This window comes from Clostridium uliginosum (assembly GCF_900112485.1).
GTDB lineage: Bacteria > Bacillota > Clostridia > Clostridiales > Clostridiaceae > Clostridium > Clostridium uliginosum.
Genome location: NZ_FOMG01000025.1, coordinates 1 through 57,671, shown reverse-complemented (window position 1 = coordinate 57,671; position 57,671 = coordinate 1). Strand labels below are relative to the sequence as shown.

Below are 57,671 nucleotides of genomic sequence, written 5' to 3'. Positions count from 1 at the left end.
TATGCTAAAGTTCCAACTATTTTCTTTTCAGTAAATACTAGAGCATTAGGGTTAAAGCTTATCTCATTTTCCCATATGCTTGTTATAACCATAGTTCCTGCAAACTTTAAGCTGTTAATTCCTGTATCAAAACCTATTTTAGCTCCTGTAGTTTCAAATGCTACATCTACTCCTAAACCACCTGTAATTTTTTTAACTTCTTCTGCTATATCTACTTCATTAGGATCTAATACTACATCAGCACCTGCTCTTTTAGCATATTCTTGTCTTATTGATTTTCTTTGTAAAACTACTACTAGTTTTGCTCCTGCTGCTTTTAAACATTCTATAGTAGCTAAGCCTATTGGTCCTGAACCTAACACTAATGCTGTATCTCCAATTTTAAAATTTGCTATTCTAATAGAATGTAATGCAACAGCCATTGGTTCAACTAAAGCTGCTTGTTCATAAGACATTCCATCTGGGATTTTATGTATAAATTCTTCTGGGAAAACTGTGTATTCTGCAAGTCCACCACCGCTACCACAAAGGCCATGGAATCCTAAAGATGAACATAAATTATACTTTCCTTCTAAACAGGCTGGGCATTTTCCACAAACAACCATAGGTTCAACTATTACTCTATCTCCTACTTTAAACTTTGTTACTTCTTGTCCAATTTCTACAATTTCACCTGAAAATTCATGTCCTAAAACTACTGGTGCAGTTGTTCCACTTAATGGATGAGGTTGTCCTACTGGAATAAATATCGGACCTCCTAAATATTCATGTAAATCTGATCCACAGATACCACACCATTTTACTTTTACTTTTACGCTATTGCTTATAACCTTTGGTTCTTCAATTTCTTCTACTCTAACATCTTTTTTTGCATACCATAATGCTGCTTTCATACTAAAACGCCTCCCAAAATATATTGTTAATTAATTCACATATATATATTATTAGCAATAACTATGCCAATAATTTAACATCTTTATTTATTTCTTTATATTTTTATTAATGAACTTAGCATATACCTACTGTATACATTCTTTTAAGTATATAAATTAAATTATTTATAGTTGAAAAATATCAAAAATTATCTTCAATATAAAAAATAATGTATCAAAACGATACATTATTTTTCTCATTTTGATACACTGTTTATTTTTATTCTCATTTTGATACAATTATATTATATTTTTTAATCTTCCTATATAGTGTAGCTCTTCCTATATTTAATAGCTTTGATGTCATTTGAATATTTCCATTACATTTTTTTATAGCATCCTCTATAGCCTTCTTTTCTAAATTTTTAATTGGTATTACTTCAGTTTCCTCTTCTATAAGCTTATTTTCTACTGTATTTTCAGTAATTTCTACATAATTTACATTATTTATATTTATCAATTCATCATCACTTAGGTAATAATCTCTCTCAACTACGTTTCTAAGTTCTCTTATATTTCCAGGCCATTGATATTCTTTAAGTTCTTCTATATAGCAAGTATTTATATTACTAATTTTATTTCTATTCTTTTTATTTAATTTTTCTACGAAATAATTTACTAATACATCTATATCATCAATTCTCTCTCTTAGAGGTATTGTTTTTATATTCATTACACTTAGCCTATAATACAAATCCTCTCTAAAATTTTGTTTACTCATTTCATCTTTTAATATTCTATTGGTAGCACCAATAACTCTTACATCCAATTGCTTTTCATAAGTTCCTCCAACCCTTATAATCTTTCCATTATCCAAAACTCTAAGAAGCTTACTTTGTGTATCTAAAGGTAGTTCGCCTATTTCATCTAAAAATATTGTACCTCCATCTGCTAACTCAAATTTACCTGGATGCCCTTCTTTTGATGCTCCTGTAAAAGCACCTTTTTCATATCCAAACAACTCACTTTCCACCAATTCCCTTGGAATAGATGCACAGTTTACAGCAACAAATGGTCCATCTGATTTTTCACTATAACCGTGTATTGACTGTGCTATTAATTCCTTACCTGTTCCGCTTTCCCCTTCTATTAATATGTTACAATCACTTTTAGCTGATTTTTTAGCAAAAGCTATCATCTTTTTCATTTTTTTATTTTCTGTTATGATATCCTCAAATTTATATTGAGCTTTATATCCTACAAGTTTATTTACCAATTTATGAACTCTTTTAACCTCTGTAAAAGTTATTACCATACCAGTATTTTTACAATTTATATTTAAAGGAAGCACATTAATTACGCATTTTATCCTACTATTTTTTATATGAAAGTCCCACTCTATGTTATTTATTTTTTTTTCATTTTTTTGTGCTAATTCGTAAAATTTCACTCCTACTAGTACCTTATGAATATCCATTTTCATGGCTTCTTTTAACGATATATTTAGTATTTCTAATGCCCTTCCATTAACCTTTTTTACCTTCATATTTTCATTAATAACTATCATACCTTCTGATATAGAATTAAATGTTACATTAAGTAATTTATATGAAATAGTTAAAGCCAATTGCTTTTGAATTGATTGAGCCGCTGCTGTTACTATCCCTAATGTATGAGAATGAGCGTTATAATAATTTCCAGACATATTTATACATCCTATTAAATTTCCATCCTCATCATGAATAGGAGATGCTGAACAGGTCCAAGAATGTTGATTTATTGCATAATGCTCTGCTCCTATGGTCTGCATAGGTTTATTAAGATATAATGCAGTCCCTATAGCATTTGTCCCAACAACATTTTCTGTCCATAACTGACCTTTTAAAAAGTTTAATTCATTAACCCGTTCCATTATATCTTTATCACCTATTACTTCTATTATATATCCATCTTTGTCTGCTAGAATTAAAGCAAATCCAGAACCTATAACCATACTATAAATACTTTCCATAATAGGTCTAGATACTGAAATAAGCTCAATATTACTTTCAATCAACTCTTCTATATTATGATGTTTAACTCCTCCCCTTCCATTATTAGGATCAACCCCATACTCCCTACATCTTATCCATGAGTCAACAATATCATTTCTAACTTCTGAATCTACTTTTCCAGTAGTAATAAAACTTTTCCATGCATTACTAATAAAATTCATGTAATTTTCCATATGTATTTCTCCAATACTTATATAATTATTTTGTAAAGTATGCAATTTACTAAATATAATACTCAATAAAGTATTATACAGTAATATTATACTTAATTTCTTTATAAAAGTTTATGCTAATTGTATGTATTTAAACTATATTAAAATCATCTAAAAATTCTACGTTTAATCTAATATATCTCTATGTTAGAACCTGTATATTTTAACATAGAGATATTTACTATAAAATATTTATATACTTTTAAGTTGAAGTTTACATTATAAGTCACATTTTTAAAAATACCTTATTAAATATAAAGTAAAAATATGAAGTGGATAATAAATATAAAATAGTTAGCTATATATTTTTGAAAGTCTTTCTATTTCCTCATCTGACAAGTTTACATTTCCATATTTATTCCAGATAAGTCTAAAAATTTATCAATGTAAAGATGTGAATTTTTTTCAGCCATTTTGTTATTCCTCCTAACAAATCATTATAAACAAAGATCTTGGTCTCAAAAAGGGCAGTATTTAACCCTGAAGCAAAGTTATTTTCGTATTAATATTATCTATATTATTATTTCCAAATTACTAATTGGATATGATTTACAAGAATGAATATATCCGTACTTCTTATCTACATAGCGTTGTAACACACCTCTAGGTTGGAAAACAGTCCCTGATACCAATTTCACTCTACACAAACTACATTCTCCTGAACGGCAACATACATTAACTCTCACTCCAGCTCGTTCAAGTGAAGTTAGTAAAGATTCTCCTGAAAAACCTTTTAAAGTTCTTCCATCTGATAATGAAATTGTAAATTCTTCTTTTCCTGTTAGCCTATCAGGCCAACCAGGTTCATTTTGAATGTCCTGTCTAAATCCGAACATTTCTTGATGAACCTTTCTGTTTATAACACCTAAATCCCAAAGCTCTTTTTTACAAAAATCACACATCACTTGAGGTCCACAAATATAAAAACTTGATGAATTAAAATTTTTTACCTGCCTTTTAATTAATTCGCCAGTAATGAAACCAGTTTCTCCTGTATATCCATCTGTAGGTTCTGATGCAACAAGGGTTAGTTGGAAGTTATCATGACGAGAACTTAAGTCTCTAAATTCTTTTAAAAATATTGCTGAAGCTTCGTTTCTAACACCATAAATTAAATGAATATTTCTGTCCAATCCTGCATTTAATACTTCTTGCGTCATACTCATAAAAGGTGTTATTCCACTTCCTCCTGCTAAGAAAACCAAATTCTTACCATGAAATACCGGGTTATAATGGAATTCTCCTGCAGGTGAACTAGATTCAAAACTGTCACCAACCTTAGCCTTCTCCCAAAAATAATTTGATACAAATCCATTCTTAATTTTTGCAACTGTTATATCATAATATGCTCTTTGCTTAGGTGATGAAGAAAGACTATATGGTCTACTTGTACGAACACCCCCAATTTCAACAAATATATTAATATATTGGCCTGCTTCAAATGGAGGAAGGTATTCATTTTTTGATATGAATCGAAAAGTTTTAGCCTCATCAGTTCTATAAATAATTTCCAACAATACAAGATTCAATTTTTTAGGATGTAGTCTATCAATTAATTTTGCAGTTCTTCCACGATCTATACTATAGTCCTTACCATTCTTTTTAAGTACTGCGATTTCTTCCATGATTTCCTGAATATATTCAATTTCAGAAATAAATTGCTTCATGATTAAATTCCTCCATTCCAGTATTTCTTAAGAATTTCATTTGCCTTTTTATATCCTTGAATATAATTTGGGCTAAAACCACAAAGTCCCACAAATCCACCTGCGAATTCTAAGTTTGATATAAGTGATTTACTTGGCTTAAAATTACTTAAATATCTAACTGCATCTTTAGGCACATCTTGTGGATCTATAAGGTCAAAGTACGTTGCTGTTGGACTAATATTAGATACAATAACATCCGCCGTTAATTCTTCACCACTTTCTGTAACAACTCCTACCGCTTTACTGTTTTTTATAATAATTTTCTTTGCTCCACAGTTAAATCTCACTTCACCTTTGTTATTTCTAATCACCTCTGCAAGTGCCTGAGAAATAACCTGTTATCCGCCCTTTAAATATTTGGGTTTAAATTTCATGTAAACAGACCTTTTTTCCATTCTTAGCAAGAGTCGCTCCTGTGGATAGTCCTCCATTACCTGCGCCAATAACGATTACATCATAATGAATACTTTAGTCCTCCTTAAATAAACAGAGCTTTCACAGAAGCTTGTTAGCTTCTGTGATTGCTCTGTTTTAATAATTTTTATTATTAAATATTAGACTCTTTAACAGTCTTATAAGAATTAAGTTCTGTATAAATTTCATCTTTAAGAGGGTTTTTCTTGTTTTTCAAAATTATGCGAACTTGATATACAGCAACTGCAATATTTACAGTTAATGCGATAATACTAACAACCATGTATGCTGTAGGATTGTGACTAGATGCAACTGCGTATTTTCCAGCTGTAAAAAATTCTGGAACAATCATAACTAGCATCATCCATAAAGCAAGTGTATGAGTACGGTGTTGTAGCCATGCACCCTTCTTTATAGTGAATGCTGGAATTGTGCAAGACAGCAACAATGCTAGTCCACCATAGAACGCACGATCTGTTACACAGTTATATAAATAACCAAAGTTCCATAAATCATAAGCAATAATCCAGAACCAAAGCATATCCGGCCAAATCATATCTTTCTGCTTGTCCTTACTTACTATGATTCCAAACCATCCACAAATAGTTAGGATATTAAGAATGCCTGCAATACCATTCATGATGTTCCAAGGTCCACCCATGTAAGTCATGCCATTAATAACCTCATTCATACCATAAACCTGAAATTCACGAACAACCGCCTCCAAAATATTAAGAGCTAAAATTCCTGGTGGAAGTAAGTAATACCACTTTTTTGCCTGAATCTTTTCTGAAAAACGTAGTCCCATGAAAATACTACAACCAGCAAGAGCGGAATATGTCTTCGCCCAGTGAAACCAGTTAGCAGTTGACTGACCAGATTCTGGTCCTGAAGTATGAGGCCAAACAAAAATAGTTAGTAATATTGGTAATACCACAAACAATGCAATTCCTGTGTACTTGTTGTAACGACCAATTTCATTAAATAGCATCAAACCACCCAATACAATAAAAAACATCACCCAAGAATACCAAGGAATTGGTTGAAATAAAAACATAACTAATCCTCCCTTTAAGAGTATTAAAAAATAACGCTTGTTATTTTTTATATTTAACTTTATTATAAAACACTTTCTAATTTTGTCAACATTTTTTAACATTAAATACATTATTTAACATTACGATATTTTTTCTAATTTATATGTTCTAAAAAATTTTGTTCATTTAAATTGAATCTGTAATTTTCAAAATTTTAACAAGCTAGCTTCTCAATAATGAATTTTATTAATTAGAACTTATATATTATTAACATTTTTAATTTTCATAATTAATTGTTAGGTAAAGTTACTTTGGTTATTTACTCTTTTTAATTCCTAAATTATGGTATAATTATCAATAATAAACACTTATACAAATTCTAAATACATTAGTGGGGGTAATATGCAAGAAAATACAAACAATAAAAGAAAACTAAGAATTATAGACGCTGCAATTAAGGTATTTACTACGAAAAGCTTTGAAGAAGTGACCATGCGCGAAATTGCAGCTACAGCAGGACTTACTACTGGCGCAATATATTATCATTATAAAAGCAAGGACGAATTATTGTATGATCTAATAAACCACTCCATCCATTTTATTTATAAAATTTCAGAAAAAAATGGATCAAATTTAAAAGATAAAGATGTGCTTTTATCAGAAGTTAAGAATGAAGTACATATGCGTTTGTCAAAAAAGGACGAGCAAAAATTACATCTATTACTTATTAGCTATTTAATTTCAAAAAATGGTGAACTAAAAGAAAAATACAAATCAGATTATGATAACATAATAAATAAGGTTGCTAATATGTACTTATATACTTTTGGAGTAGAAAATGAAAAACTCAAAAAAAGTCTTGCATCAATTTTTGTTGCCGCATTAGATGGAATGGCAATACAGTATTCTTTAGGAATTCTCCCTGAAGGGCAAGAAGATTTTATTAAGACTTTTAACGATTTCTTTGCAGAAAGTATTCCATTATTCTTAGAGAAACATTTAGAATAAATATTTCAGCTATACTCATGATTCATATTATAACGACAAAATAGCGCACTATACTTGATACAGTTTAATTAGATACATATTTTTACCTAATAAATATAAATGTTGATATTGTAATATAAAGCTCATGGACAGTAGCATTCATAAAAGTAAATTCCAATACTAGTTCACCTTTATATTAAAATATCAACACTCTTTTAAAACATAGCAAAATTTTAAAGAGGATTAAGAGATTTCTCCCCTAATCCTAGCATAAGTCATATATTCTTTTTATAAAAAATACTTATAATTCTTCAAATAGCTTTTGAATTTCCACTTCTGTCAACAATCGATAATGACCTTTTTCCACTGATTCATCTAACATTAATCCTCCAATGGAAGTCCTTTTTAAATATACTACATAACAGCCTGCTACCTTTAACATACGCTTCACTTGGTGCTTACGTCCCTCTGTAATAGTAATATATCCAGAGACAACTGGCTGGTTATAATTGTTTGAATCTATATTATTTAAATTCTCAATAGGCATTTCATGTTTAAACTCTTTGTACATTCCGCATTTGTGCACTTCTATTTTTGCAGGCTTTGTTAGTATTTCACCTTTTCCGATGTAAATTCCTTGTTCTAATTGCTTTATATCTTCCTCGTCTAAAGAACCCAAGGCCCAAAAAAAATAAGTTTTTTCAACATGCTTTTGTGGGTACATTAATTTATGTTCAAATTCACCATCGTTGGTAAGTAACAATAATCCTTCTGTATCTTTGTCTAATCTTCCAACATGAAATACTCCATTCATTTTAGCATCATCAAAAAAATCAAATACTGTTTTATTAACTGTATCCTTTCTTGCAGTAATGTATCCAGCAGGTTTATTAAACATATAATATACTTTTCCAGTATAAGCAACTACTTTACCAAGATACTCAATAACATCAGAACTTTCGTTAATTTCTATTGCTGGTTCTGTTATAACTTCTCCATTTACCTTAACCATGCCTTCTTTGATATAAGTTCTAACAGTTTTCCTTCTCCCAATGGATGATTCTGCTAAAAATTTATCTAATCTCATATTTCATAACTTCTCTTCCTTTGTAAAATCATTTTATATCCCTATTACTAAGTAAAATCTAAACTTTAAATATATTTTTTGTTAGCTTACAGTTTTCTTTGTAGCTTTACTACACACTCCACATGACTAGTTTGTGGAAACATATCTACTGGTTGTATTTCTACTGTTTGATATCCTTGATTTTCTAATATTTTCAAATCTCTTGCTAATGTGCTTGGATCACATGATACATAAACTATTCTAAGTGGTTTTACTTTTCCTATTGCTTCTAATAGTTTTATATCGCATCCCTTTCTTGGCGGATCTACTACTATCACATCTGCTTTTATATTATCTTCTATGAGCTTAGGTATAATTTCTTCAGACTTACCCACAAAGAATTCTACATTATCCACATTATTTTCTTTTAAATTATCTTTTGCATTTATAATTGCTTGTTCTATTAGTTCTACCCCATATACTTTTTTTGACTTTTGGGATAAAAATAATGTTATTGTTCCTGCTCCACAATATGCATCAAATACAGTTTCATTTCCTGTCAATCCTGCATATTCTAATGCTTTATTATATAACACTTCTGTTTGTATCGGATTTATTTGGAAAAATGATAATGGGGATATATTAAATTTAAAATCTCCTATGTAATCTTGTATAGTGTCATCTCCATATAATGTAATGCATTTTTCTCCTAAAATTACATTAGTATTGTTAGGATTTACATTTAATATTATGCTTTTAACACCTTCTATATTTTCTAATATTATCTCTTTAAATTCCTCTATATAAGGCACCTTTTCTGTTGTAGCTACTAGTACAACCATTACCTCTCCTGTTTTAAATCCTCTTCTTATCATTATGTGTCTTAATATTCCTTTAGGATTAAACTCGCCGTCAAGTGTAAAAGGTTCGATATTATTTTTCTTAATCCATTTTTTTGTAAGATTTGCTACATTATCCGCAACCTTATCTTGAATTAAGCAAACATTTAAATCTATTATATTATGGCTTCTTGGAGCATAAAAACCTATTACTATTTCTCCATTTACTTTTCCTATAGGAAGTTGGACTTTGTTTCTATATCTATACGGTTTACTATCCATACCTAATGGATAATTAACTATATCCTTTGATAATCCACCAATCTTTGATACACAATCTTTTACTCTATCCCATTTAAAATCTAATTGTTTTTTATAGTTCATATGTTGGATTGAACATCCTCCACATCTCTTATAATTTGTACATTTAGGTTCTTCTCTATCTTTTGATATATCTATTATCTCTTCAATTCTTCCATATGCATAACTTTTTTTTACTTTTGTAATCTTAGCCCTAACACATTCACCAATTAAAGCACCTTGAATAAATATAGGATAACCTTCTACTTTGGCTATACCTTCACCTTCATAACCTTGGGCTACTATCTCTAAAATATATTCTTCATTTTTTTCTATCAATTCAAAATCCACCTTTTTTTAGGCTCTGTTTTAAAATCATGTTGATATTGTTACATATTGTTCAGTGGGCTAAAGAATTAAACTTAAGAACATCTAAATGAGTATAGTCCCATTCCAGCTTGCTCCAAAAGCAAACTTTGGACAAGCAATTAATGTGACAATACTCATTAAGAGTTCTAAAAGTGCAATTCTAATGCCAACTGAACAAAAATGTAACAATATCAACGCTATATTAAAACAGAGCCTTTTTTTATCATAACTTCTATAAAGTATATCATATTTATAACTTTGATATAATAGAATAATTAATAATTTAATCTTTATTTAGTCATGTAAAATAAAATAACAGAGCAATATGTAGGTTATATTTTGTAGTATACCAATGAAGTAAGATTTGATCGTAACTTATGTATTCCTCAAACTTATCAACAAAATATGTTACAACATAAACTAAGGCAAATTCAAAAAAATAATAGACCAATTTTGCGTCATACTACGTCGGCAAATTCAGCTAATAGATGGCTATTAACAAAAATTACCTCCTTGTCTGACCCTAAATATACGATGCCCCTTTGGTCTATTATTTTCTTTCATGTGCCCAACATACTGATTTGTTATTTTTTGAATGTGCATTATTATATTATCTAACAAAAGTTTGGCATTTAGCGTTTAATTCTCCTTGAGATGAATCCATTAAAATACTTACATTTCTTGCCTCACATTTGCCATTTAAATTATAGAAACAGTTAGTAGCATGACAATTAACATCTGGATTCATTCCTACATTATCAATAGATGAAAATGCTTGCATTAAACTAGCCATATATCCATTACCAGCCATTGATTGTGCTTCATATGTTGATGAACCTTCTCTATAATTTGAACAATAAGTTTGTAAACTACTTTGTGCTTCTGCACCTTCAATCATAATATATCCAGCTCCACACATTCCTTGTTGATTATTTGCACAGTTTCTAGCGCTACAGTTTAATTTAGTCATAATTATCACTCTTTCTATTTTCTTTGAAATATATTAATTAGTTTGCTCCATATAAGTAAAATTATTCTTAATAGTAATAAAAAACTAATTATTCTTGTCTAAGGCACATTCAAAAAAAGTAATAGACCAGTATGCTTATCTATTACTTTCTTTCATGTGCCTAACACTATATAGATATTATAAAATTTCAAAAAAATAGCACCCTTGCGGGTGCAAATACAGAATCAGTTGCCAATTAATCCCTTATTATCATTATTGCTCAATATAATAAATAATATACATAATATGTTAACATAATATATTTTATTTGTAAATTATTTGTAAATTAAATAATTAGTAAAAAATTCTCAGGATTTTTGAACTAGACAAGAAAGTAGATTCAGTTAATACTGTCTTATTAATTGCATTTGCTGACGCAGTATAATACAAAGAAACCTGTTACTATTTATTTAAAGATGCCTAAATTAACACAATAAAAAAACTCCCGATTAAATCGGGAGTTTTTTATTATAATATATATTTTATTATTCGCCTACTACGCTTACTTTTAATAAGTTAGTTGTTCCAATTTTATCAACTGGAACTCCAGCAGCGATAACAACTGTATCACCTTTTTTAACATACTTATGTTCTGTTGCTATTTCAACTGATTTTGCCATCATTTCATCAGTTGATGTCATCTTATCTGCAACTATTGGATATACTCCCCATGAGAATGCTAATTGTTTAGCAACTACTGAATCTGGAGTAACAGCTATAATTGGGCATTCTGGTCTACATTGAGAAATTCTCTTAGCAGTAGCACCACTTTGAGTTGATGATATTATAGCAGCTGCGTCTAATTCATTAGCTGCATTACAAGCTGCTCTTGAAATAACTCCTGACATAGCAGGTGTGTGAGATTTAGCACTTGAAACTGCAACTTTAGTAACTAATTGTTTTTCAGTTTCTTCTGCAATTGTAGCCATAGTTCTAACTGCTTCTACAGGATAAGTTCCGTTAGCGCTTTCTCCTGATAGCATTATAGCATCTGTACCATCTAAGATTGCATTAGCTACGTCTGAAACTTCTGCTCTTGTTGGTCTTGGATTTCTGATCATTGAGTCTAACATTTGAGTTGCTGTAACAACTGGCTTTCCAGCAGCATTACATTTTTGAATGATCATCTTTTGAACTGCAGGCACTCTTTCTATTGGAATTTCAACACCTAGATCTCCTCTAGCTACCATTATAGCATCTGAGATTTCTAAGATTGAATCTATGTTATCAACACCTTCTTGGTTTTCGATCTTAGGGCAGATTAAGATATTTTCTCCACCATTTTCATCAAGAACTTTTCTTATAGCTACTACGTCTGCTGCTTTTCTTACGAATGAAGCTGCTATCATAGTAACTCCCATTTTACAACCAAATATTAAATCTGATTTATCTTTTTCTGTAAGAGCTGGTAATTGGATTGAAACTCCTGGTACGTTAACTCCTTTATGAGTTCCAACTAATCCAGTATTTTGAACTTCACAGATAACTGCGTTTCCTTTTACTGATTTAACTGTTAATCCTACTAAACCGTCATCTATTAAGATTGTGTTTCCTGGTTTAACATCATTAGCTAATCCTTCATAAGTAACTGCACACTTTGTAGCGTCTCCAACTACTGACATATCTCCTGCATATACTGTAAATTCTGTACCTTTAACTAATTCAAGTTTGTTTGGTTCAAATTTTCCAGTTCTTATTTCTGGTCCCTTAGTATCAAGAATTATAGCTATTTCTTTATTATATTTCTTAGATAATTCTTTAACTTTTTCAATTCTTCCACGATGTTCTTCATGATCTCCGTGTGAAAAATTATGTCTTGAAGCATTCATTCCTGCTTCAATAACCTTTGATAATATTTCTTTATCTTCACTTGCTGGTCCAATTGTACAAATCATTTTTGTCTTTCTCATGCAAATAACACTCCTCTATATTTTTTAATTAATATATTATAAAAACTTTATATAAATAAAATTTATTAACGTGATAATATTTCTGCTACTCTATATAGGTCTTCATCAAATTTGCTTTCCATTGCTAGAGCTTCATCTATATCTTGATCTATGATCTTATTATCTCTAATTCCTATTACTTTTGAAGTTTCTCCACTTAATAGTACTTCTACTGCTTTTGCTCCCAATCTTGATGCTAAAACTCTATCAGAAGCTGATGGACTTCCACCTCTTTGAATGTGACCTAATACTGTTGCTCTTGTTTCTATTCCTGTTAATTCTTCAACATACTTTGCTAATTCAAATGCTCCGCCAATTCCTTCAGAAAGAATTATAAGATTATGCATTTTACCATGATTTTTTCCATCTAAAATAGTTCTGCAAAGTGCATCTTTATCAAAATCTTTCATTTCAGGAACTATTATTGATTCTGCTCCACCTGATATACCAGCATGTAAAGCTATATCTCCACAATCTCTACCCATAACTTCTATGATTGAAACTCTTTCATGTGAAGTTGAAGTATCTCTAATTTTATTTATTGCATCTACAACAGTATTTAATGCTGTATCAAATCCTATTGTAAAATCAGTATAAGCTAAATCATTATCTATTGTTCCTGGTAAACCTATAGTCTTAATTCCAAGCTTTGATAATAGTTTTGCCCCCATGAAAGATCCGTCTCCACCTATAACTACTAAAGCATCTACTCCATAAGCTTTTAATATTTTAGCAGCTCTTTGTCTAACTTCTTCTTTCTTAAATTCTGGACATCTAGCTGTTCTTAAGATTGTTCCACCTCTTTGAATTATATCTGATACTGAAGTTTTATCCATTGCGAATAATTCTCCATTAAGTAATCCACTATATCCTCTTTGAACTCCCATAACTTCAAGTCCACTGTAAATTGCAGTTCTTACTACTGCTCTTATAGCAGCGTTCATTCCTGGTGCATCTCCACCACTTGTTAAAATAGCTATTTTTTTCATAATATATTCCTCCTCAAACGCCAGTTAGGACACCCACTGTCCCACCTGTGCATAATTTATCCATATCTTATTAACCAATAATAATTGTACATAAATTTTAAGTATTTATCAATCATATTTAGATAAGTTTTGATATTCCTCTATCAATATCATGAAAATTCATAAAATCTTTAGTAGTGTTTTAGACAAATTTCTAGTTAATCTATTATTTTGAGTAAAAATTTATATATGTATTTAATTGATGATTTATATATATCAATAATATAATGAAAAATATTAAAATAATATATACTTATATTATAACCAACAAACGTTAAAATCATATAAAGTTACAATATTTTTATAATTTTAATTATTGTAATATTTTTCATTTATCATATACATTATTAATGGTTACAAAATGATACATATTAATAATAGAAAAACTATAAATCTACTATCTTTACATTTTCATCTCCTAAATGATTTCTTAATATTTGCATTATGTCTGTATCCATAGATACCCATCTATCTCTTGGAACTCTAAACTGTTGTCTTTGTTGTGCTGCAAAAATATAAATTGGTGTATCTCCTTGATACTCCTTAACTAATTCTTTAAGTTGATTATTAAGTTCTCTAGCTTTAATAGTATCCTCTACTTTTAAATATATTTTTGAAGTGTTCACTTTTTCTAAAGGTTCTATGCTTTCACATATTAATTTAGGTAATTCCTCATCTTTCAAACTTATTCTACCTTTAATTATAACCAAGCTATCTTCTTTACATACATCCCTAACTTTATCTAATGTTTTAGGAAAGACTATTACTTCTATCGTTCCTGATAAATCTTCTAATTTTAAGAACGCCATAATTGTATTATTTCTAGTAACTTTTTTATCTACCTGTGCTAAAATTCCACCTAAAATCACTCTATCATTATCTTGAATACCTGCTTCTTTATTAATTAAAACATCATCTTGAATATCAAGTTCTAGATCATCATCTAAACTTTCATGAAGTGAAAATATTTTGCCTATTTGATTTGAAGTTTGAAATTTAAGACTTTGAGCATAATCATCTAAAGGATGACCTGATATATATAATCCTGTCATTTCTTTTTCCATTGCTAAAAGACTTCTTTTATCAAATTCATTTATATTAGGATAACTTACTTCTGGTGCTTTTAACTCTTCTGCCCCAAAAAGACTTATTTGACCATCAATATTTCTCTTTCTATCACTTGAAACATTATCCATCATTTTTTCGTATACAGATAAAAGCTTTGATCTATAAACTTTGAAACTATCTAAGGCTCCAGCTTTTATTAAACTTTCTGTTGCACGTTTATTAATTGCTGATAAGTCAATTTTATTTATAAAATCTACTAAAGATTCAAATTTTCCCTTTGTTTCTCTTGAGTTTACCACACTATTTATTAAGTTAACTCCTACATTCTTTATAGCAGCTAATCCAAATCTAATAGTATTACCTTTAACTGCAAATTTTGAAAAACTCTCATTTATATCTGGTGGAAGTACTTGTATTCCTAGTTCTTCTGCTTTTGAAATATAATGTGCTACCTTTTCACTAGTTCCCATAATTGAGTTAAGCATTGCTGCAATCATTTCTACTGGGTAGTATTTCATCAAATAAGCTGTTTGATATCCCACAACTGCATATGCTGCAGCATGAGATTTATTAAATGCATATGATGCAAAATCCATCATTGAATCAAAAATTTTATTTGCAGCATCTTCACTTATTCCATTTCTTATACAACCTGGAACTATTACTTCTCCATTTTCTTCAATTCCATGAATAAAGTTAATTCTCTCTTCTTCCATAACTTTATGCTTTTTCTTTGACATAGCTCTTCTAACTAAATCACTTCTACCCATAGAATATCCAGCTAAGTCCCTAACAGTTTGCATTACTTGCTCTTGATATACCAAACATCCATAAGTTACTTTTAATATTGGTTCTAATTCTTTTGTTAAATAAGTAACTCCCTCAGGATTTTTCTTTCCTTTTATGTACTTAGGTATTTCTGCCATAGGGCCTGGTCTATATAAAGAAATTCCTGCAATAACATCTTCTAAAGAATCTGGCTTTAATTCCTTCATGAAAGATACCATTCCTGGAGATTCTAATTGAAATACCCCCGCAGTCTTTCCTTCACCTATCATCTTATAAACTTCCTTATCATCAAAGTCTATTTTATCTAGGTCTATTGTAACTCCTCTATTTTCTTTTATCATTCCAATTGCATCATTCATAACAGTTAATGTTCTAAGCCCTAAAAAGTCCATCTTAAGCAAACCAAGTTCTTCTAATGTACCCATTCCAAACTGTGTTACTATCATTTCATCATTCTTTTGAAGTGGTACATATTCAACCAAAGGATTTGATGCAATAACTACACCAGCTGCATGAGTTGATGAATGCCTTGGAAGTCCTTCTAAATCTTTAGACATATCTATTAAAGCTTTTACTCTATCATCACTATCATAAGTTGCTTTAAGCTCTGGGTTAAGTTGCAATGCCTTTTCTATAGTAATTCCAAGCATAGTAGGTATCATCTTAGATATCTTATCTACCTCTCCATAGGTATAGTTCATCGCTCTACCTACATCTCTTATGCATGCTCTAGCTGCCATTGTTCCAAATGTTATTATTTGAGAAACATTATCTGCACCATACTTTTCTACAACATAATCAATTACTTCTTGTCTTCGTTCATAGCAAAAATCACTATCTATATCGGGCATAGAAACTCTTTCTGGATTTAAAAAACGTTCAAAAAGTAAATTATATTTTATAGGATCTATTTTTGTAATACCTAAAGTAAAAGCAACTATTGAGCCAGCAGCTGATCCTCTTCCTGGACCTGTTGGTATTCCATTTTCATTTGAAAATCTAATAAAATCCCAAACAATTAAAAAATAATCAACATATCCCATTTGTTTTATAATTTGAAGTTCGTACTCCAATCTATCTATATGATTCTTTACATTTTCATCCGAATCATTTAACTCATGAAGCTTGTTATAATCTAAACATTTATCTCTTAATTCTTTAAATTCATCATATTTGTCTATCAATCCTTTGTAGCAAGTATCTCTAAGATACTCATATGGGTCTTGATCTTCTTCTAAAGGAAATCTTGGTAACTTAGATTTATGAAACTCATATTCATAGTTGCATTCTTCTGCTATTTTTACAGTATTCTCTAAGGCTTCTGGTATGTACGAGAACATATCCCACATTTCTTCTGGGGATTTTAAGTAAAACTGATCAGAAGGATATCTTCTTCTATTAGCATCATCTACTGTCTTTGCTGTTTGAATGCACATTAAAATATCATGAGATTTAGAATCTTCTTTTTTTATATAATGAACATCATTAGTAGCAACTAATGGAATTCCTGTTTCTTTTGATAACCTTATGTTTTCTTCATTTACTTTTCTTTGCTCATCCATACCATGATTTTGTATTTCTAAATAAAAACCATCCTTAAATATATCCTTATATAATAACGCAACATCTTTAGCTTTTTCATAATTACCATTAAGGTGATAAGATTGAATCTCCCCACCAAGACAAGCACTTAATGCAATTAACCCATCACTATGTTCTCTTAAATATTCATGATCAACTCTAGGTTTATAATAAAATCCTTCTATTGATGCTGCTGAGACAATCTTCATTAAATTTTTATATCCAATTTCATTTTTAACTAATAAAACTAAATGATGAGTTGAATTTTCTTTATCTGGTTGTTTAATTTTCATAGACTTAGATGCAACATAAACTTCACATCCTAGTATTGGCTTTATTCCATTTTCTAAAGCTGCCTTATAAAAACTTACAAGTCCATATAAAACCCCATGATCTGTAATAGCCATACTATTCATACCCATGTTTTTTGCAGCAGCCATGAGTTTTCCTACTTTACCTGAACCATCTAACAAACTATATTCTGTATGCAGATGAAGATGGCAAAATTCCTTTTTGTTCAATATGTCTCACCCCCTAATCTAATCAGAACACAGTGGTTACGCCACGCCTAAATGAACAATTAACAATGAACAGTGAACAATTTGGGAGCTTTTTTCAATTGTTCATTGTATATTGTCAATTAAAAAGCTCTCCAATTCTAAGTTTTATCAACCATTCTAGTTTTTAAAACTCTATAAATTCAAATATTATAAGAATAGTGATAAAAATTCTTATAATATTAAAAACATAATTCTATAAATTATCCATAGGATTTTTATGACCTCTAACATATGTGTTAATAATATGTGATTATATCTTATATCCTACTTTTAAAATTTTTTCAAATAACCTTAATTTAGAAATCTAAAGATTTAGTACATTCTAAATATGGTCCTACAACTTTTTTAACCTTTTCTACATGAAATTCATTTACATCATATGCAAGACAATTTTCCTTTGAATCAAATCTTGCTATAATTCCAACATCAAAACTTCTCTCCTTTCTTATTACATCTATTCCCACTTCTAGTTCTTTTAATCCCTCTATATTACCATCCATACTCAATAAAGTTTGTTCTACAAATTTTAAATTTTCCTTTGTTGGCTCCTTAAGTTTAAAAAATACTATGTGTGTAAACATAATTCCATCTCCCTCTCTTTAAATTAGAATATATTTTAGTATAATGTTTCTATTTTAGTATTATAACTCTTAATTGAAAGTCAAAAAGTTTCCTATTTCAATTCTGTTTATACTAAAATATTAGTTTAAAATATCATATTTCATAAAAAGTCCCCTTAATTCCCTGTTCTTAATTCATCTGCTATCTTTTCTATTTTTCTTAATCTATGATTTATCCCTGATTTCCCTACTGGTGGTTCTAACATTTCTCCTAATTCTTTTAAAGACTCATCAGGATAATTTAATCTTAACTCTGCAACTTCTCTAAGATTTTTAGGTAATCTTTGAAGACCTATTTGATTTTGTATTAATCTTATGCTTTCAACTTGTCTTACCGCTGCATTAACAGTTTTTGAAAGGTTAGCTGTTTCACAATTAACAAGTCTATTTACATTATTTCTCATTTCCTTCATTATCCTTATATTCTCAAGTTCTAATAATGAAGTATGAGCTCCTAGTATATTAAGCAAATCTACAATTTGTTCTCCTTCTTTTATATAAATTATAAAGCTACTTTTTCTTTGAATAACCTTAGAATTCAAGCTAAACGTATTTATAAGATCTCGTAAATCCATTGCATATTCTTCACTATGAGTTACAAATTCTAAATGATATGTTCTCTCTGGATTACTTATACTCCCACCACCAATAAATGCTCCTCTTACATATGCTCTTCTTTCAGCTTCTTCTTTAATCATATCAGTATTTATTCTATAATCTAGATTCATTATGCCATCAATTTCTTTCAGTATTCCTGTTTTACTTAATAAATCTCTAACACCCATTTCTTCTGAAATTACTACCAGATAAATGTTATTCTTCTTTAAAGAATTACTTTTCTTAACCATTAATTTTGAATGAATATTGAAATGCTCTTTTAAAATAGTAAATATTAATCTTGCGCTTGCAGGATTTTCTGTGGTCATCTTAAAGCTTAAACCACTTCCACTAAAAGCTATTGTACCACTAACCTTCATTATAGCTGATATTTCTGCTAATGCCTCTTCCTTAGAAATATCCACATATCTGCATATCTCGCCTTTAACTTTAGATGAAAATGACATTTTATTTCCCCTTATCTATAAATTTATTTAAATTTCATATCTTTAATCTTTTTTCATTATTTTTTTTGTAATGACTTAATTTTTTCGTCTCTTACTCTCTTTTTAATACGTTGAGATAAATACATGTATTCTATAATCTTCTTTTTATCATATAAAAGTTTCTTTTCCATTATTGTATCAACTAAAACTTGTGCCAATTTATCTGCATCATGTTTTATAAGACCATTTTTTATTTTAACTAAGTTATCTCCAACTATTTCAATACCTAGACTATCAATACTTTCTTCATCTAGATTAACTAGTTCTGCATCTTCTAAGTGATATTTTTCTTTTAAATCATCTGGTATCTCTCCTGTATTTGCAATAACATAATTAACTATCTCTTTACCACCATATTTTAGTAATACTTTTAAATGATCTGACACTTTAAACCCTGTTGTTTCTCCTGGCTGAGTCATTATATTTGAAATATAAATTTTAAGTGCACTGCTTTTTCTTATTTCTTTTGCTATATCTTTTACTAATAAATTTGGTGTTATACTAGTATAAAGACTACCTGGTCCCATTACTATTGCATCAGCTTCTTTTAGTGCCTCTATTGCTTCCTTTAATGCCTTTGCATCTTCTGGGATAATTTTTAAATTTTCAATCTTAGAATTTTGTTTTATTACCTCTTCTGGAATTTGAGATTCTCCTCGAATAACACTTCCATTTTCAAGTGTTGCCTCTAATGCCATATTATCTAATGTTACTGGTACAACTTTTCCAGTAACAGCTAATACTGAACTCATTTTTTGAACCGCTTCTTCAAAATTATCTGATATTCCATCCATAGCTGCTAAAAATAAATTCCCAAAACTTTGATTCTTTAATCTACCATCTGTAAATCTATATTGAAGTAAATTTTCCATTATAGGTTCAGTATCTGCTAATGCTAAAATGCAGTTTCTTATATCTCCTGGAGCTAACATTCCTAAGTCTTCTCTTAAGTCTCCAGATCCACCACCATCATCAGCAACTGTTACTATCGCTGTAATATTTGAAGTATAATACTTTAATCCTCTAAGCATTGTTGAAAGACCTGTACCTCCACCAATTACTACAATTTTAGGTCCTTTTACAAGTAACCTTTTCTCCTCAATGAAGCTTTCGATCTTTTTACTATCAAATGATACTTTAATATATCCTCTATTTACCAATGCAATTATAGATTTCATGCTTTCTGTAATTGATATATATAAAACAAATAACCCTGTAATATTTAAAAATATATAAAATATTTTATAGTACAAATCATAAACCCTATGTGTTACAAGCTCTGTAAATCCAAAAGCTATTAATAATATACCGAATACTCCAAATACTAGCCATCGCTTAACTTTTATTCCTGGTTTGATCCAATCATGAATCTTCATAGCTTCTTTTCTCCTCTATGAAGATCTTCTCCTACATCTCTATGTTCTATCTTAGCTTTATAATTATCTTTATTTAATCTAGTATATACTTCATTAGCAATTGCTACTGAGCGATGTCTTCCACCTGTACACCCTATTGAAATTATAAGTTGCCTTTTTCCTTCTTTAATATAATTTGGGATTAAATATTTTAACATATCTTGTAACTTATCTATGAAAGTACTAGTTTCTTCTTGTTTTAAAACATAATCTTTTACAGCTTTGTCATTTCCAGAGTATTGTTTTAATTCTGGAATATAGAATGGATTTGGTATGAATCTAACATCAAATACTAAATCTGAATCTACTGGTATTCCATATTTAAATCCAAAGCTTAATACTGTAATTGATAATTGCTTTTCAACACAAAGGTTATCTCCATAATTTTCATTTATATTTTCTCTTAAATCTCTTATTGCATATTTTGATGTATCAATTATTATATCTGCTCTATCTTTAACTTCTCTTAATCTACTTCTTTCTTGAATGATTCCATTTAAAACTCTACCATCTGGTGATAATGGATGACTTCTTCTAGATTCCTTAAACCTTTTAATAAGAACCTCATCTGTTGCATCTAAAAATAAAATTTCATATTTAAATTCATTTTCTTTTAAATAGTTTAATGTTTCAAATAAGTCATCAAAGAATACTCCTCCTCTTATATCAATAACCAATGCTACTTTTTCTATATGTCCTACACTTTGAGAACACAACTCTGCAAATTTAGAAATTAACTTAGGTGGAAGATTATCCACACAAAAATATCCCAAATCTTCCAAACTCCTAGTAGCTTGTGTTTTTCCTGCTCCTGATAATCCTGTTACTATAACAAATCTCATACTACAAAGCCTCCTTATTTAGTCAAATACGCTTAGGCACACGAAACAAAATATACGACGCATACTGGTCTATTATTTTTTTAATGTGCCTAAATTCCTGACAATTATATTTTTAATTTAATTATTATAAATTCTATGAAAATTGAACTTTATGCACAATTAAGTAATTAAAATTTAATATTGAATTTCTTTATAATTAATGCCTTCTTAATCTCATCATTAAATGAAATATCTTTTTTAAATTATACCATATTAATGTTACATTTAAATTTTAAAAACAAAAAACTCAAAAGTTTAAGCTTTTGAGTTTTTCATATTTATAAGGCATTATTTTTTTTATAAGACATATTCAAAAAAATAGCAAATCAGTATGCTAGTCTATTTTGTGTCATATGCCTAAATACCTAAATTAATCTTCTCCTAAAATTCTTACTTCTGGATGCAATTCTACTCCAAATTGTTTTTTTACTTCCTCTTGAACATGCTTTATTACTGCTAAAATATCCTTTGCACTTGCATTACCTTTGTTAATAACAAAACCTGAATGCTTTTCTGAAACAGCAGCTCCTCCAATAGTAAATCCTTTTAATCCAGCATCTTGAATTAACTTTCCTGCAAAATACCCTTCTGGTCTTTTAAAAGTACTACCTGCTGAAGGAAATTCTAACGGTTGTCTTTCTTCTCTTCTTTTAGTTAATTCAAAAACTCTGTTTTTAACTTTTTCCTTTTCTCCATCTTGAAGGCAAAAAGTAGCACTTATTACTACATATCCTTTTTGCATCACTAAAGAAGTTCTATATCCTAGTTGTAATTCATCCTTTGTTAAAACAATAATATTTCCATTATCATCAATAACTTCTGCTTCTTGAATCACATAAGATATTTCTCCATCATAAGCACCTGCATTCATAAACACTGCACCGCCTACGCTTCCTGGAATACCACATGCAAATTCAAATCCTGTTAATGATGCACCTAAAGCTTCTTCTGAAAGATCTTTAAGCAATGCTCCACATTGTGCTTTAATAATGTTTTGCTTTCTTTCTATAATATTAAGTTCACATAATTTTATAACAACGCCTCTAATTCCTGAATCTTTAACTAAAATATTTGATCCATTCCCTATAACATAGAAAGGGATATTATTAGATTTACATATTTTTATACTTTCTGCTATTTGTTGCTTAGTATTTGGAGTCAAAAGTATATCTACTGGTCCTCCAACCTTAAAATGTGTATGTTCACTCATTTTTGCACTTAGCTGTATTTGTGTATCTTGGTATAAATTACCAAACAAGCTCTTATAGTTTTCATATTGACTCATGCTAAAACTCCTCAAATACTGATATTAATTTAGTCATTGATTTTCCAAATGACTTATTTAAATAGTATAAATTACTTAGTTGTTTAAAACAAGTAATTATTTTATTCCGTATTATTATAGCATAATTTATGTGTTTTGTTCATGTTTTTTAAAATAAGCTAAAATACTATTTGCAGTCTTATTATCTATTGATTCTGTATCTAAAAGTTCTGTAAACGTCGCTTTTTTTATATTTTCAATACTACCAAACTTGATTAATAATGACCTTCTTCTTTTTTGACCAACATTCGGTATATCTTCTAATATAGAATGTAAAGTTTTTTTATCTCTTAAGGTTCTATGATATGTTATTGCAAATCTGTGAACTTCATCTTGAATTCTTCTTATTAATTGCATAAGATTAGAACTTCTATTAATAATAATTTCTTCATTATTATATATTATACCCCTTGTTGCATGATAATTATCCTTCACCAATCCACATACTGGTATCTGTATATCTAGTTTATTTAACACATCCTTAGCTATATTAACCTGCCCTTTTCCACCATCCATCATAATTAAATCTGGAAAATTCGAAAACTTCCCATTAGAAAATTTAAGATTTCTATCCTGTATTTGTTTTATCTCATCTAATCCATGAAGAAATCTTCGTTCTAATATTTCTCTCATGCTATCATATTCGTTTCCATTTTTTACTGATTTTATACTAAATCGCCTATAATCATTATTTTTTGCCTTACCATCTTCAAATACAATCATTGATCCAACTGAATCAACTCCTTGTATATTAGAGATATCATATGCTTCTATTCTAATAGGCATTTCATGAAGTTCTAAAAGTTCTTTTATTTCTTCTAGGCAAAATCTATTTATTTCTTTATCTCTTAGTATTTTATCTTTAAATTGTTCTAAGGTAACTTTTGCATTACTTTTAACTAGTTCTAACATATCTTTTTTATTACCTTTGACTGGAACTTTAACCGAAACCCTTGATCCCCTTTTTATCATTAAAAATTCTTCTAATACTTCAGAATCTTCTGTTTGTGGGAGGTAAATATTTTTAGGAACTTTTGGAGTTCCGCCATAAAATGAAATCATAAACTGTGATAAGATACTTGAATCTTCTTGATATGTACTATTCTCAATTATAAAGTGTTCTCTTCCAGTTACTTTTCCATCTCTTAGAAAAAATACTTGAACACAGCAATCTTTTTCATCTTTATATAAATTTATAAAATCTTCATCACCTTCTTGAGATTTAAAGATTTTTTGTTTTTCAACTATATTATCTATAGCCATTATTTTATCTCTTAATAAAGCTGCTTTTTCAAACTCTAAATTACTTGAAACTGTTTCCATTTCACTTTTTAATTTACTAACAATACTTCTATCTTTCCCACTTAAAAGATCCATAACTTCATTTATCATATTTCTGTATTCATTCATAGAAATATGTCCAGCACAAGGTGCATTACATCTTTTAATGTGATAATTTAAGCAAGGTCTTGTTGGTTCTCCGCAATCAACTATAGATTTTTTGCAGGTTCTTATAGGAAATATTTTTTTTATTAAATTTATTGTTTCATGCACAGCACCTACATTTGTATATGGTCCAAAATATTTATTACCATCTTTAGCATATTTTCTAGTTATAAAAACTTTAGGAAAATCTTCATTTACTGTTATTTTTATAAATGGATAAAATTTATCATCTTTTAAAAGAATATTATATCTTGGACTATACTTCTTAATTAAGTTACATTCTAAAATCAAAGCTTCCATTTCAGAATCTGTAACTATGTATTCAAATTCTGAAATGTTTTTAACCATAGCTCTAACTTTTTCAGAATGATTTTTTGAGCTTTGAAAGTATTGTCTAACCCTATTTTTTAACACCTTAGCTTTACCTACATATATAACTTCACCAAGGGCGTTTTTCATTAAATACACCCCCGGCTTTTCTGGCAAAATTTTTAATTGGTTTTTAAAATCAAAAATTTTATTCACCTCCAAACCCTCTATTTAGACAAAGAAGTTTGAATTACTCTACCTGCTACTTGAGCTGCTGCAACAGCTCCATAGCCTCCATTTTCCACTATAACTGCTACTGCTACTTGTGGATTATTTTGAGGAGCAAATCCTATAAACCATGAATGTGGGGTAGCATCCTGACCATTAGCAAGCTTATAATCTGCTGTACCTGTTTTTCCACAAGTATCAGTTCCTTGGAAAAATCCCCATGAACTATTAAGCTTAGAATCAACTAAGTTTTTCATATAGTCTTTTATTGTTGCTGCATCACTTGAAGGCATAACTTGCTTTATAGTCTTTGTACCTATTGTTTTAACAGTTTTACCATCTTTATCAATTACTTTGTTAACAAGTTTTGGCTCCATCATTACTCCATTATTTGCAATTGTACTAGTTACTAATGCCATTTGCATTGGTGTAGCTAAAATACTACTTTGACCAATTCCTGTTTGTGCTATACTACCAACTTCCCCACTCTTAAGCGTAGGAAATTGACTTTTTTGTATTGTAAATCCATTAGCTTCTATTGTATTATTAAAACCAAACTTTTCTGCTGTTTGTTTTAATTTATCATTTCCAAGTTCCATAGCTAATCCACCAAAAACAACATTACTAGAAACTTTAAATGCGTCTTTTAAATTTAATGATCCATAAGCTGCTCCACCAGAGTTGCTTAAAGATTGTTTAGCATTAAATACAAGTTTACCATCATCTTGAAATGTTCTAGTTGTAATTCCTGATATATTTTCTAAAGAACTTGTAAGAGTAACAGTCTTAAATGTTGACCCTGGTGGATATAATCCCGCTGTTGCCCTGTTTATTAACGGAGTATTATCTGCACTTCCAGAATTAGCTGCTTTCATAGCAGCTTCTAAATCATTAGGATTATATGTTGGTTTAGATACCATTGCTAATACTTCTCCAGTTTGAGGGTTTAATACAACTACTGCACCTTTATTATTACCAAGAGCATCATATGCTGTCTTTTGAATCTTTGCATCTAATGTAGTTATTATACTATTTCCAACCTTGTTTTCCTCTTGTTTCCTATTATCAAACATATCTTTAAATTTATCAAAACTAAAGTCTTTAATTAAGCTTAATAAATCATTGCTACTAGAACTGTTGGTTGTTAATTCTTTAGCATATGTAGCTTCAAGACCAGCATTTTTATATACTGGATCTACATATCCTAAAACATGAGTATATAAATCTCCATAAACATACTCTCTTTTTTGTGTAAGAGCATCTTTCCTTTCACTCTTAGTTAAAGCATTTTGATTTCTATCATATATAGTTCCTCTTAATACTTTATTTTGTTCAGCCCATAATCTCTTATTTCCTTGTTGCTCTGCAATGCCTGGTGCTTTAAACACTTGGAAATAAGCAATATACGATATAAGAGCTACAAAACAAAATAGGAAAACTATCATTACCTTTTTTACACTATCTGAAATATCCTTCATTGCTTAGTCCTCCTCTGATATCTTTTGAAGTATTGCAAGTGAAAAGAACATAGTTATAACTGATGAACCTCCATAACTAATTAGAGGTAAAGTAATACCTGTTAATGGTATTACTGCAAATACTCCACCAATGATTACGAGAACTTGACAAGCTATCATAGCACTAAACCCTACTGTATTTAATTGAGAAAATCTATCTTTAATAATAAATGCTGATCTCATTCCTCTATAAAACATTAAGAAGTATATAATCATAACTCCAAGTCCAATGATTATTCCAAGTTCCTCACAAATTACTGAAAATATAAAATCCGAAGTATTAACTGGAACAAAACCTGGATATCCCTTTCCTAATCCACTTCCAAAAAGACCTCCAGATGAAATAGCATACATTCCTTCTACTATTTGATAACCTTGACCAGTTGTATCACTCCAAGGATCTCTCCAAATTTGTACTCTTTCTCTTACATGGCCAAATAACTTATAAGCAATAAAAGCACCTGCTAAAAATAAAACTAAACTTATTATTACATATTTCTTTTTTCCTGTTCCAACATAAAGCATTGTAACTGCTATTCCAAAAAATATTAAAGCTGATCCTAAATCTTTTTGAAGAACCATACATCCTATTGAAAACATAACTACCAAAGCAGGTTCCCAAAGTTGTTTGAAATCCTCTATAACATTATTTTTATCTTCATAATTTTGAAGCGCTGTGGCAAGATACAATACCAATGCTATCTTTCCAAATTCTGATGGTTGAAACCCTGTTCCACCAATAAGTATCCAGTTGGTAGATCCATTTACTTTTGAACCAAATGCTAAAGCCAATGGCATTAAAACTAGAGTTGCGCCCATAAATATCCACTTATATTTACCAAACTCACGGATATCTGGTATAGATAAAATAATAACCATATAAATTATAATACCTGCTGTTACCCAAATTAATTGTTTAACTGCAACACTAGTGTCTAATCTATATAATACAGCTATACCTATAACTGCCAATATACACGAAAATATAAATAAAAATCTATCCCCATTAGGATAAAATTTTTTCATTAAAACTTTAGCTACAGTAATTAAAATACATATCATTAATCCCATATATATTGCACCTTTATCTATAGGATCTTTTAATATAGCTAAATTAACAAAAAGTGCCATACATAATAAATAAGTTAATAACATTAACTTACTATCACCATTTTTTGTCCTCATGATTTCACCTCATCTGCCAATATCTTTAGCTTAAAACTTTAAAGATAGAAGTTCCTATTCTTATTTCATCCTTATTAGATAACTTAAGTCTACCCCTTATCCTAGTTCCATTAACATAAGTTCCATTTGTACTATTTAAATCTTCTATTACCAAGCCAGCATTTCTTACAGCAACCTTAGCATGATTTCCTGAAACATGTTGGTCAGATAGTATAATTGAATTATCTTCTTTCCTACCAATAGTAATGTCTGTCCTAACGGGAATAACAGAACCTTCTTTCAAATCAGTGTTCTTACCTGATTCGAATATTTCTAAACCAAAATTTCCTCTTGAAGGCGCAGGTCTTTTTCTTCTGCCTCCACTTTTAATATCTTTATACATTATCCTTAAAGCGTAATAAATTATAACATATAAAACTACAATAAATATTATTCCAAATATTCCCGCAGATATTTTTGAAAAATCCATAACTTCACCTCAATATATATTTCCTATATCATAATAATGATTATACAACAAAAAGAGTAATTATGACATTATAAAACTATTACTTTATTATAACAAACACTTTTTAACTTCATAATATTCACCAATTGCTAAATTATTTATTTTCTCATTTAGGCATATTCAAAAAGATAACAAGTCAGTATGCCTTATTATAATAAATTCTTTAAGTATTGACCTGTATAAGATTCATCAACTTTACAAATTTCTTCAGGAGTTCCTGTTTTAATAATAGTTCCTCCTTTATCTCCACCTTCTGGTCCTAAATCTATTAAATAATCTGCACATTTTATCATATCTAAATTATGTTCAATTACAACTACAGTGTTACCGGCATCAACTAACCTTTGTAATATTTGAATAAGCCTATTAACATCATCCACATGAAGTCCTGTTGTAGGTTCATCTAAAATATATAAAGTTTTTCCTGTGCTTCTTTTGGAAAGTTCAGTAGCTAATTTTATTCTTTGCGCTTCTCCTCCAGATAATTGAGTAGAAGGTTGACCTAATCTGATATATCCTAATCCTACATCATTTAATGTTGTTAACTTATTTTTAATTCTTGGTATATTTTCAAAAAATGTTAATGCTTCTTCTACGGTCATATTTAAGATGTTATCTATATTCTTTCCTTTGTATTTAACTTCTAGTGTTTCTCTATTATATCTTTTTCCTTTGCACACTTCACATGGTACATAGACATCAGATAAAAATTGCATTTCTATTTTTATTATTCCATCTCCAGAACAAGCTTCACATCTTCCACCTTTAACATTAAAGCTGAATCTTCCTTGTTTATATCCTCTCATTTTAGCCTCAGAAGTTTGAGAAAATAATTCTCTTATTATGTCAAATGTTCCTGTATAAGTAGCTGGATTAGAACGTGGTGTCCTACCTATTGGACTTTGATCAATATCAATTATCTTATCTATATTTTCATACCCTTTTATCTCTTTGTATTTTCCCACAGGATTTTTACTTTTATTTATTATCTTATTTAACCCCTTATAAATTATCTCATTTACTAATGTACTTTTTCCAGAGCCTGATACCCCTGTAACTATTGTTAATGTTTCTAGTGGAACTGATATATTAATGTTTTTTAAATTATTCTCTTTTGCTCCTAAAACAGTTATTTGTTTTCCATTACCTTTTCTTCTTTCTTTAGGTTTTTCAACAAACTTCTTTCCTGTTAAATATTGACCTGTAATTGACTCCTCGCAAGCTTTAATATCTTCAAGTGAACCAATTGCTACAACTTCTCCACCATGTTCTCCTGCTCTAGGTCCAATGTCAACAATACAATCAGCTTCTTTAATCGTATCTTCATCATGTTCCACTACAATAACTGTATTTCCTACATCTCTTAAATTTTTTAATGTTTTTATCAATCTATCATTATCCCTTTGATGAAGTCCTATACTAGGTTCATCTAAAATATATAAAACTCCCATTAATGAAGATCCTATTTGAGTTGCCAACCTAATTCTTTGAGATTCTCCACCAGACAAAGTTCCTGAATTTCTTGATAGATTTAAATAATTTAATCCTACATCAAGCAAAAATTGTAATCTATTTCTAATTTCTTTTATAATTTGTTCACTAATTATTTTATTCTTTTCTGAAAATTCTATGCCATTTAAAAATTCTAATTCTTCATTTATTGGCATTGTAGCAAATTCATATATGTTTTTGCTTCCAACTTTAACAGCTAAAGCTTCTTTTCTCAATCTTGCTCCCTTACATTTAGGACAGAAATTATCACTCATGTACTGTTCTACTTCACCTTTTATGTAATCAGAATTGGTTTCTTTATATCTTCTTTTTAATGCATTTATTTCTCCTTCAAAAGCATAATTATAAGTTGCTTTTACACCTTCTTTTGTATATGTTACCTTAAGCTTCTTACCATTAGTACCATACAATATTAAATCCAATTCTTCTTTAGTTAAATCTTTTATTGGAGTATTTAAATTTAAACCATATTCTTTTTCTATTGCTTTTAGAATTGCATATGTCCATGATTCTTCTTTTAATCTTCCAGCACCCCAACTAGCTACTGCACCCTCCATAATGCTTAAATCATTATTAGGAACAACTAGTTTCTCATCAATCTCAAATAATTTACCTAGTCCATCACAATAATCACATTTACCAAATGGTGAATTAAATGAAAACAACCTAGGTGCAAGTTCGTCTAAGCTTATTCCACAATCCGGGCAAGAAAAATTTTGACTGAATAACGTATCCTCTCCCCCGATAATGTTGGCTATTATCAAACCTTCACTAAGCTTTAATCCTGCTTCTATTGAATCCGTAAGTCTTCCTTCAATATCTTCTTTTATAATAATTCTATCTATAACAGCCTCTATATTATGCTTTTGAGTTTTTTCTAACTTAACCTCTTCTTCCGTTAAATCATAAATTTCTCCATCAATTCTAGCTCTAATAAAGCCATTCTTTTTTATATTTTCTAATATCTTTTCATGAGTTCCTTTTCTTCCTCGAACTACAGGTGCTAATATTTGAATTTTAGTTTTATCCCCATAAGCAATTATTTTATCCACTATTTGATCCACAGACTGTTGAGCAATTTTCTTACCACATTTAGGACAATGAGGTATTCCAACCCTAGCATATAATAATCTTAAATAATCATATATTTCTGTTATAGTTCCAACTGTTGACCTTGGGTTTTTGCTTGTTGTCTTTTGATCAATTGATATTGCAGGTGACAATCCTTCTATGTACTCTACATCAGGCTTATCCATTTGTCCTAAAAACTGTCTTGCATAAGAAGATAATGATTCTACATATCTCCTTTGTCCTTCTGCATATAAAGTATCAAAAGCTAAAGAAGATTTTCCAGATCCTGACAATCCAGTAAATACAATTAATTTATCTCTAGGTATTTCTAAACTTATATTCTTTAAATTATTAACTTTTGCACCCTTAATTATTATTTTGTCATTCATAATACCCCTCTTTTCTAAATGCTTACTTTTATTTAGTCATATTCAAAAACATAATAAGTCATTATGCCTTATTACTTTTTAAGTTTTAAATTTTCTATAATATCTCTTAATTCTGCAGCTCTCTCAAATTGTAGATTCTTTGCTGCTAACATCATTTCTTCTGTATAATCCTTTATTAGTTTATCTTTTTCTTTCTTAGTAATCTTTTTATTTTTTCCAATTTTATATTCTTCTACTTCTTCTGCCACCTTAGTCGCTTGAATAACATCTCTTATTGCTTTAGTTATAGTTGTTGGAGTTATACCATGTTCTTCGTTATACTGCATTTGTATGTTTCTTCTTCTTTCAGTCTCACTTATTGCTTTATTCATTGACTTAGTAATATTATCTGCATACATTATAACTTTACTCTCTGAATTTCTTGCGGCTCTTCCTATTGTTTGAATTAATGATGTTTCTGACCTTAAAAATCCTTCTTTATCCGCATCTAAAATTGCAACTAAAGCAACTTCTGGTATATCCAAACCTTCTCTTAAAAGATTTATTCCAACTAAAACATCATACTCTCCTAGTCTTAAATCTCTAATAATATTCATTCTTTCAATTGTATCAATGTCTGAATGCATGTATGTAGCTTTAATGCCTAATTCAAGTAAATACTTAGTTAAATCCTCTGACATTCTCTTTGTTAAAGTTGTTATTAATACTCTAAATCCTTTTTCTGAAGTTTTTTTAATCTGTTCATATAAATCATCTATTTGCCCTTTAACAGGCTTAATTATAATTTCAGGATCTAAAAGTCCTGTTGGTCTTATAACCTGTTCAGCAATTTCTTTTGAATTATCTATTTCATAAGCAGCTGGTGTTGCGCTTACAAAAACAACTTGCTTAATTTTCTTCTCGAACTCTTCGAATTTTAAAGGCCTATTATCATAAGCACATGGAAGTCTAAAACCATAATCTACTAAAGTATTTTTCCTTGATCTATCACCAGCATACATTGCTCTAACTTGTGGTAATGTAACATGGCTTTCATCTATGAACATCAATAAATCTTCTGGAAAATAATCTAATAAGGTTTTAGGCGGAGTTCCTGGATCTCTTCCATCTAATATTCTTGAATAATTTTCTATTCCACTACAATATCCCATTTCCTTTATCATTTCTATATCAAAATTAGTTCTTTGTCTAAGCCTTTGTGCTTCTAAAAGCTTATCTTGAGAATTAAGTTCTCTTAATCTATCTTCTAACTCATCTTCTATTTGCACCATAGATTTTTCTACTGTTTCTCTTGATGTTGCAAAGTGAGATGCAGGAAATATAGAAACATGATTTCTTTCTGCAAGTATAGTTCCAGTTAATACATCAAACTCCCTTATTCTATCAATTTCATCTCCAAAAAACTCGATTCTAATTCCCTTACTTGATGTTGAAGATGGAATAATATCTAATAAATCTCCCCTTACTCTAAAAGTTCCTCTAGAAAAATCTATATCATTTCTCTCATATTGAATCTCTATAAGCCTTTTAATAATTTCATCTCGTTCTTTTTCCATACCTTTTCTTAAGCTTATTGTTAATTTTCTATATTCATCTGGATTACCAAGCCCATATATACAGGAGACAGATGCCACAATAATTACATCTCTTCTCTCAAAAAGAGCTGAAGTAGCTGAATGCCTTAATTTATCTATTTCATCATTTATAGAAGCATCTTTCTCAATAAACGTATCTGTTTGAGGTACATATGCTTCAGGTTGATAATAATCATAATAAGATACAAAATATTCAACTATATTATCAGGAAAAAACTCCTTAAATTCTGAACATAATTGAGCAGCTAATGTTTTATTATGAGCTAAAATTATTGTAGGCCTTTGAAGCTTTTCTATTATATTTGCCATAGTAAATGTTTTTCCTGAACCAGTTACTCCTAGTAATGTTTGAGCTCTATTATTCTTTTCTATAGATTTGACCAATTTATTAATTGCTTCTGGTTGATCTCCCGTAGGTTTAAATTCTGAATGTATTTTAAATTCTCCCATATATAACACCTCAATATCTTTTACGAACAAGTATTCGTATATACTGTATTTATATTTTACTTTTCATTATAAATTAAGTCAATAATACATTAAAAATAAAATAGTAAGACAAAAACTCATATTGTATTTTATGTAAAGTAAAGAATTATATTTATTTGTTGTTTATGATAATTTTAAAACAAAGCGTAATTTTAAAATAGCACCTTAAACTAAAAAAGATAGAATGTAAAATTCTATCCCTTTTTATAGTAAGGCACATTCAAAAAAATAATAGACCAGTATGCATGTCTATTTTGCGTCATACTGGTCTATTATTTTCTTTCATGTGCCTAAAATATTTTTGTCTCAAAATATATTCTATAAGTTCTTTTTATTATGATTTGTTTCATTGGTTTCTTCTTCATCTGAACTTTTCAACTTATTTAGTACCTCAGAAAATTTATTATCTTTAATCATAACCTTATCTTTTTCTTCAACCATTCTAGGTACTAAAATCATTCCCAATCTCTTCCCTTTATTAGTTTTTACTTTTAATTCCTTTATTATTCCTGTTGAATCTTCAATTTTCAAATTTGCATTATACAAACTCTCTTTTAAAATCACATACATCTCAGCTTCTGAGTTAATAATTTTATCATTTATTGAAATAACTTTATTTCCTGCTCTTAATCCTAAATCATATGCTATTGATTTAGGAACCACTTCTAATATTACTAATCCATCTTCATCACTAACGAATTTCGGTTGCAATTTATCTTCCTTATCTCTTTGAATTTTAATCATCATTTCATGGCCAAATGGTGCAAATGCTATTACTAATACTTCTGCAAAAATACCAAACTTAGCTATTTGAGAAATTAAAGTTAAAATAATTCCATAACACAAAATATATTTTCCTGAAGATAAAGCTTTTTCTCTTTTTCCTTTAGTAAACGTAACTGTCGAATATCCTATTACTGCATAAAGTGGCATTATAGATATTGATGCTAACGCTAAGATATTGATTCCTGATGAACCTTTAATAAAAGGCCATCCGTTAGGAGTTTGTATAGATGTAGTTATGTAATTAATTGCTTCATTATTCGTTAATACCGATATTAATATAGCTACTGATAAAACCCAATATCTATTAAGTGCAAATCCACCTAATATTTTTCCACCTTTATTGGTAAAAACGGGAATAGCTCCTCTATCCCCATCTATCATAACTAAAATTCCTTCAACAATATGTAATACACCTATAAATGTCATAAGATATAGTATATCTATATTAAAAATCATATTTTCTTTTATTTCTGGTATAAAACCACTTAATAAAGTAGTACAGATACTTATAGCTCCCAATATAGCTCCTGAATAAGAAAAACATATAAATCTTGGTTTTACAAACATTAGTATTATTGAAATACCAAATAAATATATTATTCCTGAATTTTGACCAAACATTATTCCTAAACTACTAAGTATTACACTTACTATAGTACCTGCCAAAATACCTAAAACTATTTGTGATAATGTAAGTTCTAGGGTTGAGTTAACACTTTCCCCTAGAATCATTCTTTGCATCATTACTAATTTTCTATTTTTCACATATAGAATTATACCTAAAAGAATTAATGTAAACATTAAAGCTGGCTCAACTATCGCACCTGATACAGCTCTTAACGTATATAATAGTAACTCCATTATTAATCCCCCTGGTTCATCTCTTCTTTTATGATTTCTAAAGCCTTATTAAACTGCGGATCTTTATCTTTACTATACACTTCTTGAGTTAATTCTTTTGGTATTTTTACTTCATAATCTGGTAATATTCCTTTTTTATGAATATTTTCTCCGTTTGGTGTATAGTATTTTGAAATAGTTACTTTAAGTCCTCCTATACCATTATTAAATTTAATTGGTTGTTGAACTATTCCTTTTCCAAATGTAGTAGTACCTACAATAGTTGCTACTTTATAATCCCTTAATGCTCCTGTAACAACTTCTGAAGCACTAGCACTTCCTCCATCTACAAGTAATACTAACGGAAGTCCTTGCGCAATACCTCCAATTGATGGTGACTCAGCTTTATTATCATATTTATCTATAGTATAAGTTATTGTCTTTCCTTCTGGTATAAATTGAGATGCCACTCCAACTGCTTCTGAAAGTAACCCTCCTGGATTTCCTCTTAAATCTAAAATTAGTTTCTTCATTCCAGAATTCTTTAATTCATTAATTTTGTTTTGAAAATCCTTTGTAACATTTTCATCCATAAAAGAAGTTAATTGAATATATCCAATTGAAGAATCTATCATTTCTCCTTTTACAGATTGAACCTTTATTACATCTCTCATAATACTAACATCAAAAGGAGAACCTCCATTTCGTACAATACTTAATTTAACTTCTGCCTTTTCTTTTCCACTAATCATTGATATTGCTTTGTCAAGCTCATCTCCACCCAATTCAACATCATTAACCTTTTGAATGACATCACCTGCTTGTAATCCCGCTGCTACTGCTGGTGATCCTTCAATTGGAGAAATGATTGTTATTTTATCATCCTTCACTCCTACTTGAACTCCTATGCCCATAAAACTTCCAGTAGTTTGTTCCATAAACTTATCGAATTCATCCTTATTCATAAAAACAGTATATGGATCTTTTAATGAAGAAGTCATTCCTTTTATTGCACCCTCTAATAAAACATTATCATCAATTTCCCCATCAAATTTAGATATTAACGTATCTCTAACTTGAAACAAAGCTGTATACTTATCTATATCCTTAATTTGTTTTAACTCATCAGAAATTTTTGCTGATGTATTTATTAGTAATATTCCCTTAGTAGCTAAATAATTTCCTATGAATAAAAATCCACTACTAGTAATTAGGAATGTAACAATTATTGCAATTATTAAAAAAGACTTACTTATCTTAAATGGCTGATTACTTTTTAATTTACCTTTTCTAAAATATTTCACTTATAAAGACTTCCTTTCATAAACTCTGTTATAAGTTATTTTTATTCTTATTAACAGAAATTATACTACTAAGAATTTTCTTAATGCAGATGCACTAGCAACTCCTCCGACTAAAATTCCACCTACTATAAACTCCCACAACATCACTTGCAAAATATATGTTGGAGGTACAAGTGTTACAAACATCATCATTGAAGCAATCCAACCAAAAACTCCTTTATAAGCAAAGAATAATGCAATACATGATAACGTTGAACCTAACACACCTATTACCATACCTTCTATAATAAATGGCCATCTAATAAACCAATCTGTAGCTCCTACAAACTTCATTATTCCTACTTCTCTTCTTCTTGAATAAACCGTTATCTTTGTTGTGTTCATTATTAAGAAAACAGAAACTCCAACTAATACTACAAATAATGCAATACCTACCATATTTACACCTTTAACAAACTTTACAATACCATCAACTATTTTTTGTTGCTCGTCTATTTTTTGAACTCCATTAAAACCATCTAATGCTGAGCTTACATTACTTGCATATCCTGGATTTTCTAATTTAACAGTAAAAGAAGCTGGGAATGGATTATGTTCTAATGTATATCCTTTTAATAATCCTTCATTTTCATTTGTTGTCGCTTGTACAGCTTTATATGCATCTTCTTTTGATTGATAAGTTACTTCTTTAACTCCTTCAACTTCTCTTAACTTTATTTCAACTTCTCTTTGATCAATAAGTTTTATATCATCTTGAAGGAACACCTTAAGGTCTACCTTATCTTGTACACTACTAATTGCTTGATTAATATTATTTGCAAGTAATATAAATACACCTAGAACAAAAAAAGTTATAAGTACTGTAAGTATTGAAGCAAAGCTAATAGTTCTATTTCTTTTTAAACTTTTAAAAGCATCTTTTATAAAATATGTAATTGTATTAATTTTCATCTTCGTACCTACCTCTCTTTTCGTCTCTTATTATTTCTCCTCTATCTATAGCTATAACTCTCTTCTTCATGTAGTCAACAATTTCTTTTGCATGAGTTGCCATTAAAACAGTAGTCCCAGATTTATTTATATCATCTAGCAATCCCATTATTTCTCTTGCTGTTTCTGGATCTAAGTTACCTGTAGGTTCATCAGCAATTAAAACTGATGGGTTGTTTACTAATGCCCTTGCTAAAGAAACTCTTTGTTGTTCTCCACCTGACAATTCATTAGGAAACATTTTGTATTTATGAGATAAACCAACTAGAGATAGTACCATCGGAACTCTTCTTCTAATATCTCTTTGAGATGCTTCTACTACTCTCATGGCAAAAGCAACATTTTCATAAACATTTAAATTTGATATTAATCTAAAGTCTTGAAATACCATTCCTATTTTTCTTCTATAGTAAGGAATTTGCTTTCTAGTGACTGTTGATAGTTCTTTTCCTCCAATTACCAGTTTCCCGTTTGTAGGTTCTATCTCTTTTAGAATCATCTTGATAAAAGTAGATTTACCTGATCCACTTGGCCCTACTAAAAAAACAAATTCTCCCGTTTCTATTTCAACATTAATATCACTTAAGGCTTTTACATTATTATCATAAATTTTAGATATACTTTTAAATTCAATCATAATTAACTCTCCTTTATTTTTAAGTAAAATTATACAAATTGTTTGTAAAACTTACAAAAACATTATATCATAAGAAGAGTTTTTAATGTTATACAAATTTATTAATTGTATAAACTTAGCCATATAAAAGAAAATAACAAGTCAAAGATGTAATGTATATTTTGCGTAAGGCAAGTAGGTATGTTTGCCTAATAGCTTATCTATTAGGCGAACATGCCAACGTAGTATAACATAAAGTGACACTTTTTCAGGTGGAATTTTATATTCCAGATGAATTTAGTTGAACTTATCTTAAGACAAAGTAGACTAACATACTTACTTGTTATTTTTTGAAATATGCCTTATTCAATGTCTTTAAAGCCTTCTCCTAAAACTTCATGTACTTCTCCAACTGTTATGAAGGCCTTAGGATCTATAGACTTTATAAACTTCTTCAATTTTATAAATTGACCTCTACCTAAAACAGCATATAAAACAGGAGTGTTATTTCCACTAAATCCTCCAACACCGCTTAAAAAAGTACAACCTCTTTCCAATACTTCCATTATATACTTACTAATTTCATAATTCTTATCACTGATAATGATTACCTGTTTACATATATTAAATCCTTCTATAAATCTATCTATAACTATTCCAAGAATTATTACACTTAGCATTGAATAGAAACCTATATCCACCCCAAATACTAAAGCAGCTATAAATGTAATAATAAAATCAACTATTAATAATGATTTACCTATATCAATATGAAAAAACTTATTTAAAATTTTAGCTAGTATATCAGTTCCCCCTGTAGAAGAATTTTCATTGAAAACTAAAGCCATACCAAAGGCTGAAATTAAAGTTCCAAAAATAGTTGCTATTATTAAATCATTGGTTATAGCTACTGGATTTAATGCCTTCTCTATAAACCATATAATTACTGATAACCCTAAACTAGCATAAATAGTTTTAACACCAAAATTACCATCTATAAATATAAAAGCAACAATAAGTAACAACGCATTTAATATAAATGTTATTGCTCCTATTGAAAAACTAGGAAAAAATGCATTTATAATAATAGCTATTCCCATTGCTCCTCCAGCTGCTAGATTATTAGGTGCAAAAAAATACTCTACTGATAATGCTACTAAAATTATTCCTAGAGTTATTACCCCATATTCTTTTATGTTTTTCATTTTAGCATATCCCCCTCCATAATTAATGAACTAGTCACCTCCAAATAAAGAATATAATCTTATATTTCCACATTTATTTTTTTCTTATTCAAAGTAAAGCACATTAAAATAAATAACAAGTAAGTCAGCTAGTCTATTTTGCACCATAAGGAAGCTCGACTCATATACACTCACTTAGTAAGTGATTCACACAAAATATACGTCGCATCTTTGACTTGTTATTTTCTTTTATGTGCCTAATTCACAATCCTATCTCTATTTTGCCATTTATTTCTTTATTCTGTCAATAAATTTAATATAATAATTTATTTATTTATATATAAATTCCACTGTCCATGAGCTTTATATTACAATATCAACATTCACTTAAAAAATAGCCAATAATATAGACAAAAAAAGATAGCAGCATAATGTATAAATGCTGCTATCTTAGTCATCTTAAAAAATTCTTAATTATTTTTTTAATGATAAAGCCTTTTTTGCTTTCTCTACTATACTTTCAGTTGTTAGTCCATAAGCTTTTAATAATTGATCTGGCTTACCACTTTCTCCAAAAGTATCTTGAATACCAACTTTTAATACTGGAATTGGATTTTCTTCTGTTACTATTTCAGCAACTGCTGATCCTAGTCCACCAATTATACTATGTTCTTCTGCTGTAACTATTGCACCAGTTTCTTTTGCTGCCTTAACTATTAATTCCTTATCAATAGGCTTTATAGTATGAATATTTATTACTCTTGCATTTATTCCTTCTTTAGCTAATAATTCTTTAGCTTCTAAAGCTAATTCTACCATTATCCCTGTAGCTATAATTGTTAAATCATTACCTTGTGCTAAAGTTATCCCCTTACCTATTTCAAACTTATAAGTATTTTCATCGTTTATAACACTAACAGCAAGTCTTCCTAATCTTACATAACAAGGTCCATTATATTCTGCTACTGCTAAAATTGCTGCTTCTGTTTCTACTGCATCTGCTGGATTGATTACTGTCATATTAGGGATACTTCTCATTAATGAAATATCTTCAACAGATTGATGAGATGCTCCATCTTCACCTACTGTTAATCCTGCATGAGTTGCACAAACCTTAACATTTAATTTTGGATAACAAAGTGAATTTCTAATTTGTTCAAAAGCTCTTCCTGCTGCAAACATTGCAAAAGTACTAACATATGGGATTTTACCACAAGTTGAAAGTCCTGCTGCAACCCCCATCATATTTGCTTCTGCTATTCCCATGTTAATAAATCTTTCTGGTGCAACAGCTTTAAAATCTGCTGTTTTAGTTGATTTTGATAAATCTGCATCTAATACTACAACATTTTTATTTATGTTTGAAAGTTTTACTAATGCCTTACCATAAGCTTCTCTAGTTGCTATTTTATTACCCATTAGTTCTCCCCTCCAATTTCCTTTAATGCTTGCTCACATTGTTCTTTGCTAGGTGCTGTTCCATGCCAACTAGCTTGGTTTTCCATAAATGAAACACCCTTACCTTTTACTGTATTACATACAATAACTGTAGGTTTTCCCTTTGTATTTTTTGCTTTTTCAATTGCACCTAAAATTTGATCATAATCATGACCATCTATTATTATAGTATTCCATCCAAAAGCTTCAAACTTCTTATCAATTGGCGCTGGATTCATTACATCTTCTATGTTTCCATCTATTTGTAATCCATTATAATCTACAAATGCTGTTAAATTATCTAATTTATAATGAGCTGCTGACATTGAAGCTTCCCAAACTTGGCCTTCTTCAAGTTCACCATCACCTAATATAGTATATACTCTATAATCCTTATTATCTAATTTACCTGCTAATGCCATTCCAACTGCTGCTGAAATTCCTTGACCTAATGAACCTGTTGACATATCAATGCCTGGTAGATCATTCATGTTAGGATGTCCTTGTAATCTTGATCCTATTTTTCTTAAAGTAGATAATTCTTCTACCTCAAAATATCCTTTTCTTGCTAATGCACTATATAATACTGGCGCAGCATGTCCCTTTGATAATACAAATCTATCCCTATTAGGATCTTTAGGATTTTTAGGATCTATGTTCAATTCATTAAAAAATAATGTTGTTACTATATCTGCTGCTGATAATGAACCACCTGGATGACCTGATGCTGATTCAGTAAGCATAGATACTATGTCTTTTCTTATAAGCTTTGATATTTCTTGAAGCTTTTCTTTGTTATTATTCATACTACAATCCTCCTATGATTAGTTTACTTAGGCACATGAAAGAAAATAATAGACCAAAACTGTGCCTTATATAGAACATATTTTTCTTTCCATAATTATTTTTATTCTATCATAAGCTTTGTTATTTGTATACTTATACAATTCCATAAACTACTATTTTATATGTATAAAAATTCTTCCAATGAATTTGGATGAAAATCTTGCAAAGCTTTGTTCTATCTATATTTTTAGCTTTATAAAATACTCTATGATGATTTATTTTAAAAAACAACTTAAAAATTATAAGAATGACAAAATAAATCATAAATAGATTTTAATTGTTGTTGTTCAAGGTTAAAAATTTATTTATATAATTATGTTAACAACTAAAAAATATAAAAAATTCATTTAATATATAATTTATTAAATTATTTGTATGGTTTAAATAAAACTTTTATTACTTTGATGTAATATGTTGATTAATAGATTTTTCAGATAAATTAAAAGATTATTATTCTACTACATAGTATACCTATTAATATGAAAACTAAACACTATGTAAAATAAAAAACTCTGTTTAGTCATATGAAATTATGCCATGAGTTTTATAGCTCATGGCATATACTTGAAAATATTTACTTAATTATTTTAGAAGAGTGTTAATACAATAGATTTAAATTAACTTATTTTTTTTAATAGGTTTCCTACATCTCTTAATGAGTCAAAGATTAATGTTGGTTGTATTTGTGATTCCTTTAAATCTTCTATTTTAGTTTCTCCTGATAAAACTAAAATTGTAACTAAATCATTGCCTTTTCCCATAGCAATATCTGTATATAACCTATCTCCTACAAAAGCAATTTCTTCTTCTTTAAATCCCATATCATTAAGTATGTACTTCAATGTGTATGGAGATGGTTTACCAAAGAATACTGGAGTTACTCCTGTAGAGGCTGTAATCATTGAACATATAGCTCCACAATCTGGCATAAATCCATTTTCTATTGGACAATTGAAATCAGGATTTACTCCTAAAAAGCTAGCACCATTTCTAATAAAGTCACAAGCCTTTGTAACATTATCATAAGCTAATGATGTATCAAATCCGACTATAACTACGTCAGCATCATCCTCTACTACATTTATACCTGAATCTATAAAATCATTCTTTAAGTATTCATTACCTAAAACAAACACTTTTTTATTAGGTAATTCCTTATTTATATGATCTATTATTACTTCATTAGATATCATCATCATACTGTCATTTACCTCATAACCCATATTGGTTATTTTATTGACATAAAATTTAGCATTTTTTGAAGAGTTATTTGTGAAGAATTTAAACTTTATATCGTTTTTTTCTAGTATCTTCAAAAATTCTATAGATCCATCTAAAATTTTATTACCTAGGTAAACTGTTCCATCTAAATCTAGGATAAAGCATTTTACTTTTTTCAATAATGTCTTTGCTTTATCTTCATATTCTAGCTCTTTACATTTGTTTAGCATATTACTTCTCTCCTCCATTTAAATAGTTTGTAACTTCAGGCGCAAATTCTTCTAAAAGCTCTAAGTCTCCTAAAAAGTTTAAGATTGTATATCTAGATCTAACTTCTTTAGCCATAATTATTCCATCTAATAAAGTTTGATTATCAACACCAACATCTGTTGGATGAGATGCTGCTCCTACTTTTTCTAGAATTGCTTTTATTTCATCTGCTGAAGGTACATTTGATATAATCTTTCTTATTTCATCTATATTCTCTTTAATAGTATTTATTCTTTGTAATCTGTCTTCTATAGAGTTTCTATCTTCTTTTTCAACTATTTGTATAATTCCTGGAGCTGCTTTTTTATAATATTTCTTAATGTCTTCTTGCCATTTACTTTCATCGAATGCCTTAGCTTTTTCAATAACTTTATCAAAATCAATTTCATGCTTAGATGCAATTTCACGTAATTTTGTAGTTATAATTGTGGCTATTCCTACCTTTGTTCCATGAAGTATAGCTTTCTTTCCTTCAAATAAGAACATCATTTCTAAGTAATGAGCTAGATGATGCTCTGAACCTGAAGCTGGTCTTGAATTTTCAACAAAGCTCATTGCAATTCCAGTTAAAACTAAACCTTCCATTAGATTTTTTATAGCAGTTTCATCTCTTTTTACCATGCCATCTGAATTATCCATACATTTTTGTATAGAATCATTAACCATTTTAACAGTTACATCACAGTAATACTCTTTGTTTATAATTTTACTAAGTAGCCAATCATTTAATGCTGAATATTTTCCAACTATGTCTCCAAAACCAGCTAAAATCATTTCCATAGGTGCTTCTTTTAGTATGTTAACATCTCCAATGATTGCCTTAGGAACTTCAACTGGGTAAGTAGTTTTAAGATTTCCTACTATTAAAGCAGATCCATTTGATGCAAAACCATCCATAGATGGTGCTGTAGCTACTATAACAGATGAAATTCCTAGTTTATAACTAACATATTTTCCCAAATCATTTAGTGTACCTGAACCTATTGTTACAATAACATCTATTTCTTTATCATATTGCATAAACAATTTTCCTACAGCACTTTCATCTGGAACAAGATCATCCTCAATTGGGAATATAAAGTTTTTATGATTGAACTTTTCTGCATTTAATACACTTTCTACATATTTTCCTGCAGCCTTATAAGTATTATTATCTGCTATAACTAATGCTTTTTTAAAACCTAATTCTCTTAATATACTAGGTAACTTTTTAATTGCATTGTTTTCTATTAAAACATGTTCTAATCCTATGCTATGAGGTTTACCACACTTGCATTGTAATACACCTTTTAGAAAATCATTTATTTCTAATTTACTTACATTATTTATATTTAATTCCATGTTTATCACTTCCCTAGTTAATATTTTTATAGTGTTTTAATTTGATATTTTAAATCTTTTGAATCTTTATTTATACGGGAAATATTTTATATTTAAATTATGTTTTAAAAGAGTGTTAATATTTTTACATTTTTGTTCAGTGGGCATTAGAATTGGACTTTTAGAACTCTTAATGAGTATTGTCACATTAGCTGCTTGTCCAAAACTTGTTTTTGGAACAAGCTGGAATGGGACTATACTGATTTAGATGTTCTTAAGTCCAATTCTTTAGCACACTGAACAATATGTAACAATATCAACACGGTTTTAAAACATAGCCTATATTTTAAATATTAGAATATACCTAAAGCTCCTAAAATAGCTCCTGCGCCTATAAGTATACCCATTAATTTAATTGGAGAAATTCCTTTTTTAATCATATGTAATACAATTATTGTCAATACAAATGGTATCAATCCTGGCATTAATTTATCTAACAAATCTTTTTGTAAGCTGAAATCAACCTCTCCCATTTTAAAACTAAGACTAGTTTCTAAATTAACGAATCTACCAACAAGTCCACCCATTACAAGAGTTCCTAGTATAGATGCTGTTTCAATTACTTTATTAATCTTGCCACCTTGTAATATCTGTTCTACGGCCTTTTTACCAAGCTTATAACCGCTCATCCATAAACTCAATGAAATGCCAGTCATTATAGTATATTGTGATATTATATAAATTATAGGACCTGCAATATTTTTAGTATTAGTAATACCTATACATATAGCAAGTAAAATTGGTGTAATAATACCTTGTGTTAATGTATCTCCAACACCTGCTAAAGGTCCCATTAAGCCTGTTTTTATAGCGTTAAAACCTTCATCACTTATTGGTTTACCATTAGATTTTTCTTCTTCCATTGCTATAGTAATACCATGGATAACTGATCCACAAACAGGTTCTGTATTAAAAAACGATAAATGTCTTTGTACCGCAGATTTTCTCTCTTCTTTACCTTTGTATAACTTCTTTACTATAGGTAACATTGAATGTGCAAAAGATGTAGCTTGTAATCTTTCGTAATTATAATTTGATTGTGCAAACATAAACCACCTAATCCAAGATTTTATTACATCTTTTTTGGTTAAAGTTTTAATTTCATTTTCTTCAACTGGCTTATTTGTAGGCATAGCATTTAATTCTGACATATATGGTTCCTCCCCTCAATTTACTTCTATGCATTAGAAGTTGAATTACTATTTTTTATAGCAGTTACAGTTAATGCAATAACTACTCCTATGATAGAAATAATAACTATATCAAGTTTAAAATATACTGACATTATAATTCCTAGTACAAAAAATGGCATTGTAAATGAGTTTCCTATTAATTTCAAGTTCATTGCAATACCTAGTGCTGGTAACATTGCACCTATTACATTAAATACATGCAATACCTTAGGGCTTAAAATCTCTAGCATTCCTGATACAGCATTTGGACCATAATATACTACTAACGCTGCTGGTATAAAGCTAAGTAGGAAAAGTGCTATTTGTGGTGGCACTACATTTATAAAGGCCACTGAATCTATATTTCCTTTTTCAACTTCTTTATCTGCCCAGTGAACAAAAAATGAATTAATTGTCATCTTTCCTATCCATAAAATTGTAGCTATAGTTCCAAGTGGTACGGCTATCGCCATTGCAGTCTCAACATTCAAATTTGAAATTAACGCAAGTGCAGTACCAACATATCCTGCAAAAGCAGGATCCCCCATTTGAGCACCTCCTGCTGATATAAACCCTAAATAAATAACGTTTATACCTGCACCTATTAATGCACCTTCTAATGGTTGTCCTAATATTATTCCTGTTATAAAACCTGCTACCAATGGTCTATTCAATGTGAAGAATCCAGCATAAGTAAACCATGGACTCCATGATATGTAATAAAATAATCCAATTAATACAGCTTGTAAAATTGTAACTTGCATATAAATTCATCCTCCTATCATCATTTGAGTTGTTTATGTTAAAAATTATTGTTACTTGATTTTAATAAATAAATGTAAATTGTTGAATACTATAATAATTTATCTACTTAATTGCCTTTTTCTACTATAATTTATCAAATAAAATTTGTTTTGCATCAGGAACAATTTGTATAAAAACCTTTACATTTAGTTCAATAAGTTCTTTAAATGCAAGTTTTTCATCTTCTGAAATAGAAATATTTTTATATAATTGCTTTCTTCCTTGTTTTGCTCCCATTCCACCAAGATTCAATTCTTTTATAGCAACACCAGCTTTTACAAGACTAAGTACAGTCACAGGTGTTTTAACTAACACTATTACTCTCTCACCATCATCATCTTTATTCAAAGCTTCAACTGCATCGTTTACAGTAAATATTTCAACTTTAATTGAAGATGGAGCTGCTGATTTTAAAACCATTTGCATAAATGAGTCTTGTGCTACTGTATCATCTACTACTATAATTTTAGTTGCCTTTGTAATTTTTGACCATGCTGTTGCAACTTGACCATGAATTAATCTATCATCTATTCTTGTAAGTACTATATTTAACATATTTACCGACTCCTTTTATAAATTATTTTTTATTAATTAGCTTGTTTTAATGCTTCTATTTCTTTAAATAATTCTTTTATTCCTGTTGTACCAACCTCCATACAATGTTCTGTTAATTCATCTAGTTCATAACATTCTCTCATTGTAATAGCTTCAAGTAACATTGGTAAGTTAACACCTGTTATACATCTAACTTTACCCTTACTTATTTTGCTTGAATTTAATGCTACAACATTATAAGGACTACCTCCTAAAAGATCTACTAATACTAAAACCCCATTATCACTTTGTAGTGATTCAATAGATTCTACAACCTTCTCACCTAATACTTCAATACTATCTCCATGTTGAAGTCCTAAAGTTAATACTTTTTCTTGCTTACCTACAATAAGTTCGGCACTTTTTAATATTTCGTCTGCAAATTTTCCATGAGTTACTAATAAGATTCCCTTCATGAAAATCACCTCCTTAAGTTTGTCTTTATGCATATATATTAAGCAACTCTTGTGCCAAATAACTCATTTCATGTGTATCACCATGTGAATACTACAAAAAATACACTTTGGAATCTAGTTATTTAAAGGTTTACACGATATTTTATTTTTAGAAAAATTATTTTTATCTCTTACGATATTTTTAGCAATTATATTCTTTTAGATTAATTACTTAATGTGTATCTCAATGTGTATTTAAAAAAGCCTAAATGTGAATACACATTCAGGCTTTTTTTAATATTAGGTTCTTCTTTAAAACCGTGTTGATATTGTTACATATTGTTCAGTGGGCTAAAGAATTAAACTTAAGAACATCTAAATGAGTATAGTCCCATTCCAGCTTGCTCCAAAGACAATCTTCGGACAAGCAATTAATGTGACAATACTCAAGGAAACTCGACTCACATTCGTTCGCTGAGTAAGTTCGAGAAACCAAATGTAAAATTCGGACTCTCACTTAAGAGTTCTAAAAGTCCAATTCTAATGCCCACTGAACAAAAATGTAACAATATCAACACTATATAAAAACAGAATCTAATAAAAATCACTTTATATATTTGTAGAATATACATTAAAATTAATATCAATCATTTCAACTACATATGCTAATTCAGTATCAGGTATACTTATACCAAATACCTCTTCTGCTAAAACAAAGTTATCTTTTATAGCATTAAAAAGTTCCTCTTTAGTATTTTTAATTTCTGAAAATTTTTTATATGGCAAGGGTTCATTTCTTATTACTCTCTCAATCATACATGAACAATGAAATAAAAATTTTATATACATTCCATCATCAATTTTTTGATTATATGCTAATGATATTTTATCTAAGATTTCATTTAATGTTTTAGATGCTTTTTTAACATTTAAAAATGTAAGAACATCATCTAGCATATCCACTACATACTCTCTACAATTCATATTTTGATAATTTATTTTTATAGGTGCATTATTTAATTTTACTCTCTCTCCTATCAATGAACTTACACTATTAACACTCTCAATTAGCATATCCATATCTACATTGGGTGTCATTGCTTTTCTACCCGCTTCAATAACCATTGGTGTACTAACCATTTTTATTGTCTTCGTTAATATACCAGTTTTTTCTGTAATTACATCTGAAAATGTAGTTAAAGAACCCATATCGACTAATAAAAGTACTCCACTACCTTTATTTATTTTTTTAACTATATCTGTTGCCTTATTTAATGTAAATTCAACTTTTTCTTCTAACGGCATATCTAAAGCATGAAGACAATTATATCCTAATAAAGTTTTTGCAACGTCCACCATATTTGTAGCAGTTGCATTTCCATGTGCAATAACTAAAACTTGAATATTACCATGTTCTTTTTTAGTGTTTACTGAATATAAGAACATTGTTATGAAAGCAACCTCATCATTAGGAATTTGAATTGAAAATTTTTCTTGAAGCTTAATTTTTATTCTTTCAGCTATAGCAAATTCCTCTTTATGTTGTTTGTAAGTTATTTCTAAATTTGGGTATATTGATATATTCCCTAGCCTTAATCGTTCTATAAGTGTTTCCATATGTAATGCTAAACTATATATTAGCTTTGTATCTATACTTTTACCAAGTTCATCCGAAGTCTCCCAAAATGAATCTTTTATAATATCTACAATTTCTGGTGTTACAATCTTTGATAAAACCTCTTTATCTAACATTAAATTACGTGATTTTTCTGTAGAGGGTATATTATTAAATCGATGTTGTATTTGACTACTTATGTTTTCCCTAATTTGATTTACTGAAAAACCACCTTCATAAAATTTTTGAGCTCTTTCTAACATCAAATCATAGAAGTCTTCTTCAGTATTATATTCATCGTATAATAATAACCCATTTAAGTTATCACCTAAATCTTCACCTGAACTATCAAAGGTTATGGACTCAAATTCATTTAGATTAAAACATTGCATTAATTCCTGTCTCTTATCTTCAATCGTAAATAACCCTTCTTTAAACTTTTGAGAAATTTGAGATAGCTTTACATGTACATATTCTTGATCTTCAGTTATATATTCTACAAAAGCATTAGCACAAATAAGCTGAATATCATTTTTAAGCTGTCCTATATTTCCTGGACATTTATATAGTAGTAATACTTTTAAAACCTCTTTTGATACTTTTAGTGGTGCCTTAATTTTAACACATTCATTTTTTAAAAATTGGCATATTAGTTTCATCCTCTCCTTCAGAGAACGTTTACTTAGACTAGGTAATTTAATTGTTACTGGAATTCTTCTTAAGAAAGTGCTAAGTATAGATGCCTCTGGATCTTCAGTAGTAGCTGCTATAAAAAGTATTGTTGCTTCTCGTGTACTTTCAGCTTCACCTAACCTACGATAACTTCCTCTATCCATTAATGAAAATAGCATTTCTTGTCCTTCTGGCGGTAACCGATGAACTTCATCTAAAAAAAGTATTCCCCCATTAGCTTGATCTACTAACCCCTTTTTTTCAGAATCAGCTCCTGTAAAAGCTCCTTTTACATGACCAAATAAATGTGATAATAATAATTGAGAGTTTTCAGCATAATCAGCACAATTAAATATAACATATGATGCATTAGGTTTTAATCGCCCTACCCCTATAGCATATCTATACATAACTTCCGCAAAAGTAGTCTTTCCAACTCCAGTTGGACCTATTAACAGTGTATGCAATCCATTAGGTGGATATAGTATTGTTGCTTTTGCTTGTTTAATCTGTGTTTTTAGTGAATCTTCGCTACCGATTATATTATCAAATATATCTTCATCTTTATTCTTTTTATTGCTTGAACTATTACCAGTTTCATAAACTAAATTTTTCTTCTCATTAGACTTATTTTCATCATTGGTTTTTTTCTTATTCTCCACTTTATCCTTTGGTCTTACTGTATCTAAATCTAATGCTTTTAATATAATTTCCTTTAATTCATCATACTTTTTTATAATCGGCTCCTCGATAATTATTCCACAAGTAGCTTCCAAGTATTCTTTGTCTAAATAAAGTACAGGTTTTCCTAATATTTTAACTGCTTTGCCTTCATTTAAAATACAATTTAACTCCTTGCTAACATTATTTCTAGATATATTTAATTCTTTTGCTAAATAACTTGCCTCAAATCCTATCTTTTTACTCAAATTATTATTATCAAAAATTATTTCCCTTGTAAGTTGTTTTAATTTTTGATTTACTCTATCTTTCCTATTTATCTTATGTTCTTCATTATAATTATCATACAATATAATAACTCCTTTTCTAATATATTTTAAAATACCTTAAATATAGAAATTTATTTTTATTTAAAAATAATCATTTAACTTATTACTATACTTTTGTAAAATTATATGTAAAAAAGCTGTCTCTCTGTAGAAATACTTCTATTTTGAAACAGCTCCTTTCTTTAACTTAAACTCAAACTTATTGTAAGTGATTTATCAACCTTTTTCATATCACTCTCAGTCATATGTCCAATTTTTTCTTTTAATCTTCTTTTATCTAAGGTTCTTATTTGTTCTAATAATACAACTGAATCCCTATTTAACCCATACTCTTCTGAAGAAATTTCAACATGAGTTGGTAATTTTGCTTTATTTATTTGAGATGTTATTGCTGCAACAATAACTGTAGGACTATATCTATTTCCTATATCATTTTGTATTATAATAACAGGACGTATTCCTCCCTGTTCTGATCCTATGACAGGACTTAAATCTGCATAGAATATATCGCCTCTTTTTACTACCATAGTTGCCATTTAAATAATCACACTCCGCAAAGCCATGTTTCATACTCATTAACATCATTTAACATCTTCTCAAACCCCAATTTAGAAAGTTCCAAATTTAATTCAGCCATTTCTTGATAGCCTTTTTTCATCAATTCTTTAAAATCCGCTGAATCTTTCTCCTCAATATATAGTATTACTGAATCATCTATAGAGTTATTATTTTTTTCATTTTCTTTGAATTCCTTGTTTATTAATTTTTTATCCTCAAAATACGACATAATTTCTCCTCCATAGTAATAAAAAGTCCTATGTATAATACTTATTATATTGCAAATTATGTCAACATGTCAAAGGATTTGTCTTATTTTTGCGATATTATATATAATTTTTAGTTTTTATTTTTTTCTTTTGTTAATATAAATTTTAGGAGCTCTTTTACCACTTATGCAAAAAACCTTATAGCTTATTGCATTCAATGATTTTGCCATTTCATCAGCTGTAAATTTCGACTCATTTTCTTCACCAATTAAAACATTGTCTACTTTTACTCCATCAATTGATGATACATCTACCATATATTGATTCATGCATATTTTACCTATTATAGGTGCCAACTCTCCTTTTACTCTAACTTTAGCTTTATTATATAAAGTTCTACTATATCCATCAGCATATCCTATTAGTAAAATAGCTATAATACTTTCTTTATTTGTAACAAACTTCCTTCTATAACTTATATATATGTACCTTTGTGCACTTTCTTAGCTTGTACTACATTGTTTTTTAATGTTAATGCTGGCTTAATATTTATTTTATTAATTTGTACTTCTTCTGATGGGTAATATTCATATAATATAATGACTGGCCTTACTGCATAATAATATGCCTCTGGCAAATTTAAAATTGTTGCACTATTTAAAATATGTTTTATACCAACATCTACTCCTCTTTTTTCTAACTCCTCATAAAACCATTTATACTTTTTAATCTGTTCTTTTGTATATTCTTTATTCCCTTCATCCGCTGTTAAAAAGTGAGTGAAGAATCTTGTAATCGCTAAATTTTTTAACTTACTTATTTTTTCAACTTCTAAAATACTTTCTTAGGTTGGAAGAAAATCAATTCTACCCATTCCAGTATCTAAATTTATATGTATTTTTGCAACTTTCTTCTTTTGAATTCCTATTTTTGATAACGCTTCTGCATATTCTAAAGATGAAACCTCCTGTTCAATTTATTGTTTTAGAAACTCTTCTGCAAGTGCTAATGGGATATATCATAAAATTACTACATTGATTAAAACAAATCATCACTTAATTGTTTCTCTATTTTAAAGTCCTTATATATTATTATAACTCTTTCTTTATCTTCATCATCCAAAATTTTCAATAATATCGGAGATTTTGTTTTTTTATCAATATAGAATTTTCCTTTATTAAAATGCTTGTTTTTAATATTATATTTTATATCAACTTCTAAGTAATCACCATCTCCCCATTCCTCTTTTCCTTCTTTTATTTCTTCTGATATTTTATTTGATAATATATTATCTATAAATGCTACTGGATAAATTGCATCTATGCCCTCATTAAGAATAAAATTATCACTTTCATTTTGTTTAACTTGAATTTCTCCACCTTTATAAACTTTAACACGTTTTCCTTCTTGTCCAAATTCTATTCTAAAACCCTTATCCTTGCTATAATATTGAGTTGTTTCCTCTCTAAATTCTTCTCTAGAATTTTTGAAAATGTACTCAACTCCTGTACTATAGCAATTTATATTTTTCAAGTCATTTATTATCTTTTCATTAGATGGTAATAAAATGTATCTAAATAAAACAATTAAGAAAATTGTGATAATTGGAACAAGTAACAAAATTAGAACTATTAATTTTCTTTTAATCAAACTTTTTTTTTCGTCCATGATTCCTCCAAAAATTTATTAATACTTTAATACTATTATGACAATCTTTGGAGTTTTATTCTTAATTAGTTTCAATAATATATATATTCTAATTAATTTAATACATCTATAAACTTTTATTTAATTTTTATAATAAATTATATCTTTAATTAACAATATCTACTTAGAATCATATATATCATAAATTTTCTATATAAGTTCCTCACTATAGTAGTTAAATCATAGTATTTATAAGTGTTCTAAAATTTATATTAATGAACAAACTTTATTGGAACTTATATACTATTAATTTTTAATGGTAAGTATTCTATAATATCACGTGCATTTATTATGTACGCGTATTTAGCTAAATCATCTGCTATATCCCCATGAATATATGCACCTAAAAGAGCAGCCTTATCTAAATTCATTCCTTGAGAAAGTAATGCAGTTATTATTCCTGTCAATGCATCTCCCATGCCTCCAGAAGCCATCTTACTATTTCCTGTAGGATTTATATAGGTATCCTCTCCATTGGTAATAACTGTATTATATCCCTTTAATAGTACAATAATATTATAATCCTTGGATAGCTTTTTAGCTATTTTTATTCTATTACTTTCAACTTCCTTAATTGTTATTCCAAGAAATCTAGCTAATTCCCCTGGATGAGGTGTGATAATAGCTCTTCCACTTAAATACTTTAATAGTAATTTATTTTTTGCTAGCAATGTTATTCCATCTGCATCAATTACTATTGGACATGTAGTATTTTGTATCACTTTTTCTAATAATTTTTTCTGTTCTTCTCCTAATCCTAATCCAGGACCAAAAGCAATGGCATCGGCTTCATTTAATAATTTCTCTATGCCATTATCTTCTGTACTTATAGTCATAGCTTCTATTAACTTATTAGATAGTATTGATTGAATTTCTTTAGGACAAACTAATGTTGCCAGTCCACATCCTGATCTAACTGCACATTCTGTAGCAATAAAAGCTGCTCCTGTAAATCCAGTACTTCCTGCAATAATAACTACTCTGCCATAATTCCCCTTATGACCATATATTTTTCTTTCAGGCACTAAACTTTTATATTCCTTTTTATCTAATATATAAAGATTGTTGCTATTATCCTTCTTTACTTTTTCAGGAATACCTATTTTCAAAACCTTAACTGCTCCTAAATACTTAATTGAATTGTAATTTAAGAATCCTTCTTTTAGAACTTCAAATGTATAAGTAAAATTAGCTTTTATTGAAATTCCTTGTACTAATCCTAAATCACAGTCCAATCCTGATGGAACATCAATTGATACAATTAATTTTGAATTGCTATTAACCTTCTCTATTAACTTCTTAAAAACCCCTGTAAGTTCTCTATTAAGTCCTACTCCAAATATTGCATCGATTATTACATCACAATTTTTAATTTTTTCAATAAAGTTTTGATTTATATCTTGTTCTTGCTTTATTTGAGTAATTTCTACTTTATCTAAATTTTTTAGTATAGTTAAATTTGTTAAAAAGTCCTTAGAAAATCGCTCATTTATTCCAACAATACAAACCTTTACTTTTTTATCCTGTGATATCAAATGTCTGGCAATTGCTAGTCCATCTCCTCCATTATTTCCTTGTCCGCAAAGAATAAAAAAACTTTCTCCCTTGCTACTTATTTCTCCAACTACAGCAATTGCTGCATTCTCCATCAGAATAATACTTGGAATACCTATATCATTAATTGTAATTTTATCAATTTCTTTACATTGAGTTGATAAAAAAACCTCCACCTTAATTCTCCTCCAATACTACATATGCTATAGCATCTTTATTACTATGAGATATACTTATAAATATATTTAACTCTTTAATTTTTAATACTTCACTTATTTTATGGCTTAAGTTTACAATTGGTTTACCTAAATCATCTCTTAAAATTTCAATATCCTTTAAGCCAAATCCTCTAAAGCCAGTGCCCAAAGCCTTACTTACTGCTTCTTTACCTGCAAAGTTTCCAGCTACTGTATTAGCCTTTAACCCTTTTAGCTTAAAATACTCAATTTCTTTTACTGTAAAAAATCGTTGAAGGAAATTAGGGGTTTTTTCAATAATATTTTTTATTCTATCTATTTCTATTATATCAGTGCCAATTCCGATGATCACAATATTACACCTCTCTTCTATTACTATTTTACTATATAATAAACAAAATGTTTAATTGACACTTATATATGACTTTAATTTATTGCCATGCTTTGCATACCTACATCAAATTCATATACATGCTCATCTACATATGAACCTATAACATCAATTAAATGTATTGGAGATACTTGATTATTATATAATTTCATAAGTATTTTTTTTACCTTATGTCTATGAACTGAAATTAACCTTACTCCATCTTTTTGTAGTTCCATATCCTGGCTATCTGTACAATCTTGTTTTTGTATTTCTATACCATATCCTATTATTCCATTATAAATTGATTTAGTAAGCCTATAGTTATATTTAAATTCATTAATATTATTTATTGATATATACTCCTCAATTATTTCCATAATACATCATCAATCCTTTCTTAATTCATACCATTAAATAAATATTACCACAAGAAAGTTTGAGAATATGTCAAAGCATGTCCTTATCTATAAGTAATTTATTTTTTTTATTGACAATAAGTTTTGTAAGTTGATATTTATTACTAACATTTAAATGATATTAAGTTCATATATGTACTATTTGTCGAATTCTTTATTAATTAAGGAAATAAAAAAAGAGCATAAGCCCTTTTTTTATTTCCCATTTAAAACCCTATAATCCACTACATTACCATAATTGAAAAACATGTTTAGTTATCGTTTACATATACATTATAACACATATACAATTTTTTTCAACAATTGTAATATTTTTTCCTCAATTTAATTATTTACATAAATAAAATCTTTGAATAAGGCATTGTAAAATAAAGATCTTTATTCTTCTACTGATTAACATTTTCGTTAATATAGTTTTCTTCTTTTTTATTTCCTATAAATTTAAAGTCTTCTCCTATAACTTCTGCTGTATATCTCTTATTTCCTTCTTTATTCTCATAGCTTCCAGTTTTAAGTCTTCCGCTTAAACTTATACAACTACCCTTTTTCATATATTTACATATAACTTCTGCTTTCTTACCCCATATTATTACAGGTATTAAATCAGCCTTTCTGGTTCCATCTAAATCTTTAAATAACCTATCTACTGCAATTATGAATTTAGTATATACCTTATTTTCATTTTGAATATGCATAAGTTCAGGGTCTTTAATAAATCTTCCTACCAATATTATCTTATTCATTTATATTACACCTCCTGAATATTTCTTTTAAGATTATATCCAGTTAGTGTTATTATATTCATTATTTGTAAAAACATAAGGCACATAAAAGAAAAATAACAGACCAGTATGCTTATGTGTTATTTTCTTTAATATGCCTAAGGCATATTAAAATAAATAACAAGTCAGTATGCTAGTCTATTTTGCGTCATACTATGTCGATAAAATCATTCCATAGCTTGCTATGCATTAATTTCATCTCCTTGTCTGACTCAAAATATACGTCTCATCTTTGGCTTGTTATTTTCTTTAATATGCCTAAACTTCAATTTCTATTTTTTATTTGTTCTAATACGCAATTTATCTCTACTCCTAAAATAAATATCATAGATACTAAAAAAAGCCATGTCATCAATATAAAAACAGCTCCAACACTCCCATAAAATCTAGAATAATTACTAAAATTATTAATATAAAATGAAAATACATAAGATATTATCATCCAACCTATCGTACTAAATATAGATCCAGGTATTACCTCTTTCCACCTTAATCTTTGAGGTGGTGCAAATCTATATATAGTTGCAAATATAAATACCATAATAAATATCACAAAAACATATCTAAAAATATTCCAAAGTGGTATTACAATTCTTTGAAATGGTAATATATTATAAATATAGTTCTCTATTACGTTTCCAAATACTAACATTATTAATGCTAATATAATAGTTATTGCTAATGCTAAAATACTAATCATAGAAATTATTGATGTTTTAATAAATGATCTTGTTTCTTTAAAGTTGTATGCTTTGTTTACGCCCTTGATTACTGCTTTGAACCCAGAAGATGATGTCCATAATGCTAATAAGATAGATACTTCTAATAATCCTGTATGTTGTTTATCAAAAACTTCTACCACTGTTGATGATATTAAATCAAACACAGCATTTGGCACAAGAGCTTTTATTCCATTTAATACTTGTATGGATGTTAAATTACTAAATCCTACTAAAGTTATTAAAAAAATTATAAATGGTAGGAATGACAATAACAAATGATATGCTAATTGAGAAGCTAGTGCAAAAATATCATCATTTATAATCTTTACAATTAAATGTATTAATAAATTTAGTTGTTTTTTTATGCTTAATCTCCTATTACTCATTTAATCACCATTTTCCGATTTTTAGCTGTATACCTATAATATTATGATTTATTAACATAAATTATACACTGAAATTATATGATATAACATATAAAATAAAAGAGGCTGTATCAAAATAAATTTGATACTAGCCGATAAAAAAAGTGGATTCATTAATTTGAATCCACTTTTTTGCGCATAATATTTATATGAAATA

Annotated in this window: 47 protein-coding genes and 1 pseudogene (1 of these 48 running past the window's edge); 1 reads left to right on the top strand and 47 read right to left on the bottom strand. The window is 28.8% G+C overall.

All coding sequences use genetic code 11. The features are described from left to right. From BM027_RS14190 to BM027_RS14170, 6 genes are all read right to left on the bottom strand, one after another. A protein-coding gene (locus BM027_RS14190) for a 2,3-butanediol dehydrogenase (protein ID WP_090093207.1) crosses the window boundary here: on the bottom strand, nucleotides 1-893 show its 5' portion. It extends 181 nt beyond the left edge of the window; the window shows 893 of its 1,074 coding nt (coding positions 1-893); the start codon lies at nucleotides 891-893; its stop codon lies off the left edge, out of view. Between the two features lie 265 nt (nucleotides 894-1,158). Continuing rightward, nucleotides 1,159-3,099, bottom strand: a complete 1,941-nt coding sequence (locus BM027_RS14185; RefSeq protein ID WP_090093205.1) for a sigma-54-dependent Fis family transcriptional regulator — start codon at nucleotides 3,097-3,099, stop codon at nucleotides 1,159-1,161. Nucleotides 3,100-3,650: 551 nt separating this feature from the next. After that, entirely contained in the window at nucleotides 3,651-4,805 is a 1,155-nt protein-coding gene (locus tag BM027_RS14180) for an FAD-binding oxidoreductase (protein ID WP_090093202.1), read from the bottom strand. Between the two features lie 2 nt (nucleotides 4,806-4,807). Continuing rightward, complete coding sequence (locus BM027_RS14175) at nucleotides 4,808-5,179, bottom strand: FAD-dependent oxidoreductase (protein ID WP_278320251.1); 372 nt, start codon at nucleotides 5,177-5,179, stop codon at nucleotides 4,808-4,810. Nucleotides 5,180-5,210: 31 nt separating this feature from the next. Further along, nucleotides 5,211-5,291 carry a hypothetical protein gene (locus BM027_RS18935; protein ID WP_242943341.1) on the bottom strand — a complete coding sequence of 27 codons (81 nt, stop codon included), beginning with the start codon at nucleotides 5,289-5,291 and terminating at the stop codon, nucleotides 5,211-5,213. A gap of 103 nt (nucleotides 5,292-5,394) precedes the next feature. Beyond that, entirely contained in the window at nucleotides 5,395-6,318 is a 924-nt protein-coding gene (locus BM027_RS14170; protein ID WP_090093199.1) for a DUF5692 family protein, read from the bottom strand. Nucleotides 6,319-6,700: 382 nt separating this feature from the next. On the opposite strand from BM027_RS14170, the gene BM027_RS14165 reads away from it, so the two are divergent. Continuing rightward, nucleotides 6,701-7,306 (top strand): TetR/AcrR family transcriptional regulator, encoded by a 606-nt coding sequence (locus BM027_RS14165; protein ID WP_090093196.1) that lies wholly within the window; start codon nucleotides 6,701-6,703, stop codon nucleotides 7,304-7,306. A 280-nt stretch (nucleotides 7,307-7,586) separates the two neighbouring features. Here the strand turns inward: BM027_RS14165 and BM027_RS14160 are convergent, their stop codons facing one another. The 41 genes and pseudogenes from BM027_RS14160 to BM027_RS13960 form a co-directional block, all read right to left on the bottom strand. Further along, nucleotides 7,587-8,372: a pseudouridine synthase gene (locus BM027_RS14160; RefSeq protein ID WP_090093194.1), complete on the bottom strand. Its 786-nt coding sequence runs from the start codon at nucleotides 8,370-8,372 to the stop codon at nucleotides 7,587-7,589. 86 nt (nucleotides 8,373-8,458) lie between these two features. Then, the gene (rlmD, locus tag BM027_RS14155; protein ID WP_090093192.1) at nucleotides 8,459-9,829 is read right to left on the bottom strand and encodes a 23S rRNA (uracil(1939)-C(5))-methyltransferase RlmD; all 1,371 of its coding nucleotides are present in this window, start codon (nucleotides 9,827-9,829) and stop codon (nucleotides 8,459-8,461) included. A gap of 640 nt (nucleotides 9,830-10,469) precedes the next feature. Beyond that, entirely contained in the window at nucleotides 10,470-10,829 is a 360-nt protein-coding gene (locus BM027_RS14150; RefSeq protein WP_090093188.1) for a DUF1540 domain-containing protein, read from the bottom strand. 524 nt (nucleotides 10,830-11,353) lie between these two features. Then, nucleotides 11,354-12,778 (bottom strand): pyruvate kinase, encoded by a 1,425-nt coding sequence (gene pyk, locus BM027_RS14145; RefSeq protein WP_090093186.1) that lies wholly within the window; start codon nucleotides 12,776-12,778, stop codon nucleotides 11,354-11,356. A 65-nt stretch (nucleotides 12,779-12,843) separates the two neighbouring features. Beyond that, nucleotides 12,844-13,806, bottom strand: a complete 963-nt coding sequence (gene pfkA, locus BM027_RS14140; protein WP_090093183.1) for a 6-phosphofructokinase — start codon at nucleotides 13,804-13,806, stop codon at nucleotides 12,844-12,846. Nucleotides 13,807-14,231: 425 nt separating this feature from the next. After that, on the bottom strand, nucleotides 14,232-17,804 hold the full coding sequence (locus BM027_RS14135; protein ID WP_175559995.1) for a DNA polymerase III subunit alpha: 3,573 nt from the start codon (nucleotides 17,802-17,804) through the stop codon (nucleotides 14,232-14,234). A gap of 335 nt (nucleotides 17,805-18,139) precedes the next feature. Next, the gene (locus tag BM027_RS14130; protein ID WP_090093178.1) at nucleotides 18,140-18,424 is read right to left on the bottom strand and encodes a Dabb family protein; all 285 of its coding nucleotides are present in this window, start codon (nucleotides 18,422-18,424) and stop codon (nucleotides 18,140-18,142) included. 155 nt (nucleotides 18,425-18,579) lie between these two features. After that, a complete protein-coding gene (gene whiA / locus BM027_RS14125; protein ID WP_090093176.1) occupies nucleotides 18,580-19,527 on the bottom strand; it encodes a DNA-binding protein WhiA in 948 nt (315 codons plus the stop codon). A gap of 56 nt (nucleotides 19,528-19,583) precedes the next feature. Beyond that, the gene (locus tag BM027_RS14120; protein WP_090093173.1) at nucleotides 19,584-20,942 is read right to left on the bottom strand and encodes a gluconeogenesis factor YvcK family protein; all 1,359 of its coding nucleotides are present in this window, start codon (nucleotides 20,940-20,942) and stop codon (nucleotides 19,584-19,586) included. Continuing rightward, on the bottom strand, nucleotides 20,939-21,823 hold the full coding sequence (gene rapZ / locus BM027_RS14115) for an RNase adapter RapZ (RefSeq protein WP_090093171.1): 885 nt from the start codon (nucleotides 21,821-21,823) through the stop codon (nucleotides 20,939-20,941). Before rapZ ends, BM027_RS14120 begins: the two co-directional genes overlap by 4 nt. Nucleotides 21,824-22,232: 409 nt before the next feature. Continuing rightward, nucleotides 22,233-23,147: a UDP-N-acetylmuramate dehydrogenase gene (gene murB, locus BM027_RS14110; protein ID WP_090093168.1), complete on the bottom strand. Its 915-nt coding sequence runs from the start codon at nucleotides 23,145-23,147 to the stop codon at nucleotides 22,233-22,235. Between the two features lie 126 nt (nucleotides 23,148-23,273). Then, a complete protein-coding gene (gene uvrC, locus BM027_RS14105) occupies nucleotides 23,274-25,148 on the bottom strand; it encodes an excinuclease ABC subunit UvrC (RefSeq protein ID WP_090093211.1) in 1,875 nt (624 codons plus the stop codon). A gap of 20 nt (nucleotides 25,149-25,168) precedes the next feature. Next, on the bottom strand, nucleotides 25,169-26,647 hold the full coding sequence (locus tag BM027_RS14100) for a peptidoglycan D,D-transpeptidase FtsI family protein (protein WP_090093166.1): 1,479 nt from the start codon (nucleotides 26,645-26,647) through the stop codon (nucleotides 25,169-25,171). Nucleotides 26,648-26,650: 3 nt separating this feature from the next. Further along, entirely contained in the window at nucleotides 26,651-27,871 is a 1,221-nt protein-coding gene (locus BM027_RS14095) for an FtsW/RodA/SpoVE family cell cycle protein (RefSeq protein ID WP_175559994.1), read from the bottom strand. Nucleotides 27,872-27,896: 25 nt separating this feature from the next. Beyond that, nucleotides 27,897-28,340, bottom strand: a complete 444-nt coding sequence (locus BM027_RS14090; RefSeq protein ID WP_090093164.1) for an FHA domain-containing protein — start codon at nucleotides 28,338-28,340, stop codon at nucleotides 27,897-27,899. A gap of 188 nt (nucleotides 28,341-28,528) precedes the next feature. Then, nucleotides 28,529-31,351, bottom strand: coding sequence for an excinuclease ABC subunit UvrA (gene uvrA, locus BM027_RS14085; protein ID WP_090093161.1), 2,823 nt, complete (start codon nucleotides 31,349-31,351; stop codon nucleotides 28,529-28,531). 71 nt (nucleotides 31,352-31,422) lie between these two features. Next, nucleotides 31,423-33,396 (bottom strand): excinuclease ABC subunit UvrB, encoded by a 1,974-nt coding sequence (uvrB, locus tag BM027_RS14080; protein WP_090093158.1) that lies wholly within the window; start codon nucleotides 33,394-33,396, stop codon nucleotides 31,423-31,425. Nucleotides 33,397-33,753: 357 nt separating this feature from the next. Continuing rightward, nucleotides 33,754-35,082 carry a signal protein PDZ gene (locus BM027_RS14075; protein WP_090093155.1) on the bottom strand — a complete coding sequence of 443 codons (1,329 nt, stop codon included), beginning with the start codon at nucleotides 35,080-35,082 and terminating at the stop codon, nucleotides 33,754-33,756. Nucleotides 35,083-35,084: 2 nt separating this feature from the next. Next, nucleotides 35,085-36,365, bottom strand: a complete 1,281-nt coding sequence (locus BM027_RS14070; RefSeq protein WP_090093152.1) for a S41 family peptidase — start codon at nucleotides 36,363-36,365, stop codon at nucleotides 35,085-35,087. Between the two features lie 60 nt (nucleotides 36,366-36,425). Further along, a complete protein-coding gene (gene ftsX, locus BM027_RS14065) occupies nucleotides 36,426-37,316 on the bottom strand; it encodes a permease-like cell division protein FtsX (protein ID WP_090093150.1) in 891 nt (296 codons plus the stop codon). After that, the gene (gene ftsE / locus BM027_RS14060; protein WP_090093147.1) at nucleotides 37,306-37,992 is read right to left on the bottom strand and encodes a cell division ATP-binding protein FtsE; all 687 of its coding nucleotides are present in this window, start codon (nucleotides 37,990-37,992) and stop codon (nucleotides 37,306-37,308) included. Before ftsE ends, ftsX begins: the two co-directional genes overlap by 11 nt. A 341-nt stretch (nucleotides 37,993-38,333) precedes the next feature. Next, nucleotides 38,334-39,176 carry a YitT family protein gene (locus BM027_RS14055; protein ID WP_090093144.1) on the bottom strand — a complete coding sequence of 281 codons (843 nt, stop codon included), beginning with the start codon at nucleotides 39,174-39,176 and terminating at the stop codon, nucleotides 38,334-38,336. 453 nt (nucleotides 39,177-39,629) lie between these two features. Further along, a complete protein-coding gene (locus BM027_RS14050; RefSeq protein WP_090093141.1) occupies nucleotides 39,630-40,574 on the bottom strand; it encodes a transketolase family protein in 945 nt (314 codons plus the stop codon). Then, nucleotides 40,574-41,398 carry a transketolase gene (locus BM027_RS14045; protein WP_090093138.1) on the bottom strand — a complete coding sequence of 275 codons (825 nt, stop codon included), beginning with the start codon at nucleotides 41,396-41,398 and terminating at the stop codon, nucleotides 40,574-40,576. Before BM027_RS14045 ends, BM027_RS14050 begins: the two co-directional genes overlap by 1 nt. A gap of 657 nt (nucleotides 41,399-42,055) precedes the next feature. Further along, nucleotides 42,056-42,889 carry an HAD-IIA family hydrolase gene (locus BM027_RS14040; protein WP_090093136.1) on the bottom strand — a complete coding sequence of 278 codons (834 nt, stop codon included), beginning with the start codon at nucleotides 42,887-42,889 and terminating at the stop codon, nucleotides 42,056-42,058. 1 nt (nucleotide 42,890) lies between these two features. Continuing rightward, nucleotides 42,891-44,270 (bottom strand): sn-glycerol-1-phosphate dehydrogenase, encoded by a 1,380-nt coding sequence (locus BM027_RS14035; RefSeq protein WP_090093133.1) that lies wholly within the window; start codon nucleotides 44,268-44,270, stop codon nucleotides 42,891-42,893. A gap of 332 nt (nucleotides 44,271-44,602) precedes the next feature. After that, nucleotides 44,603-45,460, bottom strand: a complete 858-nt coding sequence (locus tag BM027_RS14030; protein ID WP_090093130.1) for a PTS system mannose/fructose/sorbose family transporter subunit IID — start codon at nucleotides 45,458-45,460, stop codon at nucleotides 44,603-44,605. Between the two features lie 26 nt (nucleotides 45,461-45,486). Next, a complete protein-coding gene (locus BM027_RS14025; RefSeq protein WP_090093128.1) occupies nucleotides 45,487-46,245 on the bottom strand; it encodes a PTS mannose/fructose/sorbose/N-acetylgalactosamine transporter subunit IIC in 759 nt (252 codons plus the stop codon). Nucleotides 46,246-46,369: 124 nt separating this feature from the next. Further along, nucleotides 46,370-46,840 carry a PTS sugar transporter subunit IIB gene (locus BM027_RS14020; RefSeq protein ID WP_090093125.1) on the bottom strand — a complete coding sequence of 157 codons (471 nt, stop codon included), beginning with the start codon at nucleotides 46,838-46,840 and terminating at the stop codon, nucleotides 46,370-46,372. Between the two features lie 32 nt (nucleotides 46,841-46,872). Further along, a complete protein-coding gene (locus tag BM027_RS14015; protein WP_090093122.1) occupies nucleotides 46,873-47,295 on the bottom strand; it encodes a PTS sugar transporter subunit IIA in 423 nt (140 codons plus the stop codon). A gap of 588 nt (nucleotides 47,296-47,883) precedes the next feature. Beyond that, nucleotides 47,884-50,592 (bottom strand): sigma-54-dependent transcriptional regulator, encoded by a 2,709-nt coding sequence (locus BM027_RS14010; protein ID WP_090093119.1) that lies wholly within the window; start codon nucleotides 50,590-50,592, stop codon nucleotides 47,884-47,886. Nucleotides 50,593-50,753: 161 nt separating this feature from the next. Then, nucleotides 50,754-51,107 carry a type II toxin-antitoxin system PemK/MazF family toxin gene (locus tag BM027_RS14005; protein WP_090093117.1) on the bottom strand — a complete coding sequence of 118 codons (354 nt, stop codon included), beginning with the start codon at nucleotides 51,105-51,107 and terminating at the stop codon, nucleotides 50,754-50,756. Nucleotides 51,108-51,115: 8 nt separating this feature from the next. Further along, nucleotides 51,116-51,358, bottom strand: coding sequence for a hypothetical protein (locus BM027_RS14000; RefSeq protein WP_090093114.1), 243 nt, complete (start codon nucleotides 51,356-51,358; stop codon nucleotides 51,116-51,118). Between the two features lie 117 nt (nucleotides 51,359-51,475). Beyond that, a complete protein-coding gene (locus BM027_RS13995; protein WP_278320250.1) occupies nucleotides 51,476-51,817 on the bottom strand; it encodes an alanine racemase C-terminal domain-containing protein in 342 nt (113 codons plus the stop codon). After that, nucleotides 51,814-52,314, bottom strand: a pseudogene (locus BM027_RS18930) (alanine racemase). Before BM027_RS18930 ends, BM027_RS13995 begins: the two are co-directional and overlap by 4 nt. Nucleotides 52,315-52,376: 62 nt before the next feature. Then, nucleotides 52,377-53,006, bottom strand: a complete 630-nt coding sequence (locus tag BM027_RS13985; protein WP_090093107.1) for a germination lipoprotein GerS-related protein — start codon at nucleotides 53,004-53,006, stop codon at nucleotides 52,377-52,379. A gap of 275 nt (nucleotides 53,007-53,281) precedes the next feature. After that, nucleotides 53,282-54,775 carry an NAD(P)H-hydrate dehydratase gene (locus BM027_RS13980; RefSeq protein WP_090093103.1) on the bottom strand — a complete coding sequence of 498 codons (1,494 nt, stop codon included), beginning with the start codon at nucleotides 54,773-54,775 and terminating at the stop codon, nucleotides 53,282-53,284. A gap of 1 nt (nucleotide 54,776) precedes the next feature. Then, complete coding sequence (acpS, locus tag BM027_RS13975) at nucleotides 54,777-55,148, bottom strand: holo-ACP synthase (RefSeq protein ID WP_090093101.1); 372 nt, start codon at nucleotides 55,146-55,148, stop codon at nucleotides 54,777-54,779. 74 nt (nucleotides 55,149-55,222) lie between these two features. Beyond that, complete coding sequence (locus BM027_RS13970; RefSeq protein WP_090093097.1) at nucleotides 55,223-55,546, bottom strand: DUF6514 family protein; 324 nt, start codon at nucleotides 55,544-55,546, stop codon at nucleotides 55,223-55,225. Nucleotides 55,547-55,971: 425 nt separating this feature from the next. Next, nucleotides 55,972-56,328, bottom strand: a complete 357-nt coding sequence (locus BM027_RS13965) for a single-stranded DNA-binding protein (RefSeq protein ID WP_090093095.1) — start codon at nucleotides 56,326-56,328, stop codon at nucleotides 55,972-55,974. A 304-nt stretch (nucleotides 56,329-56,632) separates the two neighbouring features. After that, complete coding sequence (locus tag BM027_RS13960) at nucleotides 56,633-57,475, bottom strand: YihY/virulence factor BrkB family protein (RefSeq protein WP_090093094.1); 843 nt, start codon at nucleotides 57,473-57,475, stop codon at nucleotides 56,633-56,635. Nucleotides 57,476-57,671 lie beyond the last annotated feature (196 nt).

Coding starts and splice junctions, on each gene's coding strand:
- BM027_RS14185 (WP_090093205.1), bottom strand. CDS start 3,099: ATGGAAAATTACATGAATTTTATTAGTAATGCATGGAAAAGTTTTATT.
- BM027_RS14180 (WP_090093202.1), bottom strand. CDS start 4,805: ATGAAGCAATTTATTTCTGAAATTGAATATATTCAGGAAATCATGGAA.
- BM027_RS14170 (WP_090093199.1), bottom strand. CDS start 6,318: ATGTTTTTATTTCAACCAATTCCTTGGTATTCTTGGGTGATGTTTTTT.
- BM027_RS14165 (WP_090093196.1), top strand. CDS start 6,701: ATGCAAGAAAATACAAACAATAAAAGAAAACTAAGAATTATAGACGCT.
- BM027_RS14160 (WP_090093194.1), bottom strand. CDS start 8,372: ATGAGATTAGATAAATTTTTAGCAGAATCATCCATTGGGAGAAGGAAA.
- BM027_RS14150 (WP_090093188.1), bottom strand. CDS start 10,829: ATGACTAAATTAAACTGTAGCGCTAGAAACTGTGCAAATAATCAACAA.
- pyk (WP_090093186.1), bottom strand. CDS start 12,778: ATGAGAAAGACAAAAATGATTTGTACAATTGGACCAGCAAGTGAAGAT.
- pfkA (WP_090093183.1), bottom strand. CDS start 13,806: ATGAAAAAAATAGCTATTTTAACAAGTGGTGGAGATGCACCAGGAATG.
- BM027_RS14130 (WP_090093178.1), bottom strand. CDS start 18,424: ATGTTTACACACATAGTATTTTTTAAACTTAAGGAGCCAACAAAGGAA.
- whiA (WP_090093176.1), bottom strand. CDS start 19,527: ATGTCATTTTCATCTAAAGTTAAAGGCGAGATATGCAGATATGTGGAT.
- BM027_RS14120 (WP_090093173.1), bottom strand. CDS start 20,942: ATGAAGATTCATGATTGGATCAAACCAGGAATAAAAGTTAAGCGATGG.
- rapZ (WP_090093171.1), bottom strand. CDS start 21,823: ATGAGATTTGTTATAGTAACAGGATTATCAGGAGCAGGAAAAACACAA.
- murB (WP_090093168.1), bottom strand. CDS start 23,147: ATGAGTCAATATGAAAACTATAAGAGCTTGTTTGGTAATTTATACCAA.
- BM027_RS14100 (WP_090093166.1), bottom strand. CDS start 26,647: ATGAAGGATATTTCAGATAGTGTAAAAAAGGTAATGATAGTTTTCCTA.
- BM027_RS14095 (WP_175559994.1), bottom strand. CDS start 27,871: ATGAGGACAAAAAATGGTGATAGTAAGTTAATGTTATTAACTTATTTA.
- BM027_RS14090 (WP_090093164.1), bottom strand. CDS start 28,340: ATGGATTTTTCAAAAATATCTGCGGGAATATTTGGAATAATATTTATT.
- uvrA (WP_090093161.1), bottom strand. CDS start 31,351: ATGAATGACAAAATAATAATTAAGGGTGCAAAAGTTAATAATTTAAAG.
- uvrB (WP_090093158.1), bottom strand. CDS start 33,396: ATGGGAGAATTTAAAATACATTCAGAATTTAAACCTACGGGAGATCAA.
- BM027_RS14075 (WP_090093155.1), bottom strand. CDS start 35,082: ATGGAGTTACTATTATATACGTTAAGAGCTGTATCAGGTGCGATAGTT.
- ftsX (WP_090093150.1), bottom strand. CDS start 37,316: ATGAAAATTAATACAATTACATATTTTATAAAAGATGCTTTTAAAAGT.
- ftsE (WP_090093147.1), bottom strand. CDS start 37,992: ATGATTGAATTTAAAAGTATATCTAAAATTTATGATAATAATGTAAAA.
- BM027_RS14055 (WP_090093144.1), bottom strand. CDS start 39,176: ATGAAAAACATAAAAGAATATGGGGTAATAACTCTAGGAATAATTTTA.
- BM027_RS14050 (WP_090093141.1), bottom strand. CDS start 40,574: ATGGGTAATAAAATAGCAACTAGAGAAGCTTATGGTAAGGCATTAGTA.
- BM027_RS14045 (WP_090093138.1), bottom strand. CDS start 41,398: ATGAATAATAACAAAGAAAAGCTTCAAGAAATATCAAAGCTTATAAGA.
- BM027_RS14040 (WP_090093136.1), bottom strand. CDS start 42,889: ATGCTAAACAAATGTAAAGAGCTAGAATATGAAGATAAAGCAAAGACA.
- BM027_RS14035 (WP_090093133.1), bottom strand. CDS start 44,270: ATGGAATTAAATATAAATAATGTAAGTAAATTAGAAATAAATGATTTT.
- BM027_RS14030 (WP_090093130.1), bottom strand. CDS start 45,460: ATGTCAGAATTAAATGCTATGCCTACAAATAAGCCAGTTGAAGAAAAT.
- BM027_RS14025 (WP_090093128.1), bottom strand. CDS start 46,245: ATGCAAGTTACAATTTTACAAGCTGTATTAATTGGATTATTTTATTAC.
- BM027_RS14020 (WP_090093125.1), bottom strand. CDS start 46,840: ATGTTAAATATAGTACTTACAAGAATAGATGATAGATTAATTCATGGT.
- BM027_RS14015 (WP_090093122.1), bottom strand. CDS start 47,295: ATGAAGGGAATCTTATTAGTAACTCATGGAAAATTTGCAGACGAAATA.
- BM027_RS14005 (WP_090093117.1), bottom strand. CDS start 51,107: ATGGCAACTATGGTAGTAAAAAGAGGCGATATATTCTATGCAGATTTA.
- BM027_RS14000 (WP_090093114.1), bottom strand. CDS start 51,358: ATGTCGTATTTTGAGGATAAAAAATTAATAAACAAGGAATTCAAAGAA.
- BM027_RS13985 (WP_090093107.1), bottom strand. CDS start 53,006: ATGGACGAAAAAAAAAGTTTGATTAAAAGAAAATTAATAGTTCTAATT.
- BM027_RS13970 (WP_090093097.1), bottom strand. CDS start 55,546: ATGGAAATAATTGAGGAGTATATATCAATAAATAATATTAATGAATTT.
- BM027_RS13965 (WP_090093095.1), bottom strand. CDS start 56,328: ATGAATAAGATAATATTGGTAGGAAGATTTATTAAAGACCCTGAACTT.
- BM027_RS13960 (WP_090093094.1), bottom strand. CDS start 57,475: ATGAGTAATAGGAGATTAAGCATAAAAAAACAACTAAATTTATTAATA.